This window comes from Klebsiella sp. HMSC25G12 (assembly GCF_001807705.1).
GTDB lineage: Bacteria > Pseudomonadota > Gammaproteobacteria > Enterobacterales > Enterobacteriaceae > Klebsiella > Klebsiella variicola.
This window is the reverse complement of sequence record NZ_KV789843.1, coordinates 1-41935: the sequence shown is the minus strand read 5'-3', so window position 1 is coordinate 41935 and position 41935 is coordinate 1. Positions and strand designations below refer to the sequence as shown.

At 58.8% G+C, this 41935-nt stretch carries 43 protein-coding genes; 23 read left to right on the top strand and 20 right to left on the bottom strand.

Annotated features, from left to right (window positions below):
- Positions 1–242: 242 nt before the first annotated feature.
- Positions 243–794, bottom strand: a complete 552-nt coding sequence (gene yjgA / locus HMPREF3096_RS07055) for a ribosome biogenesis factor YjgA (RefSeq protein ID WP_004177664.1) — start codon at positions 792–794, stop codon at positions 243–245.
- 95 nt (positions 795–889) lie between these two features.
- Here yjgA and pmbA point away from each other — a divergent pair, with 95 nt between their 5' ends.
- Together pmbA and cybC are read left to right on the top strand one after the other, a co-directional pair.
- A complete protein-coding gene (pmbA, locus tag HMPREF3096_RS07050; RefSeq protein ID WP_008807141.1) occupies positions 890–2242 on the top strand; it encodes a metalloprotease PmbA in 1353 nt (450 codons plus the stop codon).
- Between the two features lie 36 nt (positions 2243–2278).
- Positions 2279–2665 (top strand): cytochrome b562, encoded by a 387-nt coding sequence (cybC, locus tag HMPREF3096_RS07045; RefSeq protein WP_002886893.1) that lies wholly within the window; start codon positions 2279–2281, stop codon positions 2663–2665.
- 54 nt (positions 2666–2719) lie between these two features.
- Here cybC and HMPREF3096_RS30805 read toward each other — a convergent pair whose 3' ends face one another.
- Complete coding sequence (locus tag HMPREF3096_RS30805) at positions 2720–2851, bottom strand: hypothetical protein (protein ID WP_012543089.1); 132 nt, start codon at positions 2849–2851, stop codon at positions 2720–2722.
- A 103-nt stretch (positions 2852–2954) separates the two neighbouring features.
- Here HMPREF3096_RS30805 and HMPREF3096_RS07040 point away from each other — a divergent pair, with 103 nt between their 5' ends.
- The 12 genes from HMPREF3096_RS07040 (at position 2955) to HMPREF3096_RS06985 (ending at position 12317) form a co-directional block, all read left to right on the top strand.
- Positions 2955–3293, top strand: a complete 339-nt coding sequence (locus tag HMPREF3096_RS07040; protein ID WP_008807140.1) for a PRD domain-containing protein — start codon at positions 2955–2957, stop codon at positions 3291–3293.
- A 10-nt stretch (positions 3294–3303) separates the two neighbouring features.
- Positions 3304–3666, top strand: a complete 363-nt coding sequence (locus tag HMPREF3096_RS07035; RefSeq protein ID WP_004206501.1) for an SFCGS family glycine-rich protein — start codon at positions 3304–3306, stop codon at positions 3664–3666.
- Between the two features lie 2 nt (positions 3667–3668).
- Positions 3669–3968, top strand: coding sequence for a DUF4312 family protein (locus HMPREF3096_RS07030; protein WP_004206503.1), 300 nt, complete (start codon positions 3669–3671; stop codon positions 3966–3968).
- Between the two features lie 21 nt (positions 3969–3989).
- Positions 3990–4766 (top strand): DUF4311 domain-containing protein, encoded by a 777-nt coding sequence (locus HMPREF3096_RS07025; protein WP_002886897.1) that lies wholly within the window; start codon positions 3990–3992, stop codon positions 4764–4766.
- A gap of 13 nt (positions 4767–4779) precedes the next feature.
- Entirely contained in the window at positions 4780–5424 is a 645-nt protein-coding gene (locus tag HMPREF3096_RS07020; protein ID WP_004152267.1) for a DUF4310 family protein, read from the top strand.
- A gap of 113 nt (positions 5425–5537) precedes the next feature.
- Entirely contained in the window at positions 5538–6671 is a 1134-nt protein-coding gene (locus HMPREF3096_RS07015) for an amidohydrolase/deacetylase family metallohydrolase (RefSeq protein ID WP_012969089.1), read from the top strand.
- On the top strand, positions 6655–7773 hold the full coding sequence (locus HMPREF3096_RS07010) for a DgaE family pyridoxal phosphate-dependent ammonia lyase (protein WP_012969088.1): 1119 nt from the start codon (positions 6655–6657) through the stop codon (positions 7771–7773). The genes HMPREF3096_RS07015 and HMPREF3096_RS07010 overlap by 17 nt, the downstream gene beginning before the upstream one ends.
- On the top strand, positions 7770–8510 hold the full coding sequence (dagF, locus tag HMPREF3096_RS07005; RefSeq protein WP_032731803.1) for a 2-dehydro-3-deoxy-phosphogluconate aldolase: 741 nt from the start codon (positions 7770–7772) through the stop codon (positions 8508–8510). Before HMPREF3096_RS07010 ends, dagF begins: the two co-directional genes overlap by 4 nt.
- Before the next feature lie 125 nt (positions 8511–8635).
- Positions 8636–9790: a lactonase family protein gene (locus tag HMPREF3096_RS07000; RefSeq protein ID WP_012543086.1), complete on the top strand. Its 1155-nt coding sequence runs from the start codon at positions 8636–8638 to the stop codon at positions 9788–9790.
- Between the two features lie 22 nt (positions 9791–9812).
- Positions 9813–11723 carry a BglG family transcription antiterminator gene (locus tag HMPREF3096_RS06995; protein WP_032731805.1) on the top strand — a complete coding sequence of 637 codons (1911 nt, stop codon included), beginning with the start codon at positions 9813–9815 and terminating at the stop codon, positions 11721–11723.
- A gap of 77 nt (positions 11724–11800) precedes the next feature.
- Positions 11801–12043, top strand: coding sequence for a type II toxin-antitoxin system RelB/DinJ family antitoxin (locus tag HMPREF3096_RS06990; protein WP_002886901.1), 243 nt, complete (start codon positions 11801–11803; stop codon positions 12041–12043).
- The gene (locus HMPREF3096_RS06985; RefSeq protein WP_022065401.1) at positions 12033–12317 is read left to right on the top strand and encodes a type II toxin-antitoxin system RelE family toxin; all 285 of its coding nucleotides are present in this window, start codon (positions 12033–12035) and stop codon (positions 12315–12317) included. Before HMPREF3096_RS06990 ends, HMPREF3096_RS06985 begins: the two co-directional genes overlap by 11 nt.
- Positions 12318–12320: 3 nt before the next feature.
- Here HMPREF3096_RS06985 and nrdG read toward each other — a convergent pair whose 3' ends face one another.
- From nrdG to treR, 5 genes are all read right to left on the bottom strand, one after another.
- Positions 12321–12785: an anaerobic ribonucleoside-triphosphate reductase-activating protein gene (gene nrdG, locus HMPREF3096_RS06980; RefSeq protein WP_022065402.1), complete on the bottom strand. Its 465-nt coding sequence runs from the start codon at positions 12783–12785 to the stop codon at positions 12321–12323.
- Between the two features lie 249 nt (positions 12786–13034).
- Positions 13035–15173 (bottom strand): anaerobic ribonucleoside-triphosphate reductase, encoded by a 2139-nt coding sequence (gene nrdD / locus HMPREF3096_RS06975; protein WP_032731807.1) that lies wholly within the window; start codon positions 15171–15173, stop codon positions 13035–13037.
- A 385-nt stretch (positions 15174–15558) separates the two neighbouring features.
- Positions 15559–17214: an alpha,alpha-phosphotrehalase gene (treC, locus tag HMPREF3096_RS06970; protein WP_012969083.1), complete on the bottom strand. Its 1656-nt coding sequence runs from the start codon at positions 17212–17214 to the stop codon at positions 15559–15561.
- Between the two features lie 51 nt (positions 17215–17265).
- Entirely contained in the window at positions 17266–18684 is a 1419-nt protein-coding gene (gene treB, locus HMPREF3096_RS06965) for a PTS trehalose transporter subunit IIBC (RefSeq protein WP_008807131.1), read from the bottom strand.
- Between the two features lie 132 nt (positions 18685–18816).
- Positions 18817–19764 carry a trehalose operon repressor TreR gene (treR, locus tag HMPREF3096_RS06960; protein WP_023323529.1) on the bottom strand — a complete coding sequence of 316 codons (948 nt, stop codon included), beginning with the start codon at positions 19762–19764 and terminating at the stop codon, positions 18817–18819.
- A 113-nt stretch (positions 19765–19877) separates the two neighbouring features.
- On the opposite strand from treR, the gene mgtL reads away from it, so the two are divergent.
- Complete coding sequence (gene mgtL, locus HMPREF3096_RS31875) at positions 19878–19997, top strand: mgtA regulatory leader peptide MgtL (RefSeq protein ID WP_353074613.1); 120 nt, start codon at positions 19878–19880, stop codon at positions 19995–19997.
- A gap of 145 nt (positions 19998–20142) precedes the next feature.
- Positions 20143–22851: a magnesium-translocating P-type ATPase gene (gene mgtA, locus HMPREF3096_RS06955; RefSeq protein WP_012969081.1), complete on the top strand. Its 2709-nt coding sequence runs from the start codon at positions 20143–20145 to the stop codon at positions 22849–22851.
- Positions 22852–22923: 72 nt separating this feature from the next.
- On the opposite strand, the gene ridA is transcribed toward mgtA, so the two are convergent.
- The 5 genes from ridA to HMPREF3096_RS28880 form a co-directional block, all read right to left on the bottom strand.
- Positions 22924–23310 (bottom strand): 2-iminobutanoate/2-iminopropanoate deaminase, encoded by a 387-nt coding sequence (gene ridA, locus HMPREF3096_RS06950; RefSeq protein ID WP_002886926.1) that lies wholly within the window; start codon positions 23308–23310, stop codon positions 22924–22926.
- A gap of 152 nt (positions 23311–23462) precedes the next feature.
- Positions 23463–23924, bottom strand: coding sequence for an aspartate carbamoyltransferase regulatory subunit (pyrI, locus tag HMPREF3096_RS06945; protein ID WP_002886927.1), 462 nt, complete (start codon positions 23922–23924; stop codon positions 23463–23465).
- Positions 23925–23937: 13 nt separating this feature from the next.
- A complete protein-coding gene (pyrB, locus tag HMPREF3096_RS06940; RefSeq protein ID WP_004206522.1) occupies positions 23938–24873 on the bottom strand; it encodes an aspartate carbamoyltransferase in 936 nt (311 codons plus the stop codon).
- 2 nt (positions 24874–24875) lie between these two features.
- On the bottom strand, positions 24876–24935 hold the full coding sequence (locus HMPREF3096_RS31715; protein WP_227650304.1) for a pyrBI operon leader peptide: 60 nt from the start codon (positions 24933–24935) through the stop codon (positions 24876–24878).
- Positions 24910–25014, bottom strand: coding sequence for a pyrBI operon leader peptide (locus tag HMPREF3096_RS28880; protein ID WP_012969080.1), 105 nt, complete (start codon positions 25012–25014; stop codon positions 24910–24912). Before HMPREF3096_RS28880 ends, HMPREF3096_RS31715 begins: the two co-directional genes overlap by 26 nt.
- 194 nt (positions 25015–25208) lie before the next feature.
- Between HMPREF3096_RS28880 and HMPREF3096_RS06935 the strand changes: the two genes are divergently transcribed.
- Complete coding sequence (locus HMPREF3096_RS06935) at positions 25209–25661, top strand: YhcH/YjgK/YiaL family protein (protein ID WP_008807128.1); 453 nt, start codon at positions 25209–25211, stop codon at positions 25659–25661.
- A gap of 61 nt (positions 25662–25722) precedes the next feature.
- On the opposite strand, the gene argF is transcribed toward HMPREF3096_RS06935, so the two are convergent.
- Both argF and argL read right to left on the bottom strand, forming a co-directional pair.
- On the bottom strand, positions 25723–26727 hold the full coding sequence (gene argF / locus HMPREF3096_RS06930) for an ornithine carbamoyltransferase (protein ID WP_016160171.1): 1005 nt from the start codon (positions 26725–26727) through the stop codon (positions 25723–25725).
- Complete coding sequence (gene argL / locus HMPREF3096_RS31870; RefSeq protein WP_370736902.1) at positions 26697–26792, bottom strand: putative translational regulatory protein ArgL; 96 nt, start codon at positions 26790–26792, stop codon at positions 26697–26699. Before argL ends, argF begins: the two co-directional genes overlap by 31 nt.
- A 98-nt stretch (positions 26793–26890) precedes the next feature.
- On the opposite strand from argL, the gene rraB reads away from it, so the two are divergent.
- Together rraB and miaE are read left to right on the top strand one after the other, a co-directional pair.
- Complete coding sequence (gene rraB, locus HMPREF3096_RS06925; protein ID WP_008807126.1) at positions 26891–27313, top strand: ribonuclease E inhibitor RraB; 423 nt, start codon at positions 26891–26893, stop codon at positions 27311–27313.
- A 49-nt stretch (positions 27314–27362) separates the two neighbouring features.
- Entirely contained in the window at positions 27363–28127 is a 765-nt protein-coding gene (miaE, locus tag HMPREF3096_RS06920) for a tRNA isopentenyl-2-thiomethyl-A-37 hydroxylase MiaE (protein ID WP_008807125.1), read from the top strand.
- A 283-nt stretch (positions 28128–28410) separates the two neighbouring features.
- Here the strand turns inward: miaE and HMPREF3096_RS06915 are convergent, their stop codons facing one another.
- The 4 genes from HMPREF3096_RS06915 to pepA form a co-directional block, all read right to left on the bottom strand.
- Positions 28411–28914: a GNAT family N-acetyltransferase gene (locus HMPREF3096_RS06915; protein WP_008807124.1), complete on the bottom strand. Its 504-nt coding sequence runs from the start codon at positions 28912–28914 to the stop codon at positions 28411–28413.
- A 121-nt stretch (positions 28915–29035) separates the two neighbouring features.
- Positions 29036–31891: a valine--tRNA ligase gene (locus tag HMPREF3096_RS06910; RefSeq protein ID WP_032731810.1), complete on the bottom strand. Its 2856-nt coding sequence runs from the start codon at positions 31889–31891 to the stop codon at positions 29036–29038.
- Positions 31891–32334 (bottom strand): DNA polymerase III subunit chi, encoded by a 444-nt coding sequence (holC, locus tag HMPREF3096_RS06905; RefSeq protein WP_008807122.1) that lies wholly within the window; start codon positions 32332–32334, stop codon positions 31891–31893. Before holC ends, HMPREF3096_RS06910 begins: the two co-directional genes overlap by 1 nt.
- Positions 32335–32455: 121 nt before the next feature.
- On the bottom strand, positions 32456–33967 hold the full coding sequence (gene pepA, locus HMPREF3096_RS06900) for a leucyl aminopeptidase (protein WP_008807121.1): 1512 nt from the start codon (positions 33965–33967) through the stop codon (positions 32456–32458).
- Between the two features lie 389 nt (positions 33968–34356).
- On the opposite strand from pepA, the gene lptF reads away from it, so the two are divergent.
- Positions 34357–35454 (top strand): LPS export ABC transporter permease LptF, encoded by a 1098-nt coding sequence (gene lptF / locus HMPREF3096_RS06895; protein ID WP_012969078.1) that lies wholly within the window; start codon positions 34357–34359, stop codon positions 35452–35454.
- Positions 35454–36536: an LPS export ABC transporter permease LptG gene (lptG, locus tag HMPREF3096_RS06890; RefSeq protein WP_008807120.1), complete on the top strand. Its 1083-nt coding sequence runs from the start codon at positions 35454–35456 to the stop codon at positions 36534–36536. The genes lptF and lptG overlap by 1 nt, the downstream gene beginning before the upstream one ends.
- A gap of 51 nt (positions 36537–36587) precedes the next feature.
- Here lptG and HMPREF3096_RS06885 read toward each other — a convergent pair whose 3' ends face one another.
- The gene (locus HMPREF3096_RS06885; protein WP_032731812.1) at positions 36588–38090 is read right to left on the bottom strand and encodes a helicase HerA-like C-terminal domain-containing protein; all 1503 of its coding nucleotides are present in this window, start codon (positions 38088–38090) and stop codon (positions 36588–36590) included.
- Positions 38091–38188: 98 nt separating this feature from the next.
- On the bottom strand, positions 38189–39010 hold the full coding sequence (locus HMPREF3096_RS06880) for a TIM barrel protein (protein ID WP_032731813.1): 822 nt from the start codon (positions 39008–39010) through the stop codon (positions 38189–38191).
- Between the two features lie 351 nt (positions 39011–39361).
- On the opposite strand from HMPREF3096_RS06880, the gene HMPREF3096_RS06875 reads away from it, so the two are divergent.
- A complete protein-coding gene (locus HMPREF3096_RS06875; RefSeq protein WP_004146794.1) occupies positions 39362–40867 on the top strand; it encodes a CoA-acylating methylmalonate-semialdehyde dehydrogenase in 1506 nt (501 codons plus the stop codon).
- A gap of 18 nt (positions 40868–40885) precedes the next feature.
- Positions 40886–41695: a 5-deoxy-glucuronate isomerase gene (iolB, locus tag HMPREF3096_RS06870; protein WP_032731816.1), complete on the top strand. Its 810-nt coding sequence runs from the start codon at positions 40886–40888 to the stop codon at positions 41693–41695.
- Positions 41696–41935: the final 240 nt, after the last annotated feature.

The following is a 41935-nucleotide window of genomic DNA, read 5'->3' as shown; positions in this document are numbered from 1 at the left end:
CGCTTGCGCGGGCCTACGAAACAGAGTAACCGGTTGATATACAGGGCTCCGTAGGCCGGATAAGGCGTTAGCCGTCATCCGGCACAACGACGGGAACGGAGTCTGGTACAGCTTGCCCGGCGGCGCTGCGCTTGCGCGGGCCTACGAAACAGAGTAACCGTTTGATATACAGGGTTCCGTAGCCCGGATAAGGCGCAGCGCGCCGCCATCCGGGAGACGATTGCGGGCAAAAACAGCGAGACTTAGCCTTCGTTTTCCGCCAGTTCACGCAGATACTGGAAGATCAGGCGCGCCGATTTCGGCGGCTTGTTGCCTTCTTTCTCTTTCTTCGCATTGCGGATCAGCGAACGCAGCTGCTGACGGTCAGCATCTGGCCACAGGTTCAGCACTTCAGCGACAGCGTCATCCCCATCGTCAATCAGTCGATCGCGGATCTGCTCCAGCTTGTGGAACAGCGCAACCTGCTGGTTGTGACGGTTTTTCAGCTTGTCCAGCGCCTGACGAATCGGATCGACATCGCGGTTGCGCAGCATCTTACCGATAAGCTGCAGCTGGCGGCGGCGACCCTCTTTTTTGATTCGCTGGGCGAGTTCGATGGCGTCGCGCAGGTCAGTATCCAGCGGAATTTTATCCAGCGCGTTTTTCCCCAGGTCAACGAGTTCCGCGCCAAGACGCTTCAGTTCTTCCGCGTCGCGCTTAATTTCACTCTTACTGACCCAGATGATTTCATCATCTTCATCTTCAACGTCATCACCGGGCACGTCGTCGAGCCAGTCTTCGGGCTGCTTTGTCATCTCAGGCTCCTTAAAAAAAGAGGCTAATGTTACCAGTTAAGGCGCGCACTGAAAAACGGTTCTCTGTTAGACTTCAGTTAACTCCTTCTTACATTATGGCATTAGCAATGAAAGTCATCTCTCAAGTTGCACAGCAGCGTAAGACGCTGGAAGAAGCCGTTACCACGGCACTGGAACTGGCGGCAGGTAAATCTGACGGTGCGGAAGTCTCCGTCAGCAAAACGACGGGCATCGGCGTCAGCACCCGCTATGGCGAAGTGGAGAATGTAGAATTCAATAGCGATGGGGCGTTAGGCATTACGGTTTACCATCAGAACCGCAAGGGCAGCGCCTCTTCCACCGATCTTAGCCCGGACGCCATCGCCCGCACCGTACAGGCGGCGCTGGATATTGCGCGCTACACCTCCCCGGATCCGTTTGCCGGTGTGGCCGATAAAGAGCTGCTGGCCTTTGACGCCCCGGATCTGGACCTGTTCCACCCGGCGGAGGTCTCCCCGGACGAAGCCATCGAACTGGCCGCCCGCGCGGAGCAAGCGGCGCTGAAGGCCGATAAACGCATCACCAACACCGAAGGCGGCAGCTTTAACAGCCACTACGGCATCAAAGTGTTCGGTAACAGTCACGGCATGCTGCAAAGTTACTGCTCGACTCGCCATTCGCTCTCCAGCTGCGTCATCGCGGAAGATGATGGCGATATGGAGCGCGACTACGCCTACACCATTGGCCGGGCGATCGAGGATCTGCAGTCCCCGGAATGGGTCGGGGAAGAGTGCGCTCGCCGCACCCTGTCGCGTCTGGCGCCGCGTAAGCTATCGACCATGAAGGCGCCGGTTATTTTCGCCAACGAAGTGGCGACCGGGCTGTTTGGCCACCTGGTCGGAGCGATTGCCGGTGGTTCGGTATACCGCAAATCCACCTTCCTGCTCGATTCGCTGGGCAAACAAATTTTGCCAGAGTGGCTGACCATCGAAGAGCATCCTCACCTGCTGAAAGGGCTGGCCTCCACGCCGTTCGACAGCGAAGGCGTGCGCACCGAGCGTCGTGACATCATCAAAGACGGCGTGCTGACCCAGTGGCTGCTGACCAACTACTCGGCGCGTAAGCTGGGGATGAAAAGCACCGGCCACGCCGGGGGCATCCACAACTGGCGCATTAACGGCCGCGGCCTGAGTTTTGCAAAGATGCTTAAAGAGATGGGCACCGGTCTTGTGGTTACCGAACTGATGGGGCAGGGTGTCAGTGGCGTCACCGGCGACTACTCACGCGGCGCATCCGGCTTCTGGGTAGAAAACGGCGAAATTCAATATCCTGTCAGTGAGATCACCATTGCAGGAAATCTGAAAGAAATGTGGCGTAATATCGTGACCATTGGCGATGATATTGAAACGCGCAGCAACATTCAGTGCGGTTCTGTGCTGCTGCCGGAGATGAAAATCGCCGGGCAATAACACCTGTTTGCTTAAATAATAAAAAGGAAGTGAGCAATGCGTAAAAAACTGTTAGCGATGCTGGCTGTCTCTGCTTTTGCGCTCGGTTCAGCGTCGGCCTTCGCCGACCTGGGCGAAGACATGGACACTCTGGCAGAAAACCTGCAAGTGGTACAGAAGACCTCCGACGCCGGCGAGCTGAAAGCGGCGCTGAATAAGATGCGTACCGCCGCGGTCGATGCCCAGAAAGAGACCCCGCCGAAGCTGGAAGGCAAAGCGGCCGACAGCGCTGAGATGAAAGATTACCGTCATGGTCTGGATATTCTGATCGGCCAGATCGACGGTGCGCTGAAGCTGGCGAACGAAGGCAAGGTGAAAGAGGCGCAGGCCGCCGCGGAGGAGTTTAAAACCACCCGCAACACCTACCATAAGAAGTACCGCTAACCGTTCTTTTCGGGAGGCATCAGCCGATGCCTCCCGCCTGAAAGCCTACCGATATCACATTTTTCCACTCTCTTTTTCCGGCCTTTCCGCTGCCGCGGGCGCCTTGTCCACGCTCATTGTTGTGATACATCTCACGTCATAGCCGTCGTTTTTGCCTTTTCCCTGTGAATATGTGGGGTCGATCACGCCTGCCGTCTCCCTTTCCACTTCGAAGTGGAAAACAACTCGCTACAAACTCCCATCCCCCGGCGCTACCTTGATTTCCAGAGACATCAGCGGGGTATCAGAAGTGAATAACGGAGCGGTAATACACGACGAAGGGGAGCAGGCAGCGCAGACTGAACGGCTGGCTGACAAGATGCTGCAGCAGGTTTACGCCTTGTTAAACCGTCACGGCATCGTCCCTAACGACGTTCAGGAGCAAATGCTGACTTCCCACGTGCGGGCCATGGCCCACCGGTCAATCAGTGGTGAACCGCTGCCGGAAGTGGATGCCAGCCTGTTCGAAGAGATTTCACCAGATTCAATGACGCTGGCCCGCGAAGTGGTCGCGCAGTTCGGCAACCTGCCCGATGAAGAGGCCTGGCTGCTGTCCGTCCATTTCGAAGTCGCAAAAGAAAACCTGTAAGGAGCAAAACATGGAACAAATCACCGTAGTCATTGGCGACCGTCTGGGTAAAGGCCAAAAAGTCGCTGCAGGCGCTGAGAAAGCGGGCGCACGTGCTGTGGTCGTCCCTGGCGTTGCTGCCGATATGAAGCTTGGCGACATGATGAAAGCGGAAAACGCTACCTTCGGCATCTCCTTCTGCGGCAGCGGCGGCGCCGGGGCCATCACCGCCCAGACCAAATACGGCTACAAAGCGAAATATGGCATGCGTTCGGTGGAAGAGGGCGTCACTGCCATCAACGAAGGGTGCAACGTGCTGGGCTTCGGCTTTATGGATAAAGAAGAGCTGGGCGAGCGCCTGGTAGAAGCCTGGAAAAAGAAATACGGCGCATAAGTATGAAAGAGCAATTCACCACCACGGTGAGGGTTGCCGGCAAAGGCGAAAGCAAATCACGGGCCTTCGCCGATGCCCTGAACCATGTGCAGGCTGCGGTGATGAAAACCTCATCGCACATTCTGCTGCGTATTGAGCCACAGGACGTGACGGTTGTTCATGCGCGCGAAGCGGTACGAAAAGAGGCCTTCCTGTTCTTCTTTTTGCGCCGTGAACGACGGACCTACAGCGTGGAGCTGGACGTCACCGTCAACGTGACCGCCATCGATCTCGATAAAGTGGATTTCGTCACGCAAACCTGATTGTTAGCAAAGGGTCTGACTATGTTCCTGATAATTTTAATAAAATCGCTCATCATCGGCGGCCTGGTCGGCGTCGGCGTGGGCGCCGGAGCGGCACGCATGTTTCACGCCCCTACCACCCAGGGGATGGGGGCGTTTCGAACCCTGGGCGAGCTGAATTCCTGCGAAGGCGATCCGGCTTCCCACTTCTCCTTTGGCCTCGGTTTCTTCTTTAACGCCTGGGCCTCTTCCGTGGCAGCAGGCTCCTTCACCCAGGATGTTGACCACCGCATTATCCCCAACTGGGGCGCGGCGGCGCTAATGCTGAAAAATCGTAACGTCGGCGAAACGCTGCACGATCCGAAAAAAATGGCCATCTCCTGCGGCATCATCGGCATGATTGTCGTCGCCTTCCTCAACCTCACCGCCTCGTCCGTACCGGAAGCGCTGCAGGTGACCGCGGTTAAGGTCCTGGTGCCGGCGGCAAACCTGCTGGTGAACACCGTGATGCCGGTGATCTTCTGGCTGGCGGCTATCGATGCCGGTAAGAAATCAGGCTTCTGGGCGACGATTTTCGGCGGCGCCGCGCAGCTGATTATGGGTAACGCCGTACCGGGTCTGGTGCTGGGGATCCTGATCGGTAAAGGCGTCGAAGAGAGCGGCTGGAACCGGGTGACTAAAGTGATGATGGTGGCCATCGTCGCGCTGTTTGTCCTCAGCGGCTTCTTCCGCGGCTTCGACATGAAGATGATCGAATCCTTCCATCTGACCGTGCCGAACTGGCTGGACATGATCCACAACTCACTCAGCGGCAAGTAACGGGAGCCTGATAATGGAACAGAATAAAGGTTTTTGGTATGCCGACTGGTCGTTCCCGATCTTTGTTGGCCTGCTCTCCTCCGGCGTCTTCGCCGGGACGCACATGTACTACCTGTACGGCATCGGCGCCTTTAACGAAGTGGCCTTCGTGGCCATGCTGAAGTCGGGGATTGATACCGGCGTTTACGGCGCGGTGGCGGCGTTTGGCGCCAGCTTCCTGTTCGCCCGCATCATCGAAGGGTCGCTGGTGGGGATCCTCGATATCGGCGGAGCGATACAGACCGGTATCGGTCTTGGTGTACCGGCGCTGCTGCTCGGCGCGGGCTTTGTCTTCCCGGTGGCGAACTTCGCCGCCTCGCTGGTCACCGGCCTGGTCCTTGGTCTGGCAGTGGGTTACATCATCATTCTGGCGCGTAAGTTCACCATTAACCAGAGCGATTCCACTTACGGCGCCGACGTGATGATGGGGGCCGGTAATGCCTCCGGCCGCTTCCTCGGTCCCTTGATTATCCTCAGCGCGATGACCGCCTCGATTCCTATCGGGATTGGCTCGCTGGTTGGCGCACTGCTGTTCTACATCTGGCAGAAACCGATCACCGGCGGCGCCATCCTCGGCGCGATGATCCTCGGCTCCATCTTCCCGGTGGCGATTAGCTAATCGCCCGATGGCGCTGCGCTTATCGGGCCTACACGTCAGCGCGATTGGTAGGCCGGATAAGGCGGTACGCCGCCATCCGGCAACAGATTCACCCTTTTCATCAGGAGATAGCTATGTTTGATTTACTCCTGCGCCGTGCGCGCCTCGTCGACGATACCCTGACTGATATCGCCATCCAGGACGGGAAAATCGCGGCGCTGGGCGAGATTAGCGCGCCCTCCCGCAACACCCTCGATCTGCACGGCAACAGCTACGTCAGCGCCGGCTGGATTGACTCCCACGTTCACTGCTACCCGAATTCGCCGATTTATCACGATGAGCCGGACAGCGTCGGCATCGCCACCGGCGTCACCACCGTGATTGATGCCGGCAGCACCGGCGCCGACGACGTCGATGACTTCTATCAACTGACCCGTAACGCGGCGACGGAAGTTTATGCGTTGCTCAATATCTCCCGCGTCGGGCTGATTGCGCAGAATGAACTGGCGAATATGGCCAATATCGACGCCGCTGCGGTGAAGCAGGCGGTGCAGCGTCATCCTGATTTTATCGTCGGCCTGAAGGCGCGGATGAGCAGCAGCGTCGTCGGCGAAAACGGCATTACGCCGCTGGCGCGCGCCAAGGCCATTCAGCAGGAAAACGGCGATCTGCCGCTGATGGTGCACATCGGCAATAACCCGCCGAACCTCGATGAAATCGCCGATCTGCTGAGCCGCGGCGACATCATTACCCACTGCTATAACGGCAAGCCGAACCGCATTCTGAATCCCGCCGGCGAACTGCGTAGCTCGATTACTCGCGCTCTGCAGCGCGGCGTGCGCCTCGACGTTGGGCACGGCACCGCCAGCTTCAGCTTTGAAGTGGCGCGGCGGGCGATTGCGCTGGGCATTCTGCCGCACACCATCAGCTCCGATATTTACTGCCGTAACCGTATCGATGGCCCGGTGCGCTCGCTGGCGCTGGTGATGTCGAAATTCCTCGCCATCGGCATGACCCTGCCGCAGGTCATTGCCTGCGTGACCGTCAGCGCCGCCGAGGGGCTGCGCCTGTCGCGTAAAGGGCGGCTGGAAGTGGGCTTCGACGCCGATTTAACGCTATTTCGCCTGGAGCACCGGCCCACGCTGCTGGTGGATGCCGAAAAAGAGAGCCTCCAGGCTGACAACATTCTGGTGCCGCTGGCCGCGATCCGCGCGGGCAAAGGCTATCTGACCGAACAAGGGAGCGCGGAACATGCCTTCGATTTTTGAGAAATACCATTTAAAACAGGTGATTAATACTTCGGGCCGCATGACGGCGCTGGGCGTTTCCACGCCGCGCCCGGAAGTGGTGGAAGCCGCGATGGCCGGTATGAACCAGTACTTTGAAATGAAAGACCTGGTGAATAAAACCGGCGAGTACATCGCCAGGTTGCTGGATGTGGAAGGGGCGACCGTTGTCTCCTGCGCGTCGGCGGGGATTGCCCAGTCGGTGGCGGCGGTGCTGGTAAAAGACAGCGACTGGCTGCTGGAGAACCTGCACGTTACGCCGATTGAGAATAACGAAATCGTGTTGCCGAAGGGCCACAACGTCAACTTCGGCGCGCCGGTTGGCACCATGGTGGCGCTGGGCGGCGGTAAGCTGGTGGAAGCGGGCTACGCCAACGAATGTTCCGCCCAACAGCTGGCGGCGGCAATCACCCCGCGCACCGCGGCGATCCTGTACATCAAATCCCACCACTGCGTACAGAAAAGCATGCTCAACGTCGCGCAGGCTGCGGAAGTGGCGCGCCAGCATGGCTTGCCGCTGATTGTCGATGCGGCGGCGGAAGAAGATCTGCAGTGCTACTACCGCATGGGCGCCGACCTGGTGATCTACAGCGGCGCAAAAGCCATTGAAGGGCCGACCAGCGGGCTGGTGATCGGCAAAACGCAGTACGTCGAGTGGGTTAAACGCCAGTCGATGGGGATTGGCCGGGCGATGAAAGTGGGTAAAGAGGGCATTCTCGGCCTGACCTGCGCCATTGAACACTACCTGACGGCGAGCAAAGAGAGCGGCGAGCAGATGGTGGCGAAGATGACGCCGTTTATCGAACAGCTCAACACGCTTAACGGCGTGACCGCCCGGGTGGTGTGGGATAGCGCGGGTCGCGATATCGCCCGCGCCGAAATCAAATTCAACGAAGCGGTGACCGGCGTGAAGACCGGCGATCTGGTTAACGCGCTGAAGCAGGGCGAATACGCCATCTACTTCCGCGGCTATAAAGCGAATGAAGGCATTATCGAAGCCGATGTCCGCAGCGTGAACGCGGAGCAGCTGGCGGTGGTCGCCCGCCGCATCGCGGAAGTGCTGAACAAGGAGAAACAAGCATGAAACTGACCCCAAACTTTTACCGTGATCGCGTGTGCCTGAACGTCCTGGCGGGCAGCAAATACAACGCCCGCGAAATTTACGACGCGGCGGAAGGTCACGTCCTGGTCGGCGTGCTCTCCAAAAACTATCCGGATGTCGCCAGCGCGGTGGCTGATATGCGTGACTACGCGAAGCTTATTGATAACGCGCTCTCCGTCGGGCTGGGCGCAGGCGATCCAAACCAGTCGGCGATGGTGAGCGAGATTTCTCGCCAGGTGCAGCCGCAGCATGTCAACCAGGTCTTCACCGGCGTGGCTACCAGCCGCGCGCTGCTCGGGCAGAATGAGACCGTGGTGAATGGCCTGGTCTCGCCGACCGGTACGCCGGGAATGGTGAAGATCTCCACCGGCCCGCTGAGCAGCGGCGCGGCGGATGGCATTGTGCCGCTGGAAACCGCCATCGCGCTGCTGAAAGACATGGGCGGCAGCTCCATCAAATACTTCCCGATGGGCGGCCTGAAGCACCGCGCCGAATTCGAAGCCGTCGCCAAAGCCTGCGCTGCGCACGATTTCTGGCTGGAACCGACCGGCGGTATCGATCTGGACAACTACAGCGAGATCCTGAAAATCGCTCTCGATGCCGGGGTGAGCAAAATCATCCCGCATATCTACAGCTCGATTATCGATAAAGCCAGCGGCAACACCCGCCCGGCCGATGTGCGCCAGCTGCTGGAGATGACTAAGCAGTTAGTGAAGTAGTGCTATTGCCGCTCATCCTAACTTTCTCCCGGAGGGAGAGGGAACCATCTGGTTTTCTCCCTCTCCCTTTGGGAGAGGGCCGGGGTGAGAGGCAACTTATCCCACCGAACCATCAAGGAGTTGCTATGCCTGTCGCTCGTCATCTGCTTGTCGCTTCACTGTCCCTGTTTGCCGCCGCCGCGGGCGCCGCGCAAACCCACTATGCCTGGGTAGGTACCTATAATCCCAATGGCGAAGGTCTGTACCGCTTTACCGTCGATGCCAACACCGGCGCGCTGCGTGACAGGGCCCTGGTGAGCGCGTTGCCAAACGTCGCGCAACTGACCGTGTCGCGCGATGGCAAAACGCTGTATGCCGCCAGTGAAGTCGAAAAAGGCGTCGTGCAGGCGTGGCGCATTGAGAAGAATGGCGAGCTGACCGCGCTCAGCCAGGTTGCCTCCGGCGGCGCCGGGCCGGTGTATCTCTCCCTGACGCCGGATGGTAAACATCTGCTGGTGGCCAACTACGTCAGCGGGAGTATCGCCGTGCTACCGGTGAAAGAAGATGGTAGCCTGGGTGAGGCAGTGGACAGGCATCAGGATGAAGGCCCGGCAGGCGCCGAACGCCCGGCGGCGGCCGTCGAGGGCAGCTTCGCCATCAGCGATCACAATGGCCCGCACGCCCATATGATCGCCGCCGATCCCAGCGGGAAATTTGTTTACTCCACCGATCTGGGGCTGGATCGGATCTATCAGTACCGGCTGGATAGCGCCAGCGGCAAGCTGACGCCGAACGATCCGCCGTTCATCGCCGCTTCGTCGCCGGGCGCCGGCCCACGCCACTTCGTCTTTACGCCAAAGGGCGACGGCCTGTGGCTGATCAACGAAGAAGCGTCGACGCTGACTTTCTATCATCTGGATAAGCAAAGCGGCTTGCTGCGCGAAGGCAAAACCGTCTCCGCGCTGCCGAAAGAGTATAAGGGCACCAGCTTTGCCGCCGGTCTGGCGCTGAGCAACGATGGTAAGCAGCTGTATGTCGCCAACCGTCTGCATAACAGCATCGCCCACTTTACGGTGCAGGCCGACGGCCGCCTGAGCCACCAGGAGGATATCTGGACGCGTGGGGATTACCCCCGTACGCTGACCCTGGATAATCAAGGGCAGTGGCTGTACGTCATGAACCAGCGTAGCGATAATATTACCCGCTTCAGCGTGGCGCCGAAGGATGGCAAATTAACCTTTGCCTCCGACTACACGCCGGTTGGTAGCCCATCGCAGATGGTGATATCCGCCCAACCCTGAGCCGTAACCACAAGGAACTGACATGCGATTTCCCAACCAACGCTTAGCGCAACTCTTCACCCTGCTGCGGAATGAAACGCTGCCGCAGGATGAGCTGGCGCAGCGGCTGTCGGTTTCCACCCGTACCGTGCGCGCCGATATTACCGCCCTGAATGCGCTACTGGCGCAGTATGGCGCGCAGTTTATCCTCAACCGCGGCAGCGGTTATCAACTGAAAATTGATAACCCGGCGAGCTTTCAGGCGCTGGAGGAGACGGCGCCGAAGACGCAGCACGTGCCGCGAACCGCCCAGGATCGCATCACGTTTCTGCTGGTGCGCTTCCTGACGTCGGCGTTCTCCATCAAGCTGGAAGATCTGGCGGATGAGTGGTTCGTCAGCCGCGCGACGCTGCAAAATGATATGGTCGAGGTGCGTGAGCGCTTCCAGCGCTATCAGCTTACCCTTGAAACCCGCCCTCGCCACGGCATGAAGCTGTTTGGTAGCGAGGTGTCGATTCGCGCCTGCCTGACCGATCTGCTGTGGGAGCTGGCCCAACAGGGCGGTATCAATCCGTTGATCGGCGCCGAGGCGCTGGAGGCGGAAGTGCCTGCGCTGCTGGAGCCGATGCTGCAGGAGACGCTCACCCGGCACCATATTCGCCTCACTGATGTCGGTGAGCGCTTTATCTGCCTGTACGGCGCAGTGGTGGTGCGCCGCGTCAGCGAAGGCTATCCGCTGGCCGATTTCAGCGCCGAAGATGTGGCGCAAAACGTCCGCGACGCCGCGCGCGATTTGGCGGGAGAGCTACAGCGGCTGGCCGGAAAGCCCTTCTCGCCCGCTGAAGAAGAGTGGCTGTGCGTGCATCTCGCCGCCCGTCAGGTGCAGGACGTCGACCCGGAAACCATCAGCGCCGACGATGACGAAGCGCTGGTCAATTACATTCTGCGCTACATCAACAGCCAGTATAACTACAACCTGCTGGACGACGCCCAGCTGCACGCCGATCTGCTGACCCACATTAAGACCATGATCACCCGCGTGCGCTACCAGATCATGATCCCCAATCCGCTGCTGGATAACATCAAACAGCACTACCCGATGGCCTGGGATATGACCCTCGCCGCGGTCTCCAGCTGGGGGAAATATACTCCGTACACCATCAGCGAAAACGAAATCGGCTTTCTGGTGCTGCATATCGGCGTCGGGCTGGAGCGTCACTACAACATTGGCTACCAGCGTCAACCGCAGGTGCTACTGGTCTGCGATACCAGCAATGCGATGGTACGGATGATCGAAGCGATCCTGCAGCGCAAATATCCGCAGCTGGAGATCGCCGCCACGATTTCCCAGCGCGAGTATGAACAGCGGGATGCGATCGAGGCGGATTTTGTTATCTCCACGGTGCGCATCAGCGAAAAAGACAAACCGGTGGTGACCATCGCGCCGTTTCCCACCGACTATCAGCTGGATCAGATTGGCAAGCTGGTGCTGGTGGACCGTACCCGTCCGTGGATGCTGAATAAGTACTTCGATGCCGCCCACTTCCGGGTGGTCGATAAGCCGATGGATCAGCAAACGCTGTTCGCCGAGCTGTGCCAGCAGCTGCTGGAGGAAGGCTTTGTTGACGCCGAGTTTCATGCTTCGGTGGTGGAGCGTGAGGCGATTGTCAGCACCATGCTCGGCGATGGCATTGCGCTGCCGCACTCCCTGGGACTGCTGGCCAAAAAGACGGTGGTTTATACGGTTATCGCCCCGCAGGGCATCGCCTGGGGCGACGAAACCGCCCATATCATTTTCCTGCTCGCCATCAGTAAGCGCGAGTACGAAGAGGCGATGGCGATCTACGATATTTTCGTGACTTTCCTGCGCGAGCGCGCCATGAGCCGCCTTGCCACGACCCGCAGCTTCAATGAGTTTAAAACGGTGGCGATGGAGTGCGTCAGCCGGTTTTGAGAGGCGTTTTCCAGATTCGAATGTAATTCAAATGTAATGCTATACTGCATTACAAAATTCCCCTTTCTGGAGGCATAATGGCCACGCTCAATGTTCGACTGGACGATAAACTCAAAAAAGAGGCTTATGCCGTGCTGGAGAAACTCGATATGACACCAACGGAGGCGGTACGCCTGCTGTTTCAATACATTGCGGAAAATGGCCGCATGCCGGTGAAAAGTATGACCATCAGTGATGGCGAAGCGGCGTTATTACGCACCGTTCGCGAACGGCTGGAAAACCCACGGCCGGGGGTTAAGGTGAGTCTGGATGACCTATGAACTGGAGTTTGATCCACGAGCCTGGCGCGAATGGCAGATGCCTGGCGAGACGGTCAAAAAACAGTTCAAAAATAAGCTCCAGCAGATTGTGCAGAATCCGCGAATTGAGTCGGCCAGGCTGAGCGATTTACCGGATTGCTACAAAATCAAGCTTAAGGCGTCAGGTTATCGGTTGGTGTATCAAGTACGAGATAGTGTGGTGGTGGTTTACGTTATTGCCATTGGCAAAAGAGAGAAAGCGGCCGTTTATCATCAGGCGAATAAACGGCTCTAAACGCTATCGCAAATGATGTACCACCTGGTTGCTGCTGCCGCGCCAGATCAGCGCCGGGTCTTTTAAATCCTGCACAAACTTACCGTCGACCAGCACGTTGATCAGGTTCACTACCTGCATCTGCGCCTCATTCAGCTCATCCAGCTTATAGCCGGTCCAGACCCAGATATCTTTGCCGGGGCATTCGGCGCGCACGCGCTGAACCAGTTTGAGGATCTCTGCGATGTTTTGCGGATGCAGCGGATCGCCGCCGGAGAGTGAAATCCCCTGGCGCTTGATGCGGGTATCGTTGAGGTCGGCAATGATGCGGTCGGCCATCTCAGCGGTAAACGGCATACCGGAGTTCACCCGCCAGGTGCTCTTGTTGTAGCAGCCTGGGCACTCGTGGACGCAGCCGGAAACAAACAGGGTGCAGCGGGTGCCGGGGCCGTTGACGATATCTACCGGGTAGTACTGATGGTAATTCATTTTTCGCTTCTCAATTAATGCCATAGCCGCGTTGGCTGCGCTCGCTCACCCCAGTCACGTACTGAATGTACGCTCCCGGGGATTCCCTCGTTTGCCGCCTTGCTCTGACGCTAATTGCTTTGCGAATACGAAGGAATGCGGCCATTTCCCGGGTCGCGGCGTTCCGCCTTACCCGGGCTACCGGACGGTGCAAAACAGTAGCCCGGATAAGGCGCTGCGCGCCGCTATCCGGGAAAAGCGCATTGGTCTTTAACCGATTTGCCCATTGGCCAGGTGCTTAACGCGGCGCTTCACTTCTTCCTGCTTGCCGGCGTTGAACGGACGCGCGTCCGGACTGCCGAGATAACCGCATACCCGACGAGTAACCGACACGCGAGCGGCATCGTGATTACCACATTTCGGGCAGGTAAAGCCCTTGCTGGTGCACTCGAACTCGCCGGTAAAACCACACTCGTAGCATTCATCGATCGGCGTATTAGTCCCGTAGTACGGCACGTGCTCATAGCTGTAATCCCACACGTCTTCCAGCGCCTTCAGGTTGTGCTGGATATTCGGGTACTCGCCGTAGCAAATGAAGCCGCCGTTGGCCAGCGGCGGGTACGGCGCTTCGAAATCGATCTTGTCGTACGGGTTGACCTTCTTCTCGACGTCGAGGTGGAAGCTGTTGGTGTAGTAACCTTTATCGGTCACGCCCTCCACTATGCCAAACTCGGCGGTGTCGAGACGGCAGAAGCGGTCGCACAGGTTTTCGCTCGGCGTGCTGTACAGACTAAAGCCGTAGCCGGTCTCTTCCTTCCACACATCGACGGCGTCGCGCAGGCGCTGGACGATGGCCACACCTTTCTCACGCAGCGCCTCGCTGTCGTACATATGCTGATTACCGTACAGCGCATTGATGGTCTCATGGATACCGATGTAACCCAGTGAAATGGACGCGCGGCCGTTTTTGAAAATCTCGGAGACGTCATCGTCGGCTTTCAGCCGCACGCCGCAGGCCCCTTCCATATACAGGATCGGCGCCACGCGGGCCTTCACCCCTTCCAGACGGGCAATACGGGTCATCAGCGCTTTGCGCGCCAGCTGCAGGCGCTCGTCCAGCAGCGCCCAGAAGGCGGCTTCGTCGCCTTTCGCTTCCAGGGCGATACGCGGCAGGTTGAGGCTAATCACGCCGAGGTTATTGCGCCCGTCATGCACCTGCTCGCCATCCTCGTTTTCCCACACCCCGAGGAAGCTGCGGCAGCCCATCGGCGTTTTAAACGACCCGGTGACTTTCACCACCTGATCGTAGTTGAGGATATCCGGGTACATGCGCTTGCTGGCGCACTCCAGCGCCAGCTGCTTGATGTCGTAGTTCGGATCGCCGAACTTATGGTTCAGACCGTCGCGAATGGCGAAGACCAGTTTCGGGAATACCGCGGTTTTGCGATTTTTACCGAGGCCAGCGATGCGGTTGCGCAGAATCGACTGCTGGATCATGCGCGACTCCCAGCTAGTGCCGAGGCCAAAACCAAAGGTGACAAACGGCGTCTGACCGTTGGCGGTATGCAGCGTGTTGACTTCATACTCCAGCGACTGGAAGGCGTCGTAGCACTCTTTTTCGGTACGGGCGCGGGCATAGCCTTCGGCGTCCGGGATCTGCCACTCTTCGGCGATTTTACGATGCTTTTTGAAGCTTTCGGTGACGAACGGCGCCAGCACTTCATCGATACGGTTGATGGTAGTGCCGCCATAAATATGGCTGGCGACCTGGGCGATGATCTGCGCCGTCACCGCGGTGGCGGTAGAGATAGACTTCGGCGGCTCGATCTCCGCGTTGCCCATCTTAAAGCCCTGAGTCAGCATCCCTTTCAGATCGATCAGCATGCAGTTGAACATCGGGAAGAAGGGCGAGTAATCGAGGTCGTGATAGTGGATCATGCCGCGCTCGTGGGCCATCACCACATCGTGGGGCAGCAGGTGCTGCCGCGCATAGTGCTTGGCGACGATACCGGCCAGCAGGTCGCGCTGGGTCGGGATGACTTTACTGTCCTTATTGGCATTTTCGTTGAGCAGCGCGGAGTTGGTCTGCTCGACGAGGCCGCGGATCTCCTGATTGAGACGGCCGCGCTTTTCGCGCTGGCTATCACGGTCATGGCGATACTCAATGTAGGCGCGCGCCAGCTGCTTATAGGGGCCGGACATCAGCTGGTTTTCTACCGCAGTCTGGATCTCGTTGATGTCGACCTGGGCGCGGCCCTGCATTTGTTGGCTAACGACTTCTGCGACGGTGGCGCAATAGTCTGCGTCATCGACTCCCGCTGCTTTAGCTGCACGTAGAATTGCTTCCTGAATGCGCTCTGATTTGAACGGCACTTTACAGCCATCACGTTTCATCACATGCGGTGTCATGATCACTCCATATATAGAACAGGTTATCCACAGAGGCGGAGGTTATCCCGAAGGCGCTGCACGCTACGGCTCGTGCTGTTTGCCTTCAGATCCGGCCCGTTTTATCCACATCTCATCACCGCCAGACATCGACAAGATATGGTGACATAATAGACGATTAATACAACATGTAGGGCTGGGACGCATTTTAAGTTCTATATGTAGTGATTTGCATCAAAGATGTTTGCGATTTTATTGACCCAGAACAAGGTAAAAAGGTGAGAGTACGGATGATGGGCGCTGGCGATAAATGTAAATTTATCTGGCTGGAAAATAAGCAAAAATGCCTGGCATCCACCTCCGATGCCAGGCATTACGCTCCGGTTTCTGTCGGGCAAGAAGTACCTTACGCCTGCAGCCACCATATGGCTTCGAACGGCCGCAGCGTCAGACCGGTCGGGCGGGGCGTGGTTTCGGCATAGTTGCTGATGATCATCTTCCAGTCGCCCTGGGCTTCCTCTGGCTGCCAGGTCTGCAGGTCGCGGCTCAGGTTGGCGGCCACCACCAGCGTTTGCCCCTGCCACTGACGGCGATAGCACCACAGCGATGGATGTTCCGGCAGGAGATCCTGGTAATCGCCCCAGGTCAGCAGTGGCAGGGTTTTGCGCAGCATAATCAGCTGCTGATAGGCATAAAACACCGAATCGGGGTCCGCCAGCGCCGCCTCAACGTTGATCTCCCGGTAGTTATCGCCAAGGCCGATCCACGGCTCACCGTCGCTGAAGCCGCCGTTCTCCCCGGCGTGCCATGGCATCGGCGTGCGGCTGTTGTCGCGCGACTTACTGGCGAGGATTGCCAGCAGTTCGTCCGGGCTTTGCCCCTGCGCTGCGCGCTCGATAAACATATTGTGACTTTCGACGTCACGGTAATCGCTGATGCTGCTGAAGTGCGGATTGGTCATGCCGATCTCTTCGCCCTGGTAGATATAGGGCGTGCCCTGCATGCCGTGCAGCACCATCGCCAGCATCTTCGCCGCCGGCACCCGGTACTCGCCTTCGTCGCCAAAGCGCGACACGATGCGCGGCTGATCGTGGTTACACCAGAACAGCGCGTTCCACGCCCGATTGTGCATCCCCTGCTGCCAGTGACGGAACAGCGCTTTCAGCGCCACATAGTCCGGGCGGGCGAGGGTCCATTTTTCACCGCCGGGATAATCGACCTTTAAATGGTGGAAGTTAAAGGTCATCGACAGCTCGCGGCCGTCCAGCGCGGCGTACTGCTGGCAGTGCTCCAGAGAGGTGGAGGACATCTCGCCGACGGTCATCAGGTTACGGGGAGTAAAGACATCGCGGCTCATCTCCTGCAGGAATTCATGCACCCGCGGGCCGTCAGTGTAGAAGCGGCGGCCATCACCCTCCGCATCGCAGGGGAAGGTCTGGTCTTTCGAGATCAGGTTGACGACGTCGAGGCGCAGACCGTCGACGCCGCGATCGGCCCAGAATTCGCAGACCTTTTTCAGCTCGGCGCGTACCGCCGGGTTCTCCCAGTTGAGATCCGCCTGTTCAATGGCGAACAGGTGCAGATAATACTGCCCGCTGTCGGCGTGCCACTGCCAGGCGTTGCCGCCAAACTTGGAGCGCCAGTTGTTCGGCAGCGCGTCCGGTTCGCCGTCGCGCCAGATATAGAACTGCCGGTAGGGACTCTCCTTATTCAGCGACTGACGGAACCATTCATGCTCGGTCGAGGTATGGTTCAGTACCATATCCAGCACGATGCGGATGCCGCGGGCCTTCGCCTCCGCCACCAGGGCGTCAAAGTCGGCCATCGTGCCGTAGGAGGGATCGATAGCGGTGTAGTTCGCCACATCGTAGCCGTTATCCACCTGCGGTGAGACGTAGAACGGCGTCAGCCAGATGGCGTCGACCCCAAGCTTCTGCAGATAGTCGAGGCGGGAAGTGACGCCGCGCAGATCGCCGGTACCGCTGCCGGTGGTATCCTGAAAACTCTTCGGATAGATTTGATAAATAACGCCGTTTTGCCACCAGTGGGGAAGATGATTCATAGTGCTTTCCTGCTGCAACGAGGGGCGCCAAAGGCGCCCCGAAAGAAGAAGTTAGACAATCTGCAAGGTGCCCTGACGGTACTTGCGCTGATACACCACAGTGGTCAGGATAATCGGCACCACCACCGCGATAGCCATCGCCATGGCGTACACCTGCCAGTAGGTTGGCTGGATGGAGAGGATGCCCGGCAGGCCGCCGACGCCGATGCCGTTCGCCAGCACGCCGTTCAGGCCGCACAGCAGGCCGGCAAGACCGGAGCCGATCATCGCGCACAGCATCGGGAAGCGGTACTTCAGGTTGATACCGTACATCGCCGGTTCGGTAACCCCGAGGTAAGCAGAAATTGCCGCCGGCACCGAGATTTCGCGTTCATTCTGTTTACGGCTGGCAATAATAATGCCGACTACCGCCGATGCCTGGGCAATGTTGGATAGCGCAATCAGTGGCCACACCGGGGTGCCGCCCATGCTCTGGATCATCTGCATATCGATAGCGAGGGTGGTCTGGTGGACACCGGTAATCACCAGCGGCGCGTAGAGGAAGCCGAACAGCGCGGCGCCGATTGGCGCGAAGCTGCCGGTTAACAGATGGCGTACCGCGAAGGCCACGCCGTCGCCGATCAGGCGGCCGAACGGACCGATAATGGCGTGCGCGAGGAACACCGCGAGGATCAGCGAGCAGACCGGGACAATGACCAGGTAGAGGTAGTCAGGCACGATGCGCTTGAGGCGCGTCTCGATAAAGCCGAGCGTCAGGCCCGCCAGCAAGGCCGGGATCACCTGCGCCTGGTAGCCGACTTTGGCAATCGTAAACAGGCCGAAGTTCCACACCTCCGGCACCTGCTGGCCGAGGAGATAGGCGTTCATCAGCTGCGGGGAAACCAGGGTGACGCCAAGAACGATCCCGAGGATCGGCGTGCCGCCCATTTTCTTCACCGCTGACCAGCAGATCCCCACCGGCAGATAGAAGAAGATCGCCTCGCCAATCAGCCACAGGAAGTCATAGATGGTTTTCAGCGACGGGTGCATCTGAGCCAGCGTCTGGCCGTTGCTCATGGGTAAGTCGCCGATGACGTTACGGAAACCGAGGATCAGACCGCCGCTGATCAGCGCCGGCAGCAGCGGGAAGAAGATCTCGGCAAAGTGCGAGATCAACTGCTCATGCCACTTCATATTTTGCCGCGCGGCCTGCTTGACCTGCTCTTTATCGGCGGAGGTCTGGCCGGTGGTGGCCAGCAGGGCCTTGTAGTAATCGCCCACCTCGGTGCCGATAACCACCTGGAACTGGCCGGCGTTAGTGAAGCATCCCTTCACCATGCGCAGCTGCTCAATCTCTTTTGGTTTGGCGATGGCCGGGTCGTTCAGCACAAAGCGCAAACGGGTAATACAGTGGCTGACGGTGGCGATGTTGCCGCGTCCGCCCACCAGTTCGATCAGTTTATCGATGTCCTGCTGGTTTACTTTGCTCATGATGAAGCCTCAAAAACAGAGGGGGAGAGATGCCGTTTTTTACCTTGAGGGCATCCTAACCGTTCCGCTTGATTTGCAAAATGGGAACGTTCCCGAAACCCGGCGACGATCACATAAATCGTCCGAACGAGATTAATTCAGGGCGGCAGGAATCACGATCTGGCGGGGTTCGACGCTGCCGGCGATCTGCTCGATCAACTGCCGGGCGGCCCGGCGTCCGGACTCGGCATAGCCGGGATCGACGGTCAAGATTTCCGGGTGGAGAAACTTCATTAGCGGCGTGCTGCCGACGCTGGCGAGCTGCAGCGCAGCGCAGCCCTGCTGCTGGAGGTACTTGCTGGCGCCGAGGGCGAGGGTATCCGTCGCGCAGACCAGGGCGCTGGTTTCGGCCGTCAGCACGCTGGCGACGGTGTCATACCCCTGCTTCATGCCCAAGCCCGGCAGAGCGGCGGTGGGCGTCAGGCGATGCTTTTTACAGAAAGCGAGGTAGGCGAGATGGCGGCGTTCGCCGGTGGTGACGTCGCTGTGCGGGACGCCAAGAAAACTGATGTGGCGATGTCCGCGATCGTAGAGCCGCTGCATCAGCAGCGTGATGGCGCCTTCGTCGTCATAGCACACCGAGGCGAAACCGGGGGCGTCGCGGGCCATCAGCACCAGCGTATCGCGCCAGGGGGCGAGCATCGCCTCATCAATGCCGGTAAATCCGAACAGCACTACGCCGTCAATATTACGCCGGGCGAGCATGCCGAGATGCTCTTCCACCAGTCCCGGGGAGAACTGGCTCTCCATCATAATCGGATCGTAACCCTGTTCATAAAAGGCAGGCAGCATGGTCTGCACGGCAAGGTTTTCCGACAGGGAATCCAGACGGGTAACGATAATCGCCACCACTTTATCGCTCTGGCCGCGCATGGCGCGGGCGGAGCGGGAGGGTGAGAAACCGTGCTGCTGCATCACCGCTTCGACGCGCTCGCGGGTCCGTTCGCTGACCCCGCTCTCGTTGTTAAGGACGCGGGATACCGTCGATTTTCCTACGCCGCTTAAACGCGCGATATCTTTGATGGTCAGCCGGTTCTGCATGCGGAATTCTCGTCAGGGATGGTAGAAGTGAGCCTAATGCTACTCAACCAAACCGCAATGAGCAAAGTCTGGTTTACGTTCGGTTTAGTTGCGCGGGCTTATCATCGCCATAAATGCCACACATGTCTCAACGAGCGCGCTATAATCCGCGCCGTTTATATTCACTTACCGGAGAATTTATGGACCCCGATCCCACTCCTCATCCTCGATGGAGCAACCTTTCTTTCCGGTAAGCCTGTTTAACACTGCTTTACCGGAAAGCGTAAAGCAGTGACGTCCTTGATGTCCCTGCCATAAAAATTACATGCCTGACAGGTAGGCTTTGCTACGCCTGTTGGCGACGCTGCGTTCGCTCGCGCGAGCGCGGAGGGACTGTTTATGTTGAAAAATTATACCCGGCAGCTGTTCGCGCAGCTTAGCCGCCATCTGCCACGCCGTTTGGTCCAGCGCGATCCGCTGCCTGATGCCCGTAACCTGACCAGCGTGCCGATCCCGGACTCGCTCGGCCAGCGCTGCCTGGACGTTGCGGCGATGGATGACCAGGAGATCTGGCGTGCCTTTGACAGCCACCCTGAAGGGCTCAATGAAGGCGAAGTGGCGGCAAAGATCCTCAAACATGGTGACAATCAGATCCCGGCGCAGAAGCCCTCGCCGTGGTGGGTGCATCTGTGGACCTGCTATCGCAACCCGTTCAACCTGCTGCTGACGGTGCTCGGCATCGTCTCCTATTCCACCGAAGATCTGTTCGCCGCGGGCGTTATCGCGCTGATGGTCGGCATCTCGACGCTGCTTAACTTCATCCAGGAAGCGCGCTCGACCAAAGCGGCGGATGCGCTAAAGGCGATGGTCAGCAATACCGCCACGGTGCTGCGGGTGGTGAACGAGCAGGGGGAGAGCCGCTGGCTTGAACTGCCTATCGACCAACTGGTGCCAGGAGATATCGTCAAGCTGTCGGCGGGAGATATGATCCCGGCGGACCTGCGCATTATTCAGGCGCGCGATCTGTTTGTCGCTCAGGCCTCGCTGACCGGCGAATCGCTGCCGGTAGAGAAAGTCGCGCGCAGCCGCGACCCGCTGCAGCAGAACCCGCTGGAATGCGACACCCTGTGCTTTATGGGGACCAACGTGGTGAGCGGCTCGGCGCAGGCTATCGTCTACGCCACCGGCGGCAACACCTGGTTTGGCCAGCTGGCCGGGCGCGTCAGCGAGCAGGAAAGCGAGCCGAACGCCTTCCAGAAAGGCATCAGCCGGGTCAGCATGCTGCTGATCCGCTTTATGCTGGTGATGGCCCCGGTGGTGCTATTGATTAATGGCTACACCAAAGGCGACTGGTGGGAAGCGGCGTTGTTTGCACTGTCGGTGGCGGTCGGCTTGACGCCGGAGATGCTGCCGATGATCGTCACCTCGACGCTGGCGCGCGGGGCGGTGAAGCTGTCGAAACAAAAAGTGATCGTCAAACACCTCGACGCCATTCAGAACTTTGGCGCGATGGATATTCTCTGCACCGATAAAACCGGCACCCTGACTCAGGACAAGATCGTGCTGGAGAACCACACCGATGTCTCCGGTAAGTCCAGCGAGAGAGTGCTGCATACCGCCTGGCTCAACAGCCATTACCAGACCGGGCTGAAAAACCTGCTCGATACCGCGGTGCTGGAAGGCGTGGAACTGGATGCCGCTCGCGGTCTCGCGGAGCGCTGGCAGAAGGTGGATGAGATCCCGTTCGACTTCGAACGCCGCCGCATGTCGGTGGTGGTAAAAGAGCAGGGCGACGCGCATCAGCTGATCTGTAAAGGGGCGTTGCAGGAGATCCTTAACGTCTCGACCCAGGTGCGCTACAACGGCGAAATCGTACCGCTGGACGACACCATGCTGCGCCGCATCCGCCGGGTGACCGATACCCTGAACCGTCAGGGACTGCGGGTGGTGGCGGTAGCAACCAAATACCTGCCGGCGCGCGAGGGCGATTACCAGCGCGCCGATGAATCCGATCTGATCCTCGAAGGCTACATCGCCTTCCTTGATCCGCCGAAAGAGACCACCGCCCCGGCGCTGAAGGCGCTGAAGGCCAGCGGCATCACGGTGAAAATCCTCACCGGCGATAGCGAACTGGTGGCGGCGAAGGTGTGCCATGAAGTGGGGCTGGATGCGGGCGAAGTGGTGATTGGCAGCCAGATTGAAGCCATGAGCGACGACGAGCTGGCGGCGCTGGCGAAGCGCACCACTTTGTTTGCGCGTCTGGCGCCGCTGCATAAAGAGCGTATCGTGACGCTGCTGAAACGCGAAGGTCACGTGGTGGGCTTTATGGGCGATGGCATCAACGACGCCCCGGCGTTACGCGCGGCGGATATTGGCATTTCCGTTGATGGCGCGGTGGATATCGCCCGCGAGGCGGCGGATATCATTCTGCTGGAAAAAAGCCTGATGGTGCTGGAGGAGGGGGTGATCGAAGGCCGCCGCACCTTCGCCAACATGCTCAAGTACATCAAAATGACCGCCAGCTCCAACTTCGGTAACGTCTTTAGCGTGCTGGTGGCCAGCGCCTTCCTGCCGTTTCTGCCGATGCTGCCGCTGCACCTGTTGATTCAGAACCTGCTGTACGATGTCTCCCAGGTGGCGATCCCGTTCGATAACGTCGATGATGAGCAGATCCGTAAACCGCAGCGCTGGAACCCGGCCGATCTCGGGCGCTTTATGGTCTTCTTTGGACCGATCAGCTCGATTTTCGATATCCTCACCTTCGGCCTGATGTGGTGGGTGTTCCACGCCAATACCGTGGAGATGCAGACTCTGTTCCAGTCCGGCTGGTTTATTGAAGGGCTGCTGTCGCAGACGCTGATTGTGCACATGATCCGCACCCGGCGCATTCCGTTCGTTCAGAGCCGCGCCGCGTGGCCGCTGTTCGCCATGACTCTGGTGGTGATGGCCGTGGGCATTGCCCTGCCGTTCTCGCCGCTGGCGGGCTACCTGCAGCTGCAGGCGCTGCCGCTCAGCTACTTCCCGTGGCTGGTGGTGATCCTGGCGGGCTATATGGTGCTGACCCAGACCGTTAAAGGTTTCTACAGCCGTCGCTACGGCTGGCAGTGAAGGGCGCATTTTCGGATGAGCCACGTAAAAAAGGCAGCCACTGGCTGCCTTTTTTCCTGCCAACCAAAGCGATCAGCGACGTACGGCGATGGCTTCGATCTCGATCTTCACGTCTTTCGGCAGACGAGCGACTTCCACGCAGGAGCGCGCCGGGAAGGTGGCATTGTGCTCGGTGAAAAACGCTTCGTAGGTGGCGTTAACGGTAGCGAAATCGTTGAGGTCTTTGACGAATACGGTGGTCTTGACGATGTCGCCAACGGTGAGGCCAGCGGCTTCAACGATCGCTTTCACGTTGTTCAGCGACTGGCGCGCCTGCGCGGACACGTCTTCCGGGACGCTGCCGGTTTTCGGGTCGACCGGGATCTGGCCAGAGGTGATGATCATGCTGCCCAGATCAACGCCCTGAACGTATGGGCCAATCGCTGCTGGTGCATTTTCCGTCGCAATAGTTTTGCTCATGTTATCTCCAGATGAACTGAGTAATGTTACGCAAAATCATTCAGGTTGCCGCCAGAGGGTAAGCGCTGTGCCGCCGGCGCAGACGCCGCCTGAAGGACGAAGCGTAGGGTGGTAGCCATTATAGGGAGGCCTACCACCAATACCAACCGCATTTAGTTGGCCAGCACCACATAATGAGAAAACTCTTTTTCACAGTATTTGCATTTGAGTGCGATGTCATCGGCGCGTTTTTTCACTGCAAAACTGGAAGAAACCGGTTCGGCGTGGCTAATACAGTTGCTGTTCGGGCAGACCAGCACGCTGTCAATGCGATCCGGCAGGCTCGGGCGGGATTTGCCCACCACTTCGTAATCATCAATGCGGTTTACCGTCGCCTGCGGGGCGTACAGCGACAGCTGGTTAACCTGCTCGTCGGTCAGGAAGGTGTTCTCGATTTTAATCAAATCCTTGCGGCCCATCTCGCCGGAGGGCAGGTTCAGGCCGATGGTGATACGCTGGTCGGTTTCGGTCAGTTTGAACAGGGTGAGCAGCTTAAAGCCGACCTGCGCCGGGATATGGTCGATCACGGTGCCGCGTTTAATGGCTTCTACTTGCAGTTTATTGTCGTGTGTCATCTCTCATTCCCCCTTACAGTGCCAGCTCGCTATTCAGTACCAGTGCCAGTAACGCCTGGCGGGCGAAGATGCCGTTACCGGCCTGCTGGAAGTACCAGGCGTGCGGTGTTTTATCGACATCGGTGGTGATTTCGTCAATGCGCGGCAGCGGGTGCAGCACCTTCATGTTGGCGCGCGCCCCTTCGAGGTCGGCGGCGCGCAGGACGAACTGCGCTTTCACGTTGGCGTATTCCGACGGATCCAGACGCTCTTTCTGCACGCGGGTCATGTACAGAATATCCACTTCCGCCATCACGTCGTCGATGGCGCTATGCAGGCTCCAGGCGATACCTTTTTCATCCAGCATATCGAGGATGTACTGCGGCATGGCCAGCGCGTCCGGGGCGATAAAGTAGAAGCGGTTGCCGCTGAATTTGGCCAGCGCCTGGGTCAGGGAGTGGACGGTACGGCCATACTTCAGATCGCCGACCATCGCCACGTTGAGGTTTTCGAGGCGGCCCTGGGTCTCCTGAATGGTGAACAGGTCGAGCAGGGTTTGGGTCGGATGCTGGTTGGCGCCGTCGCCGGCGTTCAGTACCGGCACGCCGCCGGAGAATTCAGTCGCCAGGCGCGCGGCGCCCTCCTGCGGATGACGCATCACGATGGCGTCAACGTAGGTGCTGATAACGGAGATAGTATCCGCCAGGGTTTCCCCTTTTTTGCCCAGCGAGGTATTGGCGCTGTCAGAAAAGCCGACCACGCTGGCGCCCAGGCGGTGCATCGAGGTTTCAAAAGAGAGACGGGTACGGGTGGAGGCTTCAAAGAAACAGCTGGCGATAACCTTATGCTTCAGCAGCTCGGGTTGCGGATTGGCTTTCAGCTTTGCCGCCGTCGCCAGCACCAGTTCGAGGTCTTCGCGGCTGAGATCGTTTATGGAAATGATATGTTTTTGATATAGCGGGTTAGCCATGCTTATCTCCTGACGCCTGGGCAAAAAAAAAGCCCCTTAAATAAGGGGCTTCGGGAATCCAATGAGCAACGGAAAGAAAAACGCCAGGCCAGCGTCTGCGTTCAGACGCGCTAAGACAGAATGTCGTACGCAATTGGCCATGCTTCCTCCCGGCAAAACGACTGGCATTATACGCAGACCGTTATGACGATCAAGCGATTCATTCACAAACAGGTAATCGTTTGCCTGCAGAAAAGTGCGCCAGCGCAAAGAACGGTGAAACTGTACTGGTATGGCAGTGGCGATGGGGGTATAAAGTCATAAAATGAAATGCTGTTTTATATTCGAGGTAAGTGATGATTATTGGCAATATCCACCATCTGCAGCCATGGCTGCCTGCCGCGCTGCGCGAGGCCATTGAGCACGTCATCGCCCATGTCAGCGAGGCGACGCCGCTGGGTAAACACGATATCGACGGCAATAACCTGTTTTATCTGATTTCCGAAGACACCACCGAGCCGCAGGCCGCGCGCCGCGCGGAATACCATGCCCGCTATCTCGATATTCAGATTGTGCTCCGCGGCATCGAGGGGATGACCTTCAGTACCTTGCCGGCTGGAGAGCCGCAGACCGACTGGCTGGCGGAGAAAGACATCGCTTTTCTGGCCGAAGGCCAGCAGGAGAAAACGGTGATCCTCAACGAAGGGGATTTTGTGGTGTTTTATCCCGGCGAAGTGCATAAACCGCTGTGCGCCGTAGGCGCCCCGGCGAAGGTGCGCAAAGCGGTAGTGAAGATGCTGATGGCGTAAAATGGCGAGCCATATCCCGGATAAGCGCCGTGCTATCCGGGATTTGACCGCCAGCGAGGGGCTACTTGCCCAGCGTCGCCACCATCACCGCTTTGATGGTGTGCATCCGGTTTTCCGCCTGATCGAAAACCACGCTCGCCGCCGACTCAAACACCTCGTCAGTCACTTCCATACCGCCGTGCAGGCCGTAATCGGCGGCCATCTGTTTGCCCAACGTGGTCTGGTCGTCATGGAATGCCGGCAGGCAGTGGAGGAACTTGACCTGCGGATTGCCGGTCAGCGCCAGCATCGCGCTGTTAACCTGATAGTCGCGGAGCAGGGCGATACGTTCGGCCCATTTTTCCTTCGCCTCGCCCATCGAGACCCAGACGTCGGTATAGATAAAATCGGCGCCTTTCACTCCTGCGGCGATATCTTCCGTCAGGGTGATGTTGCCGCCCTGCTGTTTGGCCAGCGCGGTACAGGTCTCCACCAGCTGAGACTCCGGCCAGCAGGCCGATGGCGCTACCAGGCGCAGATCCAGACCGGTCAGCGCTGCGGCTTCCAGCATCGAATTGCCCATGTTGTTGCGCGCGTCGCCGGCGTAGACCAGCGTCATCTGGTTAAAGGCTTTGCCCGGCAGGTGCTCTTTCATGGTCAGCAGGTCCGCCAGCAACTGGGTGGGGTGGAACTCGTTGGTGAGGCCGTTCCACACCGGCACGCCGGCGTATTGCGCCAGGGTCTCCACCACCTCCTGGCCGTGGCCGCGATACTGAATGCCATCGTACATCCGCCCGAGCACGCGGGCGGTGTCTTTGATCGACTCTTTATGGCCAATCTGGCTGCCGCTTGGCCCCAGATAGGTCACGCGGGCGCCCTGATCGTATGCGGCAACTTCGAAAGAGCATCGTGTACGGGTTGAGTCTTTTTCGAAGATGAGCGCGATGTTTTTCCCTGCCAGTTTCTGGACTTCGATACCGTTTTTCTTATCGGCTTTGAGCTTTGCCGCCAGCTCGAGCAGGGCGGTGATTTCTGCAGGCGTAAAATCGAGTAACTTTAAAAAATGCTTCTGGTAAAACGCAGACATGGTTCCCTCACCTGGCATAGGCCACTAATTGAATTAAAATTCAATTTATATGTATGAATATTCATTTGCAAGTCTGTGATCGAAATCTTTCACTGAGAAGTGGAGGCAATGACGGCGGTATGTGACAATAGGGACAACTGCCGCACATTATGAGGAACGAGCCATGGCAAACCCGGAACACCTGGAAGAACAGCGTGAAGAGACGCGTCTGATTATCGAAGAGCTGCTGGAGGATGGCAGCGATCCGGACGCACTGTACACGATTGAGCATCACCTCTCTGCAGACGATTTCGAAACCCTGGAGAAAGTGGCGGTGGAAGCGTTCAAGCTGGGCTATGAAGTGACCGAGCCCGAAGAGCTGGAAGTGGAAGAGGGTGACATGGTCATCTGCTGCGATATTCTCAGCGAATGCGCGCTGAACGCAGACCTGATCGATGCCCAGGTGGAACAGCTGATGACGCTGGCAGAAAAATATGACGTCGAGTATGACGGTTGGGGTACCTATTATGAGGACCCGAACGGTGAAGAAGACGGCGACGATGACGAAGATTTTGTCGATGAAGACGACGATGGTGTTCGCCACTAAGCTGCAGATGGATACGGCGGCGCCTGCCGCCGTATAGCAAGGAACTTCCATGGATTACCCGCAGATACTCTCCCCGATTATCAATTTCCTGCACTGCCCGACGCCGCAGGCGTGGATTGACGAAGCCCGCAAGCCGGAAAACCTGCCGCTGCTGCTGACCGACCATATGGTGTGCGAACTGAAAGCGGCGCAGAACGCCATGCTGCTGGTGCGTCGCTACGTCGCGGATAAAGCCGACGCCGACGAGCTGCTGGCCTGCCTGAAGCCGTATGAAGACTTCACCTACCGCTGGGGGCCGGAGCCGGATTTCGTCGCCCTGCATAAGCGGATCAACAAAAGCGCCATGCCGCAGACCGACGACCCGTGGGGCCGCCAGTTGCTGGACAGCATGATTTTGCTGATTAAAGAGGAGCTACATCACTTCTGGCAGGTGCGGGAGATGATGCTGGCGCGTGATATTCCCTACGTCAAAATCACCGCCAGCAACTATGCCCGTGGCATGCGGCGGGAGGTGCGTTCGCACGAGCCGGTGATGCTGATCGATAAGTTGATCTGCGGCGCTTATATCGAGGCCCGCTCCTGCGAACGCTTTGCGGCGCTGGCGCCGTGGCTGGATGACGATCTGCAGAAGTTTTATCTGTCGCTGCTGCGTTCCGAGGCGCGTCACTATCAGGACTATCTGGATCTGGCGCAGAAGATTGCCGGAGACGATATTAGCGAGCGGGTGCGCCAGCTCGGCGAGGCGGAAGCGGCGCTGATCCTCAGGCCGGAGGCCGAGTTCCGCTTTCACAGCGGTGTGCCGGTAGCGGCGTAACCCTCGGTATTCGGGCCCTGTAGCCCCGGTAGCCACTAACACCGGCAGTTTCAGTAGCCATGGGGAGAGAGATAGCGTTGAGAGCTTCAGCCCGCAATGGTACGGGCCGTAGGTCGGGTAAGGCGTTAGCCGCCACCCGACAAAAAAACGGCACCGCGAGCACGGGTAAGGTGCAAGCGGTGCCATCCGGGACATACCCCGGCTTGCGCTACCCTTAGCCGGGCTACCGAAATGTAGCCCCGGCAAGCGTAGCGCTACCGGGGACGCCTGCGATATCGAGGCGCTACAGCGTTTTCAGCATCCGCACTTCACAGTCAACGTGGCCGGTGCAACCCAGCGGCCCGTCAATGTGCTCAAAGCCGAGATGTTCATATAAGCCGATCGCCTCCGTCAGGAAGGCGGTAGTTTCCAGATAGCAGCGTTTAAAGCCCTGCTCGCGGGCGTAGTCCAGCGCCAGCAGCGCCAGCTTCTTCGCCAGCCCCTGACCGCGCGCGCTGGTCATAAAATACATTTTCTGTAACTCGCAGATATCCGGCTCGCTGCAGGCGAGCGGCGCGACGCCACCGCCGCCAACCACTTCGCCCTCTTTCTCCACCACCCAATAGGCAGAGCCCGGCTGGCTGTACAGCTCATACAGTTCATCGAGATTCGGGTCGGCGACCGTATAGCCTTTATCGGCGGTCAGGCCATATTCAGCCGAGACCTGGCGGATGACCCTGGCGATGGCGGCATTGTCTGCCGCCGTAATGCGACGCAGCAACGTCGCCGCGGGGACGCTCGTATTCATACAATGACTCATTACCCAAAAAAGACGAATGATGATGTTAATAACATCGCGACAGGGGAAAGCGCAAGCGAGGATGTTTCATAAAAAAACGCCCCTTGCCGGGTGGCAAGGGGCGGGAGGATCACAGCGCGGCGATCACCGCCTGCTGCTCAATCAGCTTCGCTTTCGCTTCCGCGTAGCCTTCCAGCTTCTCGCGCTCTTTAGCGATCACCGCTTCTGGCGCGCGGGCGACAAAACCTTCGTTGGACAGCTTGCTTTCGATGCGGCCAATTTCACCTTCGATTTTGGCCACTTCTTTCGCCAGACGCGCCAGCTCATCTTCTTTATTGATGAGGCCCGCCATCGGGATCAGCAGCTCGGCGCCGTCGATAATCTTGGTCACGGAGACCGGACCTTTATCATCGGCAGGCAGCACGGTAATGCTTTCCAGACGCGCCAGGTTCAGCAGGAAGCTGCGGTTGTCGTTCACACGACGCTCGGCCTCTTTGCTGCAGCCGCGCAGCAGCAGTTCCAGCGGTTTACCCGGGGCGATGTTCATTTCCGCACGGATGTTACGCACGGCGACGATCGCCTGTTTCAGCCATTCGGTATCGGCCAGCGCCGCTTCATCGACCTGAGAAGCATCGTACTGCGGGAACGGCTGCAGCATGATGGTGTCGGCGGTGATACCGCAGATCGCTTTCACGCGCTGCCAGATGGTCTCGGTGATGAACGGAATGATCGGATGCGCCAGGCGCAGCAGACCTTCCAGCACGGTCACCAGCGTATGGCGAGTCCCGCGCAGCTCCGCTTCGCTGCCACCGTTCATCACCGGCTTGGTCAGCTCCAGGTACCAGTCGCAGAACTGGTTCCAGGTGAACTCGTACAGGATGCCGGCGGCGATATCGAAGCGGAAGTTATCCAGCGCTTCGCGATACGCTTTCACGGTGTGGTTGAATTCCGCGAGGATCCAGCGGTCGGCCAGGGAGAGCACCATTTCGCCGCCGTTGAAGCCACAATCCTGATCTTCGGTATTCATCAGTACGAAGCGGCTGGCGTTCCACAGCTTGTTACAGAAGTTACGGTAACCTTCCAGACGCTTCATATCCCAGTTGATGTCGCGGCCGGTAGAGGCCAGCGCTGCCAGGGTGAAGCGCAGGGCGTCGGTGCCGTGCGGCTCGATGCCGTTCGGGAACTGTTTCTCGGTGCGCTTACGGATTTTTTCCGCCAGCTGCGGCTGCATCATGTTGCCGGTACGTTTCTCCAGCAGCTCCGGCAGGGTAATGCCGTCAACCATATCCAGCGGGTCGATAACGTTACCCTTGGATTTGGACATCTTCTGGCCTTCGTCATCGCGGATCAGACCGGTCATGTAGACGGTCTTAAACGGTACCTGCGGCTTGCCGTTTTCATCTTTGATGAAGTGCATGGTCATCATGATCATGCGGGCGATCCAGAAGAAGATGATGTCGAAGCCGGACACCATCACGCTGGTCGGGTGGAACTGACGCAGGGCGTCGGTGTTTTCCGGCCAGCCGAGGGTGGAGAAGGTCCACAGCGCGGAGGAGAACCAGGTATCGAGAACGTCTTCATCCTGACGCAGGGCAACGTCGGCGCTCAGGTTGTTTTCCTGACGCACTTCGTCTTCGCTACGGCCCACGTAGACGTTGCCGTCGTTGTCATACCATGCCGGGATGCGGTGACCCCACCACAGCTGACGGGAGATACACCAGTCCTGAATATCGCGCATCCAGGAGAAGTACATGTTTTCGTACTGCTTCGGCACGAACTGAATGTCGCCATTCTCAACGGCTTCCACCGCCGGCTTGGCCAGCACGTCCGCACGCACGTACCACTGGTCGGTGAGCATCGGTTCGATAACCACGCCGCCGCGATCGCCGTAAGGGACGGTCAGATCGTGCGGTTTGATCTCTTCCAGCAGGCCGAGGGCGTCAACCGCCGCAACGACGGCTTTACGCGCCGCGAAGCGTTCCAGTTTCTGGAACTCCGCCGGGATCTCGTTGGAATAAACGTCGGATTCGTTGCCTTTGGTGTCATAGACTTCCGCGCTTTCGCGGATGTCGCCATCAAAGGTCAAAATATTAATCATCGGCAGCTGATGACGGCGGCCAACTTCGTAGTCGTTAAAGTCGTGCGCCGGGGTGATTTTCACGCAGCCGGTGCCTTTTTCCATATCGGCGTGTTCGTCGCCAACAATCGGAATGCGGCGGTTAACCAGCGGCAGCACCACGAATTTACCAATCAGGTCTTTGTAGCGCGGGTCTTCCGGGTTGACGGCCACGCCGGTATCGCCCAGCAGGGTTTCCGGACGGGTGGTGGCGACCACCAGGTAATCTTTACCGTCAGCGGTTTTCGCGCCATCGGCCAGCGGGTAGCGGATGTGCCACATGGAACCTTTCGATTCGCGGTTTTCCACTTCGAGGTCGGAAATGGCGGTGCGCAGTTTCGGGTCCCAGTTAACCAGGCGTTTACCGCGGTAGATCAGATCTTCTTTGTACAGGCGAACAAAGACTTCTTTCACGGCATTGGAAAGCCCCTCGTCCATGGTGAAGCGCTCGCGCTCCCAGTCCACGGAGTTGCCGAGGCGGCGCATCTGGCGGGTAATGGTGCCGCCGGATTCTGCTTTCCACTGCCAGATTTTGTCGATGAAGGCATCGCGGCCGTAGTCGTGACGGGTTTTCCCTTCTTCCGCGGCAATCTTACGCTCAACCACCATCTGGGTGGCGATACCCGCGTGGTCGGTACCGGCCTGCCACAGGGTGTTTTTGCCCTGCATGCGCTGGTAGCGAATCATGGTATCCATGATGGTTTGCTGGAAGGCATGACCCATATGCAAACTGCCGGTGACGTTCGGCGGCGGGATCATGATGCAGAAGCTCTCCTGGCTTTCATCACCATTCGGTTTGAAATAGCCCTGCTTTTCCCAGTGCTCGTAAAGCGGCTGTTCGATATCTTGTGGGTTGTATGTCTTTTCCATTATTTCCAGGTTGCCGTGTTCAGGTTGAAACCAGCCATGCGGTACGCTTTATAGCGTTCGCGCGCCAGTTGTTTCAGATTTTCTTCGTAAGGGACAAAGTCTATCACTTCTGTGAAAGCGGTGGCAAAATCTGCAAAGTTAAGCCGCAGACTGATCAGAATGTCCCGCGGGCTGCTGTTGCGTTTCTGCGGCCAGGCAATCTCCACTGGCGCACCGCCTCTCGGGCCTTCGCCCGCCAGATTATGCGGCACAAAGCTCTCCGGCGGCCGCGACCACAGCGCCTCGTCGAGGCGAATCGCCTGCTGCTCATCTTCACAGGCGATCAGGACGCGCTTGCCGTTGCGCCAACGTTCTGCGGCAATGTCACACACCAGCTGCTCGACGGCGCTCAGGCCTTCGACGGTGTTTTCGTTGTCCAGAAGGTAGAACGTTGCATTCTTCATATATGGGGCTTCTTGTCGTGGATTTAAATGCAAAGCCGGGTGGCGCTACGCTTACCCGGCCTACAAACGGCATCTTTCCGTAGGCCCGGTAAGCGTAGCGCCACCGGGCATCAGACGGCAATCACTCTTCGCCGTTAAAACCCGCACGATTGAGCAGGAACTGCGACAGCAGCGCCACCGGACGACCGGTAGCGCCTTTGGCCTTACCGGAACGCCAGGCGGTACCGGCAATGTCGAGGTGCGCCCAGTTGTACTTACGGGTAAAGCGCGACAGGAAGCAGCCGGCGGTAATTGCGCCGCCAGGACGACCGCCGATGTTTGCCATATCGGCAAAATTGGACTCCAGCTGATCCTGGAACTCGTCGGCCAGCGGCAGACGCCAGGCGCGGTCGCCCGCCAGTTCGGAGGCGCCGATCAGCTCATGAGCCAGCGGGTTATGGTTCGACATCAGGCCGGTGATGTGATGGCCGAGGGCAATCACGCAGGCGCCGGTCAGCGTCGCGACGTCGATAACCGCTTCCGGTTCGAAACGCTCAACGTAGGTCAGGACGTCGCACAGCACCAGGCGGCCTTCGGCATCGGTGTTCAGGACTTCCACCGTCTGGCCGGACATGGTGGTCAGGACGTCACCCGGACGATAGGCGCGACCGCCAGGCATGTTTTCACAGCCCGCCAGCACGCCGATGACGTTCAGCGGCAGCTGCAGCTCGGCAACCATCCGCATCACGCCGTACACCGCCGCGGCGCCGCACATGTCGTACTTCATCTCGTCCATGCCTTCGGCAGGCTTGATGGAGATGCCGCCAGAGTCGAAGGTCAGGCCTTTACCGACCAGCACGATAGGGCGCGCGTCCTCAGACGGGTTGCCTTTATACTCGATGACCGACATCAGCGACTCGTTCTGCGAGCCGTTGCCGACGGCGAGATAGGAGTTCATCCCCAGCTCGCGCATCTGCTGTTCGCCGATCACGCGGGTAATGACGTTCTTGCTGTAGGTATCGGCCAGCTGACGCGCCTGGGAAGCCAGATAGGCGGCGTTACAGATGTTCGGCGGCATGTTGCCAAGATCTTTCGCCGCTTTGATGCCGGCGGCGATCGCCAGGCCATGCTGAATGGCGCGTTCGCCGCTGGTCAGCTCGCGACGGGTCGGCACGTTAAAGACCATTTTACGCAGCGGGCGACGCGGCTCGCTTTTGTTGGTCTTCAACTGATCGAAGCTGTACAGCGTCTCTTTGGCGGTTTCAACGGCCTGGCGAACTTTCCAGTAGTTGTTGCGGCCCTTGACGTGCAGCTCGGTCAGGAAGCAGACGGCTTCCATTGAACCGGTATCATTCAGGGTATTGATGGTTTTCTGGATGACCTGCTTATACTGACGTTCATCCAGCTCGCGCTCTTTGCCGCAGCCAATCAGCAGAATGCGCTCAGACAGAATGTTTGGCACATGGTGCAGCAATAACGTCTGGCCAGGTTTGCCTTCCAGCTCGCCGCGACGCAGCAGGGCGCTGATGTAGCCGTCGCTGATTTTATCGAGTTGTTCGGCGATGGGGGAGAGGCGACGTGGTTCAAAGACGCCGACCACGATACAGGCGCTCCGTTGCTTCTCCGGGCTACCGCTTTTTACACTGAACTCCATGCACTATGCTCCTGAATCTTAAAGACAACAGTGGTGGCTACGGCTATACTCGTCGCCTTTCAAGTTGCAGATGCGCCGGCTGCGCCTGCTTACCTGATGCGGGCCTAACGCGCGCGCCAGGGGTCACAGCCCTGCTGCCTTCTTACAACTCGAAATCCATTGAGTATATAATTGCAAGCTTTCGTAACTCATGTCCGCTGTTGCGGTGACTTCGTGTTAATCTTAACGTTATTAAGGCCTGGGTTCGTCAGAAAAGATCCTGACATGCAGAACCGATGAGTCATTTAATCTTAGCGATGTTTTCAACGACCAAAGAGAATAAATGACGTTTAAGCCATGAAACAAGCAATTTTCCTGCAATAAAACGGGTTTTTACGGGCGTATTTATAGTGATAATCATAAGATATCTGGTTCGTGAGACGCTGAAAAGCCAGTTGGCGATCCTATTCATCCTGTTACTGATTTTCTTTTGTCAGAAATTAGTCAGGATCCTCGGCGCCGCGGTGGATGGCGATATCCCAACCAATCTGGTGCTCTCGCTGTTGGGGCTCGGCATCCCGGAGATGGCGCAGCTTATCCTGCCGTTAAGTTTGTTCCTTGGCCTGCTAATGACCCTGGGCAAACTCTACACCGAAAGTGAAATTACGGTGATGCACGCTTGCGGTCTGAGCAAAGCCGTGCTGATCAAGGCGGCGATGATCCTCGCGCTGTTCACCGGCGCGGTGGCGGCGGTCAACGTCATGTGGGCGGGGCCGTGGTCGTCGCGCCATCAGGACGAAGTGCTGGCCGAAGCCAAAGCCAACCCCGGCATGGCGGCGCTGGCCCAGGGCCAGTTCCAGCAGGCCAGCGATGGTAACGCGGTGATGTTTATCGAGAGCGTCAACGGCAACCGCTTCCATGACGTCTTCCTTGCCCAACTGCGTCCGAAAGGCAATGCGCGCCCCTCGGTGGTGGTGGCGGATTCCGGCGAGCTGTCGCAGCAGAAAGACGGCTCGCAGGTGGTGACCCTCAACAAGGGCACCCGCTTTGAAGGCACCGCGATGCTGCGCGATTTCCGCATTACCGACTTCAATAACTATCAGGCCATTATCGGCCACCAGGCAGTGACCTCCGATCCGGACGACACCGAACAGATGGATATGCGCACTCTGTGGCAGACCCATACCGACCGCGCGCGTGCCGAACTGCACTGGCGCTTCACGCTGGTGGCGACCGTCTTCATTATGGCGCTGATGGTGGTGCCGCTCAGCGTGGTGAACCCGCGTCAGGGGCGCGTGCTGTCGATGCTGCCGGCGATGCTGCTTTACCTGGTGTTCTTCCTGCTGCAAACGTCGATTAAGTCGAACGGCGGCAAAGGCAAAATGGACCCGGCTATCTGGATGTGGGCGATTAACCTGCTCTATTTTGCGCTGGCGGTGCTGTTAAACCTGTGGGACACGGTGCCGATGCGCCGCTTCCGCGCCCGTTTTAATAAAGGAGCGGCCTGATGCAGGCGTTTGGCGTACTTGACCGTTATATCGGTAAGACGATTTTCAACACCATCATGATGACCCTGTTCATGCTGGTGTCGCTCTCCGGCATTATCAAGTTTGTCGATCAGCTGAAAAAGTCCGGGCAGGGTAGTTACGATGCGCTGGGCGCTGGTCTCTACACCATCCTCAGCGTGCCGAAGGACATCCAGATCTTCTTCCCGATGGCGGCGCTGCTTGGCGCGTTGCTGGGGCTGGGGATGCTGGCCCAACGCAGCGAGCTGGTGGTGATGCAGGCATCCGGTTTCACCCGGCTGCAGGTGGCGCTGGCGGTAATGAAAACTGCGATCCCGCTGGTGCTGCTGACCATGGCGATCGGCGAGTGGGTGGCGCCCCAGGGCGAGCAAATGGCGCGCAACTACCGCGCCCAGCAGATGTACGGCGGTTCGCTGCTGTCGACTCAGCAAGGGCTGTGGGCGAAAGATGGCCACAACTTTGTCTATATCGAACGCGTGAAAGGCAACGATGAGCTGGGGGGCGTCAGCATCTATGCCTTCAATCCGGAGCGTCGTTTAGAGTCGGTGCGCTATGCCGCCTCGGCAAAGTTCGATAGTGAAAATAAAGTGTGGCGCCTGTCGCAGGTGGATGAATCCAACCTGACCGATCCAAAGCAGGTGACCGGGTCGCAGATGGTGAGCGGCACCTGGAAAACCAACCTTACGCCGGATAAGCTCGGCGTGGTTGCCCTGGATCCGGATGCGCTGTCGATCAGCGGTCTGCACAACTATGTGAAATACCTGAAGTCCAGCGGCCAGGATCCGGGACGCTACCAGCTCAATATGTGGAGCAAAATATTCCAGCCGCTGTCGGTGGCGGTGATGATGCTGATGGCGCTGTCGTTTATCTTTGGTCCGCTGCGTAGCGTGCCGATGGGCGTGCGGGTGGTGACGGGGATTAGCTTCGGCTTTATCTTCTACGTGCTGGACCAGATTTTCGGCCCGCTGACCCTGGTCTATGGCATCCCGCCGATCATCGGCGCGCTGTTGCCGAGCGCCAGCTTCTTCCTGATAAGCCTCTGGCTGATGATGCGCAAGGCCTAGCGGGTTAAGCCCGGAACGTATAAGCCCCCTCAACGATGAGGGGGCTTTTTTTTAGCGCTTGCGTCCGCCCAGCAGGCTGCCCAGCATGCCGCGGACGATCTGATTGGTAACCTGGCGAACCGCGCTTTTCGCTGCCGTCTGCACGATACCGTCGCGTTTGCCGCCGCGCGGGCCGGTGCTGCCGAACAGAATATCTTTCAGGCCGCCGAGCAGTCCATCGTCATCGCCGCTCTGCTGGCCCTTGGCCGGCGGGGCCGACTGCTGCCCGGCGGCGACCTGCACCCCTTGCTGCAGCATCTCAAAGGCCGACTCGCGGTCCACCTCCTCCTCATACTTGCCGTACAGCGGCGAGTGATTCAGCAGGCCATTGCGCTCGTCATCGCTGACCGGACCCATTCGCGAGCAGGGGGCGATAACCATCGCCCGCTCGACCACCGACGGGCTGCCTTTTTCATCGAGGAAGGAGATCAGCGCCTCGCCGGTGCCCAGCTCCTGGATCGCCTGTTCGGTACTGAAGGCCGGATTGGCGCGCATGGTCTGGGCGGCGGTTTTCACCGCCTTCTGGTCCTTCGGCGTAAAGGCGCGCAGGGCATGCTGCACGCGGTTGCCCAGCTGGCCGAGCACGGCGTCGGGAATATCCGCCGGGTTCTGCGAGACAAAGTAGACGCCGACACCCTTGGAGCGGATGAGGCGGATCACCTGTTCGATTTTATCCAGCAGTACCTGCGGCGCGTCGTTGAACAGCAGATGCGCCTCATCGAAGAAGAACACCAGCTTCGGTTTTTCGAGGTCGCCAGCTTCCGGCAGGCGCTCGTAGAGTTCGGAGAGCATCCACAGCAGGCTGGCGGCATAGAGCTTCGGCATCTGGTAGAGTTTTTCGGCGCTGAGGATATTGATCACCCCTTTACCACTGGCATCGACGCGCATCCAGTCGGCAATATCCAGCATCGGCTCGCCGAAGAAGTGCTCGGCGCCCTGCTGCTCCAGGGTTAACAGCCCGCGCTGGATGGCGCCGATCGAGGCGCTGCTGATATTGCCGTACTGATTCTGGAACGCTTTGGCGTTGTCGCCGATAAACTGGGTGATGGCGCGGAGATCTTTGAAGTCGAGCAGCAGCAGGCCGCGGTCGTCCGCGATGCGAAAAATAATGTTCAGCACGCCGCTCTGCACCTCGTTGAGATTGAGCAGGCGCGCCAGCAGCAGGGGGCCAAGATCGGAGACCGTCGCCCGAACCGGGTGACCCTTCTCGCCAAAGATATCCCAGAGCACCACCGGGTTGGCGTGCGGCTCCCAGTCGCTGACGCCGATCTTCTCCAGCCGCGCCTGCAGTTTCTCTGAGCTCTGCCCCGCGGCGGCAATGCCGGTCAGGTCGCCCTTGACGTCCGCCATAAATACCGGCACGCCAATCTCCGAGAACGACTCAGCCAGCTTTTGCAGGGTGACGGTTTTACCGGTGCCGGTCGCACCGGTGATCAGCCCATGGCGGTTGGCCATCGCGGGCAGCAAATACAGCGCGTTATCCAGCGTGCGCGCAATCAACAAGGGTGAGCTCATGATCGATTCCTCCATTTATCCTGCGACGATTATAGGCAACCTCGTCGTCCGGCGTTGGGGAAATTGTCACGTGCCGCGCATGCTGTCCAGAGCAGGCTTCAGGCGCAGTGGCGCTGGATAAGCGCGATGCTCTGCTCAATTTCGCGCTCGATATCCGTTTCGCTCCACTGCGCCAGTTCGGGCGCGAAGGGCTCAAAAGCGTATACCCCTTGATAGCCGCGGGCTTCCAGCGCTTTAACCTGCTCGCAGGTGCCGAGACGATCCTGCGGGGTTAGCATGATGCGCTCGGCATCGGTGAGCTGCTCGCGCGGACGGGTATCGTCCACCCCGGAAAGGTGCACCAGACCGATGTCCGCCACCTCCACCTGGCTGAACTCGTCCGCCGCCTGGGGGTAGAGATGGTGATGGAAGGTGTCGATCAGCAGCTTAAACGGCACGCGGGCGTCATGGATCAGCGTCTGCGCCTGGTGCGCAGAGCGCAGCGAGCTTTGTGGGAAGCCCAGCGGCTCCACCAGGCCGTGGATGCCATAGAACGCAAACAGCGGCGACAGATCGCGCAGGGCGCTCAGGGTTTCGCTGGCCGGCACTTCGCTGCCGTCGTTGAGCGGACAGAGTACCAGCGATTTGGCGCCGATGGCCTGGGCCTCTTTCAGCAGCGATTCGGTCAACTGCCGCACCTCTTCGCTACGACGGTTAAAGGGGTAGACTGCGTTAATCGTCAGGATCTCGATGTGGTAGCGCGCCGCCAGCTCGCGCACCTGCTGATGGCTCAGATCGTCGGTCACTTTTCCGCTGGGTAAATCGTTGCGTAGCTCAACCTTATTCAGGCCCAGACGGTTCACCAGACGGAAAAACGCTTCAATGCTGAGCGCTGGCGCGATTTTGCGGTTAATACAAAAACGTTGCATTGCGATGGCCATAGGACACTCCTGACGGAAGAGGGGTAGGTTCGTTCAATTGGCTAACAGTCAAAACGTTTATTCCAAAATTAGCAAGAATGGAAATGATGAATGTTTGAGCTGTCTCGCAAAATATCACCGGCCCCGACTGCGGGAGCGACAGCAGCAGGAAGCCGGGCGTCTTGAGGCGACGAGGCGGGATGCGGGAAGCACACAGGCAATCCGTCGGCGCAAAATGCGACTGTTATCACCAAAATGAAATTTCATTTCACGACAATGTTGAAATATAAATTTCATTTTACTACGGTTATAGCACAGCAGAATCAGCGACGGGCCGGTGTGCGCTGGCCCCCTTCACTATGAGGCGAGAACATGACGATCACAGGAAACTTTATTGGCGGGAAAACCGTTATTAGCAGCAGCAACGAAACGATGCCGGTATACGACCCGGCGACGGGCAAAGCGGTGCGCGAAGTCACGGTGTCAACCGCGCAGGAAGTCTCCGAGGCGATTCAGGTTGCTCGCGATGCGTTTGACAGCTGGTCCCGTACCACGCCGCTGCGCCGCGCCCGCGTGCTGTTCAACTTCAAAATGTTGCTGGAGCAGCACGTGGAAGAGCTGGCCGGGATCATCGTCAGCGAGCACGGTAAAGTGTGGTCCGATGCGCTGGGCGAGCTGACCCGCGGCATGGAAGTGGTCGAATTCGCCTGCGGGATCCCGCACCTGATTAAAGGCGAATACTCCTCTGACGTCGGCACCGGCGTCGACAGCTATTCGCTGATGCAGCCCCTGGGCGTGGTGGCCGGGATCACCCCGTTTAACTTCCCGGCGATGGTGCCGATGTGGATGTTCCCGCTGGCGCTGGCCTGCGGCAACAGCTTCGTTCTCAAGCCGCCCGCGCTGGCGCCGACGGCCGCCGTGCGGCTGGCAGAGCTGCTGAAAGAGGCCGGTCTGCCGGACGGCGTGTTTAACGTCGTGCACTGCAGCAATGAAGATGCTGAGCAGCTGTACACTGACCCGCGTATTGCGGCGGTGAGCTTCGTCGGCTCCTCCGGCGTGGCGGAGTATATCTACAAGACCGCCAGCGCCCACGGCAAGCGCGTGCAGGCCTTCGGCGCCGCCAAGAACCACGCGATTGTGATGCCGGATGCCGATCTCGACGCCACCGTTAACGCCATTATGGGCGGCGCTTTTGGCTCCGCAGGCGAGCGCTGCATGGCGCTGCCGGTGGTGGTAGCGGTGGGAGATGAAACTGCCGACAAACTGATCGCCCGCCTGAAGCCGCTGGTGGAAGCGCTGAAAGTGGGGCCGGGCTGCATGCGCGGCCAGGAAGAGAACGAGATGGGGCCGGTGGTGTCTGATACCCACCAGAAAAAAGTGCTTGGCTATATTGATAAAGGCGAGAGCGAAGGGGCAAAACTGGTGGTCGATGGCCGCAAACTGCGCGTGCCGGGTTACGACGCGGGCTATTATGTCGGCGGCACCCTGTTCGATCACGTCACCCCGGAGATGACCATCTGGCGCGAAGAGATCTTTGGCCCGGTGCTGGGAATTGTGCGCGCGGCGGACTATGACAGCGCCCTGGAGCTGGTCAACAGCCACGAGTTTGGCAACGGCAGCGCCGTTTTCACCAGCAACGGCCACACCGCGCGTGAATTTGTCCACGACGTGCAGGCGGGGATGGTTGGGGTGAACGTGCCGGTCCCGGTGCCGATGGCGTTCCACAGCTTCGGCGGCTGGAAGCGCTCGGTGTTTGGCGCGTTGAACGTCCACGGGCCGGACGGCGTGCGCTTCTACACGCGCATGAAGACCGCCACCGTACGCTGGCCGGCAGGGCAGCAGACCGTATCTGAATTCAGCATGCCGACATTAGGTTAATCGGCGAAGGAGAGCGCCATGTCGTTACTGGCTAAATCGCGAAAAGAGGGACAGATCCAGCATATTACGCCGCAAAGCGCCGGTTGGCGCTATATCGGCTTTGATGTCTGGATGTTGAAAAAAGGGCAGACCGTGACGCTGGAGAGCGGCGATCGCGAGCTGTGCCTGGTGCTGGTCGCCGGGCTGGCGTCGGTGAAAACGCAGCATGCCGATTTCCCGAATCTCGGTAAACGGATGTCGCCGTTTGAACGTACTCCGCCGTGGTCGGTCTACGTGCCGCCACAGGATAAAGTCGAGGTAACCGCCGATTCCGATCTGGAGCTGGCGGTATGCAGCGCGCCGGGCAAAGGCCGCTTCCCGGCACGCCTCATTCGGCCGGAAGACGTCGGCGTAGAGCACCGCGGGAAAGGGCGCAACCAGCGCCGGGTGCATAATATTCTGCCGGACAGCGCCGAGGCGGACTGCCTGCTGGTGGTGGAAGTGTACACCGACGAGGGGGCCACCAGTTCGTGGCCATCGCATAAGCATGATACCGCCCTACCGGGCAAAGAGACGCAGCTGGAAGAGACTTACTATCACCGCTTCGATCCGCCGCAGGGCTTTGCCTTCCAGCGGGTCTACACCGACGACCGTAGCCTGGACGCCTGTATGGCGCCCTACAACCACGATGTGGTGATGGTGCCGCGCGGTTACCATCCGGTGGCGGCGATTGCCGGTTACGACAGCTACTATCTGAACGTGATGGCCGGGCCGGATCGGAAATGGTTGTTCACCTGGGAAGATGACCACGCCTGGATCAACACGCCGGAGTACCCGCGCCGCGACTGACGCGCCGTGCAGAAGCGGATACAAAAGGCCGGATAGCGATGCTAACCGGCCTTCTTGTTTGAGGGCGGCAGGTGTTTTTTAGCGAAACGCTCCGCGGAATCCCACTCCCCGACCCCGCAAGCTCCGGCGCCATACCCGCCTTTGTGCCGGATGGCGCTACGCTTATCCGGCCTACGGTTCGTGCGACCTGCCGTTAATTTATTCACCATTCTTGCTGAAACTGCCGGTGCTGACGGCCTC

Bases quoted from the DNA above. Each gene is read 5' to 3' on its own strand.
- lptG (WP_008807120.1), top strand. From the start codon at position 35,454: ATGCAGGCGTTTGGCGTACTTGACCGTTATATCGGTAAGACGATTTTC.
- ridA (WP_002886926.1), bottom strand. From the start codon at position 23,310: ATGAGCAAAACTATTGCGACGGAAAATGCACCAGCAGCGATTGGCCCA.
- pmbA (WP_008807141.1), top strand. From the start codon at position 890: ATGGCATTAGCAATGAAAGTCATCTCTCAAGTTGCACAGCAGCGTAAG.
- mgtL (WP_353074613.1), top strand. From the start codon at position 19,878: ATGCCACACATGTCTCAACGAGCGCGCTATAATCCGCGCCGTTTATAT.
- cybC (WP_002886893.1), top strand. From the start codon at position 2,279: ATGCGTAAAAAACTGTTAGCGATGCTGGCTGTCTCTGCTTTTGCGCTC.
- yjgA (WP_004177664.1), bottom strand. From the start codon at position 794: ATGACAAAGCAGCCCGAAGACTGGCTCGACGACGTGCCCGGTGATGAC.
- HMPREF3096_RS06935 (WP_008807128.1), top strand. From the start codon at position 25,209: ATGATTATTGGCAATATCCACCATCTGCAGCCATGGCTGCCTGCCGCG.
- HMPREF3096_RS06880 (WP_032731813.1), bottom strand. From the start codon at position 39,010: ATGGCCATCGCAATGCAACGTTTTTGTATTAACCGCAAAATCGCGCCA.
- HMPREF3096_RS06875 (WP_004146794.1), top strand. From the start codon at position 39,362: ATGACGATCACAGGAAACTTTATTGGCGGGAAAACCGTTATTAGCAGC.
- HMPREF3096_RS07020 (WP_004152267.1), top strand. From the start codon at position 4,780: ATGGAACAGAATAAAGGTTTTTGGTATGCCGACTGGTCGTTCCCGATC.
- HMPREF3096_RS07030 (WP_004206503.1), top strand. From the start codon at position 3,669: ATGAAAGAGCAATTCACCACCACGGTGAGGGTTGCCGGCAAAGGCGAA.
- HMPREF3096_RS06985 (WP_022065401.1), top strand. From the start codon at position 12,033: ATGACCTATGAACTGGAGTTTGATCCACGAGCCTGGCGCGAATGGCAG.
- HMPREF3096_RS06885 (WP_032731812.1), bottom strand. From the start codon at position 38,090: ATGAGCTCACCCTTGTTGATTGCGCGCACGCTGGATAACGCGCTGTAT.
- HMPREF3096_RS06910 (WP_032731810.1), bottom strand. From the start codon at position 31,891: ATGGAAAAGACATACAACCCACAAGATATCGAACAGCCGCTTTACGAG.
- HMPREF3096_RS06990 (WP_002886901.1), top strand. From the start codon at position 11,801: ATGGCCACGCTCAATGTTCGACTGGACGATAAACTCAAAAAAGAGGCT.
- HMPREF3096_RS07025 (WP_002886897.1), top strand. From the start codon at position 3,990: ATGTTCCTGATAATTTTAATAAAATCGCTCATCATCGGCGGCCTGGTC.
- HMPREF3096_RS07010 (WP_012969088.1), top strand. From the start codon at position 6,655: ATGCCTTCGATTTTTGAGAAATACCATTTAAAACAGGTGATTAATACT.
- treR (WP_023323529.1), bottom strand. From the start codon at position 19,764: ATGCAGAACCGGCTGACCATCAAAGATATCGCGCGTTTAAGCGGCGTA.
- HMPREF3096_RS07000 (WP_012543086.1), top strand. From the start codon at position 8,636: ATGCCTGTCGCTCGTCATCTGCTTGTCGCTTCACTGTCCCTGTTTGCC.
- treC (WP_012969083.1), bottom strand. From the start codon at position 17,214: ATGAATCATCTTCCCCACTGGTGGCAAAACGGCGTTATTTATCAAATC.
- pepA (WP_008807121.1), bottom strand. From the start codon at position 33,967: ATGGAGTTCAGTGTAAAAAGCGGTAGCCCGGAGAAGCAACGGAGCGCC.
- HMPREF3096_RS06995 (WP_032731805.1), top strand. From the start codon at position 9,813: ATGCGATTTCCCAACCAACGCTTAGCGCAACTCTTCACCCTGCTGCGG.
- dagF (WP_032731803.1), top strand. From the start codon at position 7,770: ATGAAACTGACCCCAAACTTTTACCGTGATCGCGTGTGCCTGAACGTC.
- miaE (WP_008807125.1), top strand. From the start codon at position 27,363: ATGGATTACCCGCAGATACTCTCCCCGATTATCAATTTCCTGCACTGC.
- argL (WP_370736902.1), bottom strand. From the start codon at position 26,792: ATGAATATTCATACATATAAATTGAATTTTAATTCAATTAGTGGCCTA.
- nrdG (WP_022065402.1), bottom strand. From the start codon at position 12,785: ATGAATTACCATCAGTACTACCCGGTAGATATCGTCAACGGCCCCGGC.
- pyrI (WP_002886927.1), bottom strand. From the start codon at position 23,924: ATGACACACGACAATAAACTGCAAGTAGAAGCCATTAAACGCGGCACC.
- pyrB (WP_004206522.1), bottom strand. From the start codon at position 24,873: ATGGCTAACCCGCTATATCAAAAACATATCATTTCCATAAACGATCTC.
- HMPREF3096_RS28880 (WP_012969080.1), bottom strand. From the start codon at position 25,014: ATGGCCAATTGCGTACGACATTCTGTCTTAGCGCGTCTGAACGCAGAC.
- HMPREF3096_RS07035 (WP_004206501.1), top strand. From the start codon at position 3,304: ATGGAACAAATCACCGTAGTCATTGGCGACCGTCTGGGTAAAGGCCAA.
- rraB (WP_008807126.1), top strand. From the start codon at position 26,891: ATGGCAAACCCGGAACACCTGGAAGAACAGCGTGAAGAGACGCGTCTG.
- mgtA (WP_012969081.1), top strand. From the start codon at position 20,143: ATGTTGAAAAATTATACCCGGCAGCTGTTCGCGCAGCTTAGCCGCCAT.
- treB (WP_008807131.1), bottom strand. From the start codon at position 18,684: ATGAGCAAAGTAAACCAGCAGGACATCGATAAACTGATCGAACTGGTG.
- argF (WP_016160171.1), bottom strand. From the start codon at position 26,727: ATGTCTGCGTTTTACCAGAAGCATTTTTTAAAGTTACTCGATTTTACG.
- nrdD (WP_032731807.1), bottom strand. From the start codon at position 15,173: ATGACACCGCATGTGATGAAACGTGATGGCTGTAAAGTGCCGTTCAAA.
- HMPREF3096_RS06915 (WP_008807124.1), bottom strand. From the start codon at position 28,914: ATGAATACGAGCGTCCCCGCGGCGACGTTGCTGCGTCGCATTACGGCG.
- iolB (WP_032731816.1), top strand. From the start codon at position 40,886: ATGTCGTTACTGGCTAAATCGCGAAAAGAGGGACAGATCCAGCATATT.
- HMPREF3096_RS07015 (WP_012969089.1), top strand. From the start codon at position 5,538: ATGTTTGATTTACTCCTGCGCCGTGCGCGCCTCGTCGACGATACCCTG.
- holC (WP_008807122.1), bottom strand. From the start codon at position 32,334: ATGAAGAATGCAACGTTCTACCTTCTGGACAACGAAAACACCGTCGAA.